This is a genomic window from Luteimonas campi (genome assembly GCF_051162505.1).
GTDB lineage: Bacteria > Pseudomonadota > Gammaproteobacteria > Xanthomonadales > Xanthomonadaceae > Luteimonas.
Genome location: NZ_JBNWEM010000003.1, coordinates 107,771 through 161,950, shown reverse-complemented (window position 1 = coordinate 161,950; position 54,180 = coordinate 107,771). Strand labels below are relative to the sequence as shown.

At 69.1% G+C, this 54,180-nt stretch carries 58 protein-coding genes (2 of these 58 only partly in view); 28 read left to right on the top strand and 30 right to left on the bottom strand.

Going from position 1 to position 54,180, the window contains the following annotated elements:
- The 5 genes from ACQYVW_RS10660 to ACQYVW_RS10640 form a co-directional block, all read right to left on the bottom strand.
- Window positions 1–116 carry the 5' end (the start) of an alpha/beta hydrolase family protein gene (locus ACQYVW_RS10660; RefSeq protein ID WP_434946993.1) on the bottom strand. The gene continues 712 nt to the left of window position 1, outside the view, so the window shows 116 of its 828 coding nt (coding positions 1–116); its start codon is at window positions 114–116; its stop codon lies off the left edge, out of view.
- Entirely contained in the window at window positions 106–1,224 is a 1,119-nt protein-coding gene (locus ACQYVW_RS10655; RefSeq protein WP_434946992.1) for a DUF3182 family protein, read from the bottom strand. Before ACQYVW_RS10655 ends, ACQYVW_RS10660 begins: the two co-directional genes overlap by 11 nt.
- A gap of 154 nt (window positions 1,225–1,378) precedes the next feature.
- The gene (locus ACQYVW_RS10650) at window positions 1,379–1,873 is read right to left on the bottom strand and encodes a hypothetical protein (RefSeq protein WP_434946991.1); all 495 of its coding nucleotides are present in this window, start codon (window positions 1,871–1,873) and stop codon (window positions 1,379–1,381) included.
- Window positions 1,870–2,607 (bottom strand): HAD family hydrolase, encoded by a 738-nt coding sequence (locus tag ACQYVW_RS10645; protein WP_434946990.1) that lies wholly within the window; start codon window positions 2,605–2,607, stop codon window positions 1,870–1,872. Before ACQYVW_RS10645 ends, ACQYVW_RS10650 begins: the two co-directional genes overlap by 4 nt.
- A gap of 93 nt (window positions 2,608–2,700) precedes the next feature.
- Window positions 2,701–3,051, bottom strand: coding sequence for an EF-hand domain-containing protein (locus ACQYVW_RS10640; RefSeq protein WP_434946989.1), 351 nt, complete (start codon window positions 3,049–3,051; stop codon window positions 2,701–2,703).
- Window positions 3,052–3,339: 288 nt separating this feature from the next.
- On the opposite strand from ACQYVW_RS10640, the gene ACQYVW_RS10635 reads away from it, so the two are divergent.
- The gene (locus ACQYVW_RS10635) at window positions 3,340–4,527 is read left to right on the top strand and encodes a PQQ-dependent sugar dehydrogenase (RefSeq protein ID WP_434946988.1); all 1,188 of its coding nucleotides are present in this window, start codon (window positions 3,340–3,342) and stop codon (window positions 4,525–4,527) included.
- Window positions 4,528–5,019: 492 nt separating this feature from the next.
- Here ACQYVW_RS10635 and ACQYVW_RS10630 read toward each other — a convergent pair whose 3' ends face one another.
- From ACQYVW_RS10630 to ACQYVW_RS10620, 3 genes are all read right to left on the bottom strand, one after another.
- Window positions 5,020–5,766 carry a lytic transglycosylase domain-containing protein gene (locus ACQYVW_RS10630; protein ID WP_434932307.1) on the bottom strand — a complete coding sequence of 249 codons (747 nt, stop codon included), beginning with the start codon at window positions 5,764–5,766 and terminating at the stop codon, window positions 5,020–5,022.
- A gap of 100 nt (window positions 5,767–5,866) precedes the next feature.
- The gene (locus ACQYVW_RS10625) at window positions 5,867–6,268 is read right to left on the bottom strand and encodes a gamma-glutamylcyclotransferase family protein (protein WP_434932206.1); all 402 of its coding nucleotides are present in this window, start codon (window positions 6,266–6,268) and stop codon (window positions 5,867–5,869) included.
- Window positions 6,269–6,279: 11 nt separating this feature from the next.
- On the bottom strand, window positions 6,280–6,699 hold the full coding sequence (locus ACQYVW_RS10620) for a DUF4920 domain-containing protein (protein ID WP_434932205.1): 420 nt from the start codon (window positions 6,697–6,699) through the stop codon (window positions 6,280–6,282).
- 103 nt (window positions 6,700–6,802) lie between these two features.
- Between ACQYVW_RS10620 and ACQYVW_RS10615 the strand changes: the two genes are divergently transcribed.
- The 4 genes from ACQYVW_RS10615 to dapA all read left to right on the top strand — a co-directional run bounded on the left by ACQYVW_RS10615 (window position 6,803) and on the right by dapA (window position 10,313).
- Window positions 6,803–7,321, top strand: a complete 519-nt coding sequence (locus ACQYVW_RS10615) for an adenine phosphoribosyltransferase (protein WP_434932204.1) — start codon at window positions 6,803–6,805, stop codon at window positions 7,319–7,321.
- 136 nt (window positions 7,322–7,457) lie between these two features.
- Window positions 7,458–8,381, top strand: a complete 924-nt coding sequence (gene yedA / locus ACQYVW_RS10610; RefSeq protein WP_434932203.1) for a drug/metabolite exporter YedA — start codon at window positions 7,458–7,460, stop codon at window positions 8,379–8,381.
- Window positions 8,378–9,289, top strand: a complete 912-nt coding sequence (rarD, locus tag ACQYVW_RS10605) for an EamA family transporter RarD (protein WP_434932202.1) — start codon at window positions 8,378–8,380, stop codon at window positions 9,287–9,289. The genes yedA and rarD overlap by 4 nt, the downstream gene beginning before the upstream one ends.
- 124 nt (window positions 9,290–9,413) lie before the next feature.
- Window positions 9,414–10,313: a 4-hydroxy-tetrahydrodipicolinate synthase gene (gene dapA, locus ACQYVW_RS10600; protein WP_434932201.1), complete on the top strand. Its 900-nt coding sequence runs from the start codon at window positions 9,414–9,416 to the stop codon at window positions 10,311–10,313.
- 380 nt (window positions 10,314–10,693) lie between these two features.
- Here dapA and ACQYVW_RS10595 read toward each other — a convergent pair whose 3' ends face one another.
- The 4 genes from ACQYVW_RS10595 to ACQYVW_RS10580 all read right to left on the bottom strand — a co-directional run bounded on the left by ACQYVW_RS10595 (window position 10,694) and on the right by ACQYVW_RS10580 (window position 15,366).
- Complete coding sequence (locus ACQYVW_RS10595; protein WP_434946987.1) at window positions 10,694–12,010, bottom strand: ABC transporter permease; 1,317 nt, start codon at window positions 12,008–12,010, stop codon at window positions 10,694–10,696.
- 57 nt (window positions 12,011–12,067) lie between these two features.
- Window positions 12,068–13,234 (bottom strand): ABC transporter permease, encoded by a 1,167-nt coding sequence (locus ACQYVW_RS10590; RefSeq protein WP_434932199.1) that lies wholly within the window; start codon window positions 13,232–13,234, stop codon window positions 12,068–12,070.
- Between the two features lie 72 nt (window positions 13,235–13,306).
- The gene (locus ACQYVW_RS10585; protein ID WP_434932198.1) at window positions 13,307–13,999 is read right to left on the bottom strand and encodes an ABC transporter ATP-binding protein; all 693 of its coding nucleotides are present in this window, start codon (window positions 13,997–13,999) and stop codon (window positions 13,307–13,309) included.
- A gap of 134 nt (window positions 14,000–14,133) precedes the next feature.
- Window positions 14,134–15,366 (bottom strand): efflux RND transporter periplasmic adaptor subunit, encoded by a 1,233-nt coding sequence (locus ACQYVW_RS10580; RefSeq protein ID WP_434946986.1) that lies wholly within the window; start codon window positions 15,364–15,366, stop codon window positions 14,134–14,136.
- A gap of 182 nt (window positions 15,367–15,548) precedes the next feature.
- On the opposite strand from ACQYVW_RS10580, the gene ACQYVW_RS10575 reads away from it, so the two are divergent.
- The 6 genes from ACQYVW_RS10575 (at window position 15,549) to ACQYVW_RS10550 (ending at window position 21,482) form a co-directional block, all read left to right on the top strand.
- Window positions 15,549–16,454 carry an ABC transporter ATP-binding protein gene (locus ACQYVW_RS10575; protein ID WP_434946985.1) on the top strand — a complete coding sequence of 302 codons (906 nt, stop codon included), beginning with the start codon at window positions 15,549–15,551 and terminating at the stop codon, window positions 16,452–16,454.
- Window positions 16,454–17,218 (top strand): ABC transporter permease, encoded by a 765-nt coding sequence (locus ACQYVW_RS10570; RefSeq protein WP_434946984.1) that lies wholly within the window; start codon window positions 16,454–16,456, stop codon window positions 17,216–17,218. The genes ACQYVW_RS10575 and ACQYVW_RS10570 overlap by 1 nt, the downstream gene beginning before the upstream one ends.
- Window positions 17,219–17,244: 26 nt before the next feature.
- Complete coding sequence (locus ACQYVW_RS10565) at window positions 17,245–19,077, top strand: CIA30 family protein (protein ID WP_434946983.1); 1,833 nt, start codon at window positions 17,245–17,247, stop codon at window positions 19,075–19,077.
- 80 nt (window positions 19,078–19,157) lie between these two features.
- Complete coding sequence (locus ACQYVW_RS10560) at window positions 19,158–20,330, top strand: sensor histidine kinase (RefSeq protein WP_434946982.1); 1,173 nt, start codon at window positions 19,158–19,160, stop codon at window positions 20,328–20,330.
- 63 nt (window positions 20,331–20,393) lie between these two features.
- Complete coding sequence (locus ACQYVW_RS10555) at window positions 20,394–20,996, top strand: response regulator transcription factor (protein ID WP_434946981.1); 603 nt, start codon at window positions 20,394–20,396, stop codon at window positions 20,994–20,996.
- 60 nt (window positions 20,997–21,056) lie between these two features.
- Complete coding sequence (locus ACQYVW_RS10550) at window positions 21,057–21,482, top strand: hypothetical protein (RefSeq protein ID WP_434932190.1); 426 nt, start codon at window positions 21,057–21,059, stop codon at window positions 21,480–21,482.
- A gap of 6 nt (window positions 21,483–21,488) precedes the next feature.
- On the opposite strand, the gene ACQYVW_RS10545 is transcribed toward ACQYVW_RS10550, so the two are convergent.
- The 8 genes from ACQYVW_RS10545 to ACQYVW_RS10510 all read right to left on the bottom strand — a co-directional run bounded on the left by ACQYVW_RS10545 (window position 21,489) and on the right by ACQYVW_RS10510 (window position 28,560).
- Entirely contained in the window at window positions 21,489–22,868 is a 1,380-nt protein-coding gene (locus tag ACQYVW_RS10545; RefSeq protein WP_434946980.1) for a leucyl aminopeptidase family protein, read from the bottom strand.
- A gap of 41 nt (window positions 22,869–22,909) precedes the next feature.
- Complete coding sequence (locus ACQYVW_RS10540; protein WP_434946979.1) at window positions 22,910–23,584, bottom strand: DUF1294 domain-containing protein; 675 nt, start codon at window positions 23,582–23,584, stop codon at window positions 22,910–22,912.
- Complete coding sequence (locus ACQYVW_RS10535; RefSeq protein WP_434946978.1) at window positions 23,581–24,297, bottom strand: HAD family hydrolase; 717 nt, start codon at window positions 24,295–24,297, stop codon at window positions 23,581–23,583. Before ACQYVW_RS10535 ends, ACQYVW_RS10540 begins: the two co-directional genes overlap by 4 nt.
- 69 nt (window positions 24,298–24,366) lie before the next feature.
- Window positions 24,367–25,458 (bottom strand): AI-2E family transporter, encoded by a 1,092-nt coding sequence (locus ACQYVW_RS10530; protein WP_434946977.1) that lies wholly within the window; start codon window positions 25,456–25,458, stop codon window positions 24,367–24,369.
- Window positions 25,459–25,666: 208 nt separating this feature from the next.
- Window positions 25,667–26,194 (bottom strand): hypothetical protein, encoded by a 528-nt coding sequence (locus ACQYVW_RS10525; protein WP_434946976.1) that lies wholly within the window; start codon window positions 26,192–26,194, stop codon window positions 25,667–25,669.
- A complete protein-coding gene (locus ACQYVW_RS10520; protein WP_434946975.1) occupies window positions 26,194–26,703 on the bottom strand; it encodes a phage holin family protein in 510 nt (169 codons plus the stop codon). Before ACQYVW_RS10520 ends, ACQYVW_RS10525 begins: the two co-directional genes overlap by 1 nt.
- A 9-nt stretch (window positions 26,704–26,712) precedes the next feature.
- Complete coding sequence (locus ACQYVW_RS10515) at window positions 26,713–27,072, bottom strand: hypothetical protein (protein ID WP_434936857.1); 360 nt, start codon at window positions 27,070–27,072, stop codon at window positions 26,713–26,715.
- Between the two features lie 60 nt (window positions 27,073–27,132).
- Complete coding sequence (locus tag ACQYVW_RS10510) at window positions 27,133–28,560, bottom strand: Do family serine endopeptidase (RefSeq protein ID WP_434946974.1); 1,428 nt, start codon at window positions 28,558–28,560, stop codon at window positions 27,133–27,135.
- A gap of 515 nt (window positions 28,561–29,075) precedes the next feature.
- On the opposite strand from ACQYVW_RS10510, the gene ACQYVW_RS10505 reads away from it, so the two are divergent.
- The 5 genes from ACQYVW_RS10505 (at window position 29,076) to ACQYVW_RS10485 (ending at window position 35,317) form a co-directional block, all read left to right on the top strand.
- Window positions 29,076–31,226: an adenosylcobalamin-dependent ribonucleoside-diphosphate reductase gene (locus tag ACQYVW_RS10505; RefSeq protein WP_434946973.1), complete on the top strand. Its 2,151-nt coding sequence runs from the start codon at window positions 29,076–29,078 to the stop codon at window positions 31,224–31,226.
- 147 nt (window positions 31,227–31,373) lie between these two features.
- Entirely contained in the window at window positions 31,374–31,967 is a 594-nt protein-coding gene (locus tag ACQYVW_RS10500) for a hypothetical protein (RefSeq protein WP_434946972.1), read from the top strand.
- Window positions 31,968–32,066: 99 nt separating this feature from the next.
- Window positions 32,067–32,849, top strand: a complete 783-nt coding sequence (locus ACQYVW_RS10495; protein ID WP_434946971.1) for a TSCPD domain-containing protein — start codon at window positions 32,067–32,069, stop codon at window positions 32,847–32,849.
- 87 nt (window positions 32,850–32,936) lie between these two features.
- Complete coding sequence (locus tag ACQYVW_RS10490; protein ID WP_434946970.1) at window positions 32,937–34,565, top strand: RNA-directed DNA polymerase; 1,629 nt, start codon at window positions 32,937–32,939, stop codon at window positions 34,563–34,565.
- A gap of 68 nt (window positions 34,566–34,633) precedes the next feature.
- Window positions 34,634–35,317, top strand: a complete 684-nt coding sequence (locus tag ACQYVW_RS10485; RefSeq protein ID WP_434946969.1) for a hypothetical protein — start codon at window positions 34,634–34,636, stop codon at window positions 35,315–35,317.
- 708 nt (window positions 35,318–36,025) lie between these two features.
- On the opposite strand, the gene ACQYVW_RS10480 is transcribed toward ACQYVW_RS10485, so the two are convergent.
- Both ACQYVW_RS10480 and ACQYVW_RS10475 read right to left on the bottom strand, forming a co-directional pair.
- Window positions 36,026–36,748, bottom strand: a complete 723-nt coding sequence (locus ACQYVW_RS10480; protein WP_434933635.1) for a TetR/AcrR family transcriptional regulator — start codon at window positions 36,746–36,748, stop codon at window positions 36,026–36,028.
- 9 nt (window positions 36,749–36,757) lie between these two features.
- Complete coding sequence (locus ACQYVW_RS10475) at window positions 36,758–37,543, bottom strand: siderophore-interacting protein (RefSeq protein ID WP_492011939.1); 786 nt, start codon at window positions 37,541–37,543, stop codon at window positions 36,758–36,760.
- An 86-nt stretch (window positions 37,544–37,629) separates the two neighbouring features.
- On the opposite strand from ACQYVW_RS10475, the gene ACQYVW_RS10470 reads away from it, so the two are divergent.
- Window positions 37,630–38,109 carry a GNAT family N-acetyltransferase gene (locus tag ACQYVW_RS10470; protein ID WP_434933637.1) on the top strand — a complete coding sequence of 160 codons (480 nt, stop codon included), beginning with the start codon at window positions 37,630–37,632 and terminating at the stop codon, window positions 38,107–38,109.
- Here the strand turns inward: ACQYVW_RS10470 and ACQYVW_RS10465 are convergent.
- Complete coding sequence (locus ACQYVW_RS10465) at window positions 38,063–38,653, bottom strand: transposase (protein ID WP_434946968.1); 591 nt, start codon at window positions 38,651–38,653, stop codon at window positions 38,063–38,065. The two genes, ACQYVW_RS10470 and ACQYVW_RS10465, sit on opposite strands and share 47 nt — an antisense overlap.
- 174 nt (window positions 38,654–38,827) lie before the next feature.
- Here ACQYVW_RS10465 and ACQYVW_RS10460 point away from each other — a divergent pair, with 174 nt between their 5' ends.
- From ACQYVW_RS10460 to ACQYVW_RS10450, 3 genes are all read left to right on the top strand, one after another.
- Complete coding sequence (locus ACQYVW_RS10460) at window positions 38,828–39,730, top strand: DUF2059 domain-containing protein (RefSeq protein ID WP_434946967.1); 903 nt, start codon at window positions 38,828–38,830, stop codon at window positions 39,728–39,730.
- A 161-nt stretch (window positions 39,731–39,891) separates the two neighbouring features.
- Window positions 39,892–40,257, top strand: coding sequence for a low molecular weight protein tyrosine phosphatase family protein (locus ACQYVW_RS10455; RefSeq protein WP_434947208.1), 366 nt, complete (start codon window positions 39,892–39,894; stop codon window positions 40,255–40,257).
- Between the two features lie 151 nt (window positions 40,258–40,408).
- Complete coding sequence (locus ACQYVW_RS10450; RefSeq protein ID WP_434933642.1) at window positions 40,409–40,714, top strand: antibiotic biosynthesis monooxygenase family protein; 306 nt, start codon at window positions 40,409–40,411, stop codon at window positions 40,712–40,714.
- A 151-nt stretch (window positions 40,715–40,865) separates the two neighbouring features.
- Here the strand turns inward: ACQYVW_RS10450 and ACQYVW_RS10445 are convergent, their stop codons facing one another.
- Window positions 40,866–42,152, bottom strand: a complete 1,287-nt coding sequence (locus ACQYVW_RS10445) for a type II toxin-antitoxin system HipA family toxin (RefSeq protein ID WP_434946966.1) — start codon at window positions 42,150–42,152, stop codon at window positions 40,866–40,868.
- Complete coding sequence (locus ACQYVW_RS10440; protein WP_434946965.1) at window positions 42,149–42,475, bottom strand: helix-turn-helix domain-containing protein; 327 nt, start codon at window positions 42,473–42,475, stop codon at window positions 42,149–42,151. Before ACQYVW_RS10440 ends, ACQYVW_RS10445 begins: the two co-directional genes overlap by 4 nt.
- 587 nt (window positions 42,476–43,062) lie before the next feature.
- Here ACQYVW_RS10440 and ACQYVW_RS10435 point away from each other — a divergent pair.
- Entirely contained in the window at window positions 43,063–43,881 is an 819-nt protein-coding gene (locus ACQYVW_RS10435) for a CPBP family glutamic-type intramembrane protease (protein WP_434946964.1), read from the top strand.
- On the opposite strand, the gene ACQYVW_RS10430 is transcribed toward ACQYVW_RS10435, so the two are convergent.
- From ACQYVW_RS10430 to ACQYVW_RS10420, 3 genes are all read right to left on the bottom strand, one after another.
- Window positions 43,878–44,585 carry a transposase gene (locus tag ACQYVW_RS10430; protein WP_434946963.1) on the bottom strand — a complete coding sequence of 236 codons (708 nt, stop codon included), beginning with the start codon at window positions 44,583–44,585 and terminating at the stop codon, window positions 43,878–43,880. The two genes, ACQYVW_RS10435 and ACQYVW_RS10430, sit on opposite strands and share 4 nt — an antisense overlap.
- 114 nt (window positions 44,586–44,699) lie before the next feature.
- Entirely contained in the window at window positions 44,700–45,122 is a 423-nt protein-coding gene (locus tag ACQYVW_RS10425; protein WP_434946962.1) for a Dabb family protein, read from the bottom strand.
- 392 nt (window positions 45,123–45,514) lie between these two features.
- Window positions 45,515–46,009, bottom strand: a complete 495-nt coding sequence (locus ACQYVW_RS10420; protein ID WP_434946961.1) for a GyrI-like domain-containing protein — start codon at window positions 46,007–46,009, stop codon at window positions 45,515–45,517.
- Between the two features lie 244 nt (window positions 46,010–46,253).
- Here ACQYVW_RS10420 and ACQYVW_RS10415 point away from each other — a divergent pair, with 244 nt between their 5' ends.
- Window positions 46,254–47,174 (top strand): alpha/beta fold hydrolase, encoded by a 921-nt coding sequence (locus ACQYVW_RS10415; RefSeq protein WP_434946960.1) that lies wholly within the window; start codon window positions 46,254–46,256, stop codon window positions 47,172–47,174.
- 74 nt (window positions 47,175–47,248) lie between these two features.
- On the opposite strand, the gene ACQYVW_RS10410 is transcribed toward ACQYVW_RS10415, so the two are convergent.
- A complete protein-coding gene (locus ACQYVW_RS10410; protein WP_434946959.1) occupies window positions 47,249–49,921 on the bottom strand; it encodes a bifunctional diguanylate cyclase/phosphodiesterase in 2,673 nt (890 codons plus the stop codon).
- A gap of 261 nt (window positions 49,922–50,182) precedes the next feature.
- Entirely contained in the window at window positions 50,183–50,605 is a 423-nt protein-coding gene (locus tag ACQYVW_RS10405) for an Lrp/AsnC family transcriptional regulator (RefSeq protein ID WP_434946958.1), read from the bottom strand.
- 105 nt (window positions 50,606–50,710) lie between these two features.
- Here ACQYVW_RS10405 and ACQYVW_RS10400 point away from each other — a divergent pair, with 105 nt between their 5' ends.
- The 6 genes from ACQYVW_RS10400 to ACQYVW_RS10375 form a co-directional block, all read left to right on the top strand.
- Window positions 50,711–51,169 carry a RidA family protein gene (locus tag ACQYVW_RS10400; RefSeq protein ID WP_434933653.1) on the top strand — a complete coding sequence of 153 codons (459 nt, stop codon included), beginning with the start codon at window positions 50,711–50,713 and terminating at the stop codon, window positions 51,167–51,169.
- Window positions 51,170–51,600: 431 nt separating this feature from the next.
- Window positions 51,601–51,921 carry a hypothetical protein gene (locus ACQYVW_RS10395; RefSeq protein ID WP_434933654.1) on the top strand — a complete coding sequence of 107 codons (321 nt, stop codon included), beginning with the start codon at window positions 51,601–51,603 and terminating at the stop codon, window positions 51,919–51,921.
- Between the two features lie 149 nt (window positions 51,922–52,070).
- Entirely contained in the window at window positions 52,071–52,481 is a 411-nt protein-coding gene (locus ACQYVW_RS10390) for a hypothetical protein (protein ID WP_434933655.1), read from the top strand.
- A 146-nt stretch (window positions 52,482–52,627) separates the two neighbouring features.
- Window positions 52,628–52,840, top strand: coding sequence for a tautomerase family protein (locus tag ACQYVW_RS10385; RefSeq protein ID WP_434933656.1), 213 nt, complete (start codon window positions 52,628–52,630; stop codon window positions 52,838–52,840).
- Window positions 52,841–53,136: 296 nt separating this feature from the next.
- Window positions 53,137–53,625: a BON domain-containing protein gene (locus tag ACQYVW_RS10380; RefSeq protein ID WP_434933657.1), complete on the top strand. Its 489-nt coding sequence runs from the start codon at window positions 53,137–53,139 to the stop codon at window positions 53,623–53,625.
- A 322-nt stretch (window positions 53,626–53,947) separates the two neighbouring features.
- Window positions 53,948–54,180, top strand: partial view of a GGDEF domain-containing protein gene (locus tag ACQYVW_RS10375; RefSeq protein ID WP_434946957.1) — the 5' portion only. Its footprint extends 1,051 nt past the window's final position; 233 of the gene's 1,284 nt are visible here — the first part of the coding sequence; the start codon lies at window positions 53,948–53,950; its stop codon lies off the right edge, out of view.

Below are 54,180 nucleotides of genomic sequence, written 5' to 3'. Positions count from 1 at the left end.
CCCCAGCCATGCACGAACAGCACCGCCGGCAGCGCGCGCTGCGGCGCGAGCAGGGTGGCATCGACCGATTCGCCTGGTTCGACCTCGATCCCGAGGCGGCCCAGCTCAATATCCATCGTCCACGATCCGCGCGTACTTGCAGGGCGATTCGGCATCCCCCGGCCAGACCAGCACCACGCCGGGGGGCAGCGCCTGCCCGTCGTAGGATTCCACGGTTTCGGCCACCAGCCATTGCCGGGATGGATCCTGCGCGAACCGCTCCATGGCCAGCAGTTCGGCCATGCTCGCCCCGCCGAAGCGCCAGGACTGTTCCAGCACGCCGCAGTGGCGCTGCCCGTCGCGATCGTGTCCGACGATCACATCGTAGTTGCAGCGCGAGGCCAGCACCTGGTAGGCGCCGCGCACCGCGCGGTCGTAATGCATCGCCACGCCCACCGCCTCGCGCGCCTCGCCGTGGGGCAGGGTCGCGTGCAGCTGGGCGAGATCGCCGCGGAACACGGTGAGCCGCGAGCCGCCGTAGACCAGCTGGCCCTGGTGGTCGCGCACGGTGCGCTGGGTGCCGTAGTAGGCGATGGCATGCGGTCCCACGCGCGCGCTACCGACACCATAGGTGGCGGCCTCGACCAGGTCGCGCTCGACCACCAGTCCGTGCTCGACGCCAATCGCGGCCGGGGATTGCAGCCACTCGCGCGCCTCGCGCAGGTCGGCGAAGACGGCCTGGTCGTTGCCGCCGCGCGCATACGGGCTCTTGACCCGCACCGGGCCTGCTTCGAGCAGCGCGGCGCAGGCGGCAAGCGCATCGGCGCGGGTGAAGACCGACCAGCCTGGAAGCGTGCAGTGCCCGATGCCGGGAACATCGCGCCAGCCCTCCGGTCGGCTGTCGCCGCCCGGCCAGCCGGGGTGGCTGATCAGCTTGGTACCGACGAAGGCATGCGGCACCACGCCGCCCCACAGCTGGGCTTCGTCCTCGACGCCCAGCCGTTCGGCTTCCTCGCGCAGCAGGGTGCGGATCGGCAGCCAGTAGCGGGACGGCCCGTGCAGACCGGCCCCGTTGCCGCCGGGACGGCCCAGCAGGCCGGCCACCCGCAGCGAAGCCGCGTGCAGGCTGGCGACTTCATGGGTCGAATGGCCCCGGCCGGGATCGATGAAAGGCAGGACGAGGGTCGGGGGTCGTATGCCGGCGGCCGGTGGCGGCGAGGCGGTGGTAGCGAAGCGGAGGGACATGCGGGCGTTCCGGCGTGGCGACGACCGCAGCTTCAGGGGCGGCGGGTTCGCGCCGAATGACGGCGGACGCGCGAAGGTTGCACGTGCGGCTAACGAATCGCTCATCGCGCATGAACGCGGCGATCCGCGTAGCGAGATACCGTCGGCGACTGTGCTAGGCGCCGGGCGGAACCTGGACATCGATCGGCCGCGCCCAGCGGCGGTAACTGGCAACGATGTCCTCGCGGATGCGGACATTGGGCCGCGCGTCCGCGGCCAGCTGCAGCTGCGCGAGCACCGCTTCCCAGCCGGGCCCGGCGTTCGCCCGCCAGGCCTCGACCAGCGTCCGGCACGGCTGCCCGGCCGCACGCGCCAGGGCACAGGCGTAGTAGAGGTCGCCCGCACGCATCCGCCCGTCGGCCAGCGCCTCCTCGACCAGGGGCCGCGGCGCGTCGAGATAGCGCACGATCTCGTCGGCGAACGCCTCGCGATGCCGCGCCGCATACCGGTCCATGTCGCGCAGCCGCGCATCGATCCACGCGCTACCGGTGCCGGTGGGTCGCGCCTGTTCATCGACCTGCGCCGGCGCGTCCTGCAGCGCCCCGGCGCCGGCACCGGGGGCCAGCGCCATGCCCAGGACCATCGCCAGCAGGGGCCCGCGCGGACTCAAACCGCCAGCGCCGCGGGCGCCGCCGATGCGACCACCTCGCGCAGGGCCTGCGGCAGTTCGGCGGCGGAGGACACCTGTCGCAGGCGCGGATGGCCGGCCATGTCCTCGGCCTCGTTCTCGTGCGCCCAGGTCAGGTGATACGGCACGTGCACGCCCCAGCCGCCCAGTTTCAGGACCGGGACGATATCCGAGCGCAGCGAGTTGCCGATCATGGCGAAGCGGTCGGCAGGGATGTCGAACTCGTCGAGCAGGCGCGCATACGTGCCCACGTCCTTCTCGCTCACGATCTCGATGCGGCGGAACAGCGCGGACAGGCCGCTGTCGCGCACCTTGGCCTCCTGGTGGAACAGGTCGCCCTTGGTGATCAGCACCACGGCATGTTCGGCGGCGATCGTCTCGACCGCCTCGCGCACGCCCGGCAGCAGTTCCACGGGGTGGCGCAGCATGTCCTTGGCGATATGCACGATGCGGTGCAGGTCGCGCGCAGGGATCCGCCCGCCGGTGATGTCGACCGCGGCTTCGACCATCGACAGGGCCATGCCCTTCACGCCATAGCCGAACACCGCGAGGTTGCCCTTCTCCACGGCGTACAGGCGATCGCGCAGGCCGGTGTCGCCAAGGTCGACGTGGCTGCCGACGATGCGTTCGAACTCTTCCTGCGCGGCGTGGAAATAGTCCTCGCTGCGCCACAGGGTGTCGTCGGCGTCGAAGCCGACCATCTCGATCACGGCCATGGCGGAAGTATAGGCCCCCGCAAACGGCATCGGCGGCCCGGAGGCCGCCGATGCGATGCGCATGCCCGTCAACGGGCGAGACTTGTCACCGGATCAGTCGGTGCCGCCGGAAGCTTCCGGCTGGGCGGCGTTGTTGCGCGCGACGAAGGTCTTGTATTCGTCCGGGGTCAGCTCGCCGTTGCCGTCCGTATCGGCCTCGGTGAAGACCTGCGACAGCGACGGTAGGGTGCCGGCCTCGGTCTGGCTGAGGGTGCCGTTGCCGTCGACGTCGAGGTCGGCCCAGGTCAGCGGCTGCTGCGCGGCGGCGGGCGCCGTCGACTGGGTGGGCGCGGTCGTCGGCGTCTGGGTGGTGGGCGTCGTCGCGTCCTGCGCGAACGCGGCCGGGATGGCGAGTGCGGCGCCGAGCGCGATCAGGGCGGACAGGGGCTTGCGTGCATTCTTCATTCGCTGTCTCCGTGGGGAATCGAAGTGTGGCGCGGGGCTGCACGTCCGTGACGACCGCTTCCGCACGGAACCCACCTTGCCCGCCGCGTATGAAGCTGCGTGCATGGACGGAGTTAAGAGCTCGTTCCGCGCACGGCGCCGTTCAGCGGGCGCGGCCGTCCTTCGCAGCGCGTGAAACGGCGGTTTCCGGGGGCGAATGCGCGCTCGCCGCGGCCGGTCGCGGCCTGATCGGGAGATGCCGTGCGGGCGCTATCATGCGCCGTCACCGATTCCGGCCAGGAGCCCCCGATGCCTCGTTCCGCCTTGACGCTCTCCCTGCTTTCGCTCGCCCTGCTGACCGCCTGCGGGGCCGGCAACGGCAGCGCGCCGGCGGCCCAGTCCGGCGCTCCCGACACGGCCGCGCAGGTCGCCGATGCCGCCGAGCGCGAAGTGCGCGAGATCGGCCCGTTCTCGGCCGAGACCATCGCCAGCTTCAACGAACCCTGGGCGCTGTCGTTCCTCTCCGATGGCCGGCTGCTGGTCAGCGAACGCCCCGGCGCGCTGAAGCTGGTGGACGTGGCCACCGGCCGCAGCGGCGAGATCGCCGGCGTGCCGGAGGTGGTGTACGGCGGCCAGGGTGGTTTCGGCGACGTGGTGCCGCATCCGCAGTTCGCCGACAACGGCCTGGTCTATGTCAGCTATGCCGAGAAGGGCGACGGCGACACCGCCGGCGCAGCCGTCGCGCGCGCGCGCCTGGTGCTCGACGAGGCCGGCGGCGGCACGCTCGAAGGCTTCGAGGTGATCTGGCGCCAGGTGCCCAAGGTCACCGGCCGCGGCCACTATGCGCACCGCATCGTGTTCCACGAGGGCAAGCTGTGGATCGCCTCGGGCGAGCGCCAGAAGTTCGATCCCTCGCAGGACATGCAGTCGAACATGGGCAAGGTGCTGCGCCTGGAAGAGGACGGCAGCGCACCGGCCGACAATCCGTTCGCCGGCCAGGGCGAGGTGGCCGCGCAGGTGTGGTCGCTCGGCCATCGCAATCCGCTGGGCTTGGCGTTCGACGCCAGCGGCCAGCTTTGGGACATCGAGATGGGCCCGAAGGGCGGCGACGAACTCAACCGCGTCGAGCGCGGGGCCAACTACGGGTATCCGGTGGTTTCCAACGGCGACCATTACGATGGCCGCCCGATCCCCGACCACGACACGCGTCCGGAGTTCGAGGCGCCTGCCATCACCTGGACGCCGGTGATCTCGCCCTCCAGCCTGATCTTCTATTCGGGCGAGCTGTTCCCTTCGTTCCAGGGCAACGCCTTCGCCGGCGGGTTGTCGTCGCAGTCGCTGGTGCGCATCGAATTCGACGGCGACACCGCGCGCGAAGCCGAGCGGTTCGCGATGGGCGCACGCATCCGCGGCGTGCGCCAGGGCCCCGATGGCGCGCTGTGGGTGATCGAGGACGGCAAGGACGGACGCCTGCTGCGCCTGACCCCGAAAGGCTGATCCGCGGCGCCCTGCCAGGCGGGGATCGCTCCTCGCCCGGCCAGTGCCGCCGGGAGTGACCGGTCTTTCTGTGGACCGGTCGTTCTCCCAGCTGGCCTACGGTGGGCCGGCCTCGTGTGGGCCGATCCTTCTGAGTCGGCCTTCTGTGGGAGCGACCTTGGTCGCGAACCGTTCGCGCGCAAGCGCGCTCCCACAGGAATCGTTCCTCGTCCGCCGTCGACGTTGCGAGTGGACCGGCCCTCCTGTGAGCCGACCCTCCTGTGGACCGGTTACTGTGGGAGCGACTTTGGTCGCGACCGTTCGCGCGCAAGCGCGCTCCCACAGGAATCGCTCCTCGTCCGGCCGTCGACGTTGCGAGTGGCCCGACTCTCCTGTGAGCCGGCCCTCCTGTGAGCCGACCCTCCTGTGGACCGGTTACTGTGGGAGCGACCTTGGTCGCGAAGCCGTTCGCGCGCAAGCGCGCTCCCACGATGTCCAGGCGCAACGCCGGTCCTACTGTGCCGGTCGCTCGGCGTGGATCCCCATCGCCTCGCGGTAGCGCGCGTGCAGGGCCTGCACCTTGGCGATGTAGGCCTGCGTTTCCGGATACGGCGGCACGCCGCCATGGCGCTGCACCGCACCGATGCCGGCGTTGTACGCGGCCAGCGCCAGGCTGCGGTCGTCGCGGTAGCGGCGCAGCAGCGCGCGCAGGTGGCGCGCCGCCGCCCGGATCGACTGCGCGGGGTCGAAGGGATCGGCGACGCCGTACTCGGCCGCGACCTCGGGCATCAGCTGCATCACCCCCTGCGCGCCCTTGTCCGACACCGCGTCGGCGTCGAATCCGCTCTCGGCGTGGGCGATCGCGCGCAACCAGGCGTCCTCCACGCCGGTCGCCTTCGCGGCGGCACGGAATTCGGCGGCGAATGGTGCCAGCCGCGGCGCACCCACCCGGCCAAGGCCCGCATGCGCGGGCTCGCCCGGCGGCGTCACCGCGGTGAAGCGCAGGTACACGCGCGAGCCAGGCAGGTTGCGCGTGCTGTAGACGAGCCGACCGTCCTGCTCGCGCTCGTAGAGCGTGCCGCTGAACACGCCCATCGCACCCCACAGGTTGGGCGTCTGCACCGCGTTGTCGTCGATCTCGCGCGCCTCGCACTTCGAACCCGGCTCCGGGGCGGTGGCGAGGCTGACGGTGCCGCCCTGCACGCAGCGGTAGACGGTGCGCGCCTGCGCGGCGCCGCCAAGCAGCGACAGCGAGAGCAGCGCCGCGACGCAATGCCGCAGCGCCCGACTACTGCCTGAAGCGGGCGAGACACGCAGGGGCGGGGCGGCATGCATCGCGGCGCGATCGCGAGGTCGGGCCTCAGCCGACCGCCGCGTCCCAGCGTCCGTCGACGCGGGTACCCGCGTCCACTTCAGGCAGGTACTCGTAGATCCAGGCATCCACGCCCGCGCCCGGCACGTGGACCAGGCGGCGGGCGTACGCCGAGCGCCCCATGTCCTGCGGGAAGTACTCCTCGTACTCGTCCAGCGCCGCGAGAACCGCCGCATCGCGGATCCGGAACAGCTCGCCGTGCGCCTCGCCCTCGTGCAACTTGAATCCCGGGTAATCCGCGACCCGGTAGATGCATCCCGGGATGCGCACCTCGAACACGAACTCGAGCGCCTCGTGCAGCCGGAACCTGGCGTGGGCGTCCTGCCCGCGCATCAGGCTGCCGTACATCAGCACGTGCTCCACCATGCGCGCGTCGCAGGATCCGGCCACGATGCCCGCGATCAGGACGCGACTTCGATCCCGTCGGCGGTGATGCGGTATTCCACCGGTTCGGCCGCGACGCCCTTGCCGCTGTCGGCCGAGAGGTGCTCCACCTGCTCGGGCGTCAGCTCCTTGCGGGTCAGCACGCCATGCACCACGGCGCTGCCCGTGGTGTCCTTCGGAATGTGGAAATCGTGCCGGCCGAACATTACCCGCGCGGCCTTGCCGCCGTCCTCGAGCATCATCCAGCAACCCTTGGCCTGGCAGACCTCGGTGATGCGGCCGCTGAAGCGCATCGGACGCCCGGCATGCGCGTCGAAATCGCCGATCGCGGACGAGACCGGCACGGCGTCTCCCGCAGGCAGTGGCTTGCCGTAGGGCGTGGCCGCGTGGCTGGCGCCGGCGGCGAGGATCAGCAGCAGGGTCGGCAGCAGGCGCATGGTGCGCTCCTTCCGGTGGTCGCGTCGGGCGGCCACGATAACGCGAACCCGCCGCCGGCGGCACCGGGGTTAGCATGCCCTCCCCTGCCGCTGGAACCGCCCCGTGTCCGACTGGTCCGCCCTGATCCGCGACGTCCCCGACTTCCCCAGCCCCGGGATCATGTTCCGCGATATCACGCCGGTGCTGGCCGACCCGCGCGCCTTTGCCGCCGCGGTGGCGGCCATGGCCGCTCCCTGGCGCGACACTCCACCCGATGCGGTGGCCGGCATCGAATCGCGCGGCTTCATCCTGGGCGCGGCGCTGGCCCTCGAGCTGGGCTGCGGCTTCGTGCCGGTGCGCAAGCCGGGCAAGCTGCCCGGCCGCACGCTGTCGCAGGGCTATCGGCTGGAGTACGGCAGCGATCGGCTCGAGGTGCACGTGGACGCGGTCGCTCCGGGCGCGCGCGTGCTGGTGGTCGACGACGTGCTGGCCACCGGCGGCACCCTGCGCGCGGCCACCGAACTGCTGCGCCGCCAAGGCGCCCAGGTGATCGGCGCCGACGTGCTGGTGGAACTGATCCCACTGGGCGGCCGCGACCGCTGGGACGATGCCGCGCCCCTGCGCGCGGCGGTGGTGATGTAGGCCTGGCGGCGTCTGGCCGGGCGTCTTGCGCGTCCTGCCGGAACGCCCCCGACGTTCCATCGCCGGAACGGTTCGCGGCCGTAGAATGTCCGCCCGCTACGCGCGCCGCGTGTGGCGCTCCCGATACCGGTTGCCGATGCGCGCTTCCCCTGCACCGGTCGGCCCCGCCTCCGCGTCTCCGCTGGCCGTCGCCCTGGCGCTGTCGGCGGTGTACCTGGTCTGGGGTTCGACCTATCTCGCGATCCGTTTCGCCCTCGAGGGCGGCTGGCCGCCGCTGCTGATGGGCGGCGTGCGTTTCGTCGTCGCGGGCAGCTTCCTGTACGCGCTGCTGCGCCTGCGCGGCACGCCCGCCCCCACGCCGCTGCAGTGGCGCAACGCCGCCTTCGTCGGTCTGTTGCTGCTGGCGGTGGGCAATGGCCTGGTGTGCGTGGCCGAGCAGACCGTGTCCTCGGGCCTGGCCGCGGTGGCGGTGGCCTCGATGCCGCTCTGGATGGCGCTGTTCTCGGCGCTGCGCGGCGAGCGGCCGCGCAGGATCGAATGGCTGGGCCTGGCGGTGGGGTTCGCCGGCGTGGCCTGGCTCAATGCCGGCAGCAGCCTCAGCGCAACGCCGGGCGGGCTGGTGGCGCTGCTGGTGGCCGCGGTGGCCTGGGCCTATGGCTCGGTCTGGAGCCGCGGGCGCGACCTGCCCAGCCCGTTCATGGGCGCGGCGGCGCAGATGCTGTGCGGTGGGGTGGCGATGCTGGTGGTCGGCCCGCTGCTGGGCGAACGCTTCGACGGCTGGCCGGATGCGCGCGGCCTGCTGTCGGTGGGCTACCTGGCCAGCATCGGCTCGCTGGTCGGGTTCAGCGCCTACATCTGGCTGCTGCATCACGTGCGCCCGGCGCTCGCGGGCAGCTATGCCTACGTCAATCCGGTGATCGCGGTGCTGCTGGGGGCGTGGCTGGCCGGCGAGCGCTTCGGCATCCACGACCTGGGCGCGATGGGCGTGGTGCTGATGGGCGTGGTGGCGATCAGCCTGGCCAAGGCCGCCAAGGCGACGCCGGCGGGCGGGAAGGCATGACGCCGGCCGCGCTGGACCGCCGCGGCCTGTGGATCGCGGTCGGCGCCTTCGTGATCTGGGGGCTGATGCCGCTGTACTGGCACCTGCTGCGCGAGGTGCCCTCGCTGCAGATCGTGTTGCACCGGGCGATCTGGTGCGCGGTACTGGTCGCGGCCTGGCTGAGCCTGCGCGAGGGGCGCGGCTGGTTCCGTGCCGTGGCCGCGCAGCCGCGCCTGGCCGGCATGCTGGCGCTGTCGGGCACGCTGATCGCGTTCAACTGGGGCCTGTACGTGTGGGCGGTCAATGCCGGCCACGTGATCGAGGCCAGCCTGGGCTACTTCATCAATCCGCTGCTCAACGTGCTGATCGGCGTGGCCTTCCTGCACGAGCGCCTGTCGCGCGCGCAGTGGGTGGCGGTCGCGCTGGCCGGCTGCGGTGTGCTGTGGCTGACCGCGGGCTACGGCCGCTTTCCCTGGATCGCGCTGTGCCTGGCCGGGTCGTTCGCGCTGTACGGGGTGATCCGCAAGTTCGCCGCGGTCGAGGCGGTGCGTGGGCTCGGCGTCGAGAACATGTTCATGTTCGTGCCGGCGCTGGCGCTGCTGGCCTGGATCGAACTGGGCGGCAGCGGCGGTTTCTTCTCGCTGCGCTGGGGTGGCTGGACCGACCTGCTGCTGGTGCTGGGCGGCGCGCTGACCGCGATCCCGCTGATCTTCTTCGCCTACGCGGTGCGGCGCGTGCCGCTGAGCGTGGTCGGGCTGCTGCAGTACCTCGGGCCCACCCTGCAGCTGCTGCTGGGCGTGTTCTTCTTCGGCGAACCCTTCGGCATCGATCGCGCGACCGGTTTCGCCTTCATCTGGGCCGGGCTCGCGATCTTCGCCGTGGACGGCGTGCTGGCCGCACGCCGCAGGATCGTCGCGCAGCAGGCCTGAAGCGACGGTCCAGTGCCGCGAGCGCGGCGCATCGCAGGCGTCGGGAAAGTTGCAAACGTCAGCGTCGGAGAACGCGGCCCGCATCGGCATTAGAATGCCGGGCCTCCCCACGCGCCCATCGGCCATGACGCCCTCCTCCGCACTTCCCCGCGGCAGCATCGTCGCGCTCGTCACGCCCATGCACGACGACGGCAGCGTCGACTACGCCGCGCTGCGCGCCCTGGTCGACTGGCATGTCGAACAGGGCACCGACTGCATCGGCGTGGTCGGCACCACCGGCGAATCGCCGACGGTCGACGTGGAGGAACACTGCGAGATCATCCGCGTCGCGGTCGAGCAGGCGGCGGGGCGCGTGCCGGTGATGGCCGGCTGCGGCGGCAATTCCACGCGCGAGGCGATCGCGCTGGCGCAGTTCGCGCGCGAGGTGGGCGCCGACAGCCAGCTGCAGGTGGTGCCCTATTACAACAAGCCGGGCCAGGAAGGCCTGTACCGGCATTTCCGCGCGATCGCCGAGGCCACCGGCGAACTGCCGATCGTGCTCTACAACGTGCCCGGACGCTCGGCGGCCGACATGCAGCACGACACGGTGCTGCGGCTGGCGCAGGTGCCCGGCGTCGCCGGCATCAAGGAAGCCACCGGCAACATCGAGCGCGCGCAGTGGCTGCTGCGCGATCGCCCCGCCGGTTTCCGCGTGTATTCCGGCGACGACGGCACCGCGGTGGCGCTGATGCTGTGCGGCGGCGACGGCAATGTCAGCGTCACCGCCAACGTCGCACCCGGGCCGATGCGCGCCTTGTGTGCGGCGGCGCTGGCGGGCGACGCGGCGCGTGCGATGGAGATCCAGCTGCGCCTGCTGCCGCTGCACAAGCAGCTGTTCGCCGAGGCCAACCCGATCCCGGTGAAGTGGGCGCTGTCGCGCCTGGGCCGCTGCGGCGGCACGCTGCGCCTGCCGCTCACCGAACTGGCCGGAGCCAACCGCCCTGTCGTCGAGGCAGCCCTGCGCGAGGCGCGCCTGCTGGCGTAGCTGTTACGGGAGCGTCCGCGGTCGCGATGCCGTTCGCGCGCGAGCGCGCTCCCACGGGCGAAGTGGTGCGTGCATCCTGTGGGAGCGACCTTGGTCGAGAGCCTCTCGCGCGCAAGCGCACTCCCACAGGCAAAGTTGTGCGCGCACCCTGTGGGAGCGACCTTGGTCGCGATGCCCTTCGCGCGCAAGCGCGCTCCCACGGCGATGTGATCCCTGCACTCTGTGGGAGCGACCTTGGTCGCGATGGCGTTCGCGCGCAAGCGCGCTCCCACGGGCGAAGGGGTGCGTGCATTCTGTGGGAGCGACCTTGGTCGCGAGCCTTTCGCGCGCAAGCGTGCATCCCGGCGGCGCTGGCCTGCACGGCCAGCGCCTGGCCCTGCCTACATCGCCCGCAGCGCGTCGGTGACCGGCAGCGTCGCCGCGCGCAGGGCCGGGAACAGGCCGCCGACGAAGCCGATCGCCAGCGCCCACTTCAGCCCTTCCCACAGCAGCTGCGGCGAGACGCGGAATTCGAAGCTCAGGCTCGCCACGCCGCCGGCCAGGGTCGAGGCGGTGTAGCCGTTGAACACCAGCCAAGCCAGCAGGCCGCCGACGATGCCGCCGAGCAGGGCCAACAGCATGGTCTCCAGCATCACCGCCACCACCACCGGCAGGCCGCGGAAACCGATCGCGCGCAGCGTGGCGATCTCCCGCGCGCGCGCCGCGACGGTGGCGAACATGGTGTTGAGCGCACCGAACACCGCGCCGATCGCCATGATCGATCCCACCACGATACCGATCCAGCGCAGCACCGTGGTCAGCTGTTCGGACTGCTTGCTGAAATAGCCGAGCGTGGTATCGGCCTCCACCTGCAGGCGCGGGTCCGCCGCCAGCGTGGCCTTGAAGGCGTTGAACGCCTCCGGCGAAGTCAGCCGGGCGAACACCGAGGCGCGGCTGCTGCCGCGGCGATAGGCGGCGGCCACCACTTCGGCATCGGCCCACATCTCCGAGGCCATCGCGTCGCCGGAATCGAAAATGCCGACCACCGTCCAGACCTGGTTGCCCAGGCGCAGTTCGCTGCCCACGTCCAGGCCCGCGAACTGCCGGTGCGCGCCGCTGCCGACCACCAGTTCGCGGCGCCCGGTCTCGAAGCGGCGCCCTTCCACCAGCTGCAGGTCGGGCCGCACCGCCCAGGCCATGTCGCCCACGCCACGCAGGGTCACGCTGCCGTCCTCGCCATCCTTGCGCACCACGTTGGCCGAGACCACGATCTCGGCCGAGGCCAGCGGTCGCCCCTCGGCATCGCGTGCGATCTGGGGGGCGCGTTCGATGGCGGTGATCGCATCGCGCGACATCACCGACATCAGCTCCGCCGACGAACCGCCGCGCAGCACGATGGCCGTGTCCTCGCTGCCGCTGTTGCTGACCGTGTGGCGGTAACCCTCGGCCATCGCCAGCAGCGCCACCAGCACGCCGACCACGCCGGCGATGCCGATCACCACCACCGACGAGGCCCCCAGGCGCTGGCGCAGCGTGCCCACGCCGACCCAGGTCACCGACGCGGCCTGGCGCCCGCTGCGGGTCAATCCCATCCACAGCGCCAGGCCCAGCGCGACCGCCAGCAGTCCCTGCCAGGGCAGGACGATCCACAGCGCGAGGAAGGCCACCAGCACCAGGAACAGGCCGAGCCCGCGCAGCAGTTTCTTCACAGCGTTCATCCGCATGTCCTCATCAGTTCGTCCGCGGCTCCGGGGCGCCGCCGGTTGCAACCGTCGCTAGCGGCCGGCGAGCGCATCGACGATGTTCAGCCGCATCGCCCGCAGCGCGGGCAGCGCGCCGACCAGCAGGCCGATCGCCGCCATCAGGCCCAGGCCGAGGGTCCAGCTACGCCAGCCGATCGGCGGCAGGCTGATCGCGCCGCCGCTCAGCGTGCCCACCACCGGCCCCAGCACTGCCGCCAGGCCCAGCCCCAGCACGCCGCCGAGCACCACCAGCAGCACCGACTCGGCCAGCACCATCGCCAGCACGCTGCGGCTGCTGAAGCCGATGGTCTTGAGCACCGCCAGCTCCGAGGTGCGCTCGCGCACGGCCTGGGCCATGGTGTTGCCGGTCAGCAGCAGCAGGGTGAAGAACACCGCGCCCATGATCGAACCCACGATCAGGCCGATGTCGGCCATCTGCTTGAGCTGCGCGGCCATCGCCGCCTGCTCGTTCATGGTGCGGGTCTCGTGCGGCGAGTTCATCGACAGCGCGTCGATGGCCTTGGCCGCGGCGTCGCTGCGGCTCACGTCCGACACGCGGCTGATGTACCAGCCCACGTTGTCGTCGACATAGGGCGTGGCCTCCTCGAAGTAGTCGTAGTGCATCAGGATCAGCGCCTCGGTGAAGCCGGCGCTCTTGCTGTCACGCGCGCGCAGCACGCCGGCGATCTCGAACGCCCAGTTGAGCGTGCCGTCGCTGTTGGGGAAGATCGTCGACTGCAGCGGGATCGTCTGCCCCACCTCCCAGCCGAAGCGCGTCATCATCTGCTGCCCCACCAGGATGCCGCTGCGCGTCGCCTTCCACTTCTCCAGCTGTGCAGGCTCCACCTCGATCTCGGGATAGAGGTCCAGGTAGTTGGGCGCCACGGCGAAGGTGAACAGCTGGTTGCGCGGGTTCTGGTAGGCGCCGCCGAACCAGTTGGCCCAGGTCACCGCCTCGATGTTGTCGAGCTGGCGGATGCGCGGCTCCAGCGACAGCGGCAGCGTCTCGACCATCGACAGTCGCGAGGTGGTCTGCAGGCGCTGCGCGCCGTCGGCGTTCTGGCCGAGCTGGGCGAAGGTGGAGCGGATGCCGTCGAGCATGCCGAACAGCAGGAAGGCCGCCAGGATCGAGGCCAGTGTGAGGAAGGTGCGGGTCTTGCGCCGGAACAGCGCCGCCCAGATCAGGTGGAAGTATTTCATCGCGCGATGTCCTCTACACGGTGCGTGCCGGTGCCGCATGCCGCCGGGGCGGGCGCGGCATCCATCGCCGGATCAGGCGGCGTGCGCCTGGCGACCGACCAGGCTGCCCTTGTCCAGGTGCAGGGTGTGGCTGGCGTACTCGGCCGCCTTGGGATCGTGGGTGACCATCACGATGGTCTTGCCGTGCTCGCGGTTGAGCGTCTGCAGCAGGCCCAGGATGTCCTCGGCCGACTGGCGGTCGAGATCGCCGGTGGGTTCGTCGCAGATCAGCAGCTTGGGGTCGGAGACGATCGCGCGCGCGATCGCCACGCGCTGCTGCTGCCCGCCGGACAGTTCGGTGGGCTTGTGCGAAACGCGGTCGGCCAGGCCGACCAGCTGCAGCGCGATCTGCGCGTTGCGCTTGCGCTGCGCGGCGCCGAGTTTCGTGAGCAGCAGCGGCAGCTCGACGTTCTTCTGCGCGCTCAGCGCCGGCATCAGGTTGTAGAACTGGAACACGTAGCCCACGTTCTGGCTGCGCCAGTGCGAGAGCTGGCCGCCGCCGAGCTGGTCGATGCGCTGGCCGTCGACCTCGATGCTGCCGGAACTCGGCGAATCCAGCCCGCCGATCAGGTTGAGCAGGGTGGTCTTGCCCGAGCCCGAAGGCCCCATCAGCGCGACGAAGTCGCCCTGCTCGATGTCCAGGTCGAGGCCGTGCAGCACTTCCACCTTCTCCGGGCCACGCTGGTAGGTCTTGGTCAGGCTGCGGATCGATACCAGGGATGCCATGGTTTGCCTCGCTGTGGTGTCGTGGCCGGGATGCCCCGGCGGAAGTCATGCGATGGGAACGTGTCGCCGCATCGCGTGGATGTGTCGCATGCTGCAGATGCCGGCTCCGATCCTGTGGCCGCGGCGAAGCGGTTTCACTCGGCCCCGATCGAAACCGCCGCGCCGTCGGCCAGTTCCGCGGGAGGTTCGATCACCACCGTTTCGCCCGGCGCCAGGCCCGAGACGACTTCGCGGTTGTCGCCCGTCTTGCCGCCGGCCTCGACCTTGCGCAACTCGGCGATGTTCTCCGACCCGACCACGAACACCGCATCCGCGCCATCGCGCTGGACCACGGCGCCGGCCGGCACGCGCACGCCGCGCCGGGGTTCGCTGCCGGGCTCCGGCGCCTTCTCCAGGAAGCTCACGGTCACGCCCATGTCGGGCACGATGCGGACGTCCTTTTCCTTCAGCGCCACCCGCACCTTGACCGTGGCCTTGCCGCGATCGGCGGTGGGAATGATCGCGATCACCTCGGCCGGGATCTTCCAGTCGGGATAGGAGTTGAGCGTGGCCTCCACCGGCATCTTGGGCTGCACGCGGCCGATGTAGGCCTCGCCCACGTCCACCTCGACCTCCAGCGAATCCATGTCGACGATGGTGCCGATGCCGGTACGGGTGAAGCCGCCACCGGCCGACAGCGGCGAGACGATCTCGCCCGGCTGCGCGGCCTTGGCGATCACCACCCCGGCGAAGGGCGCGCGCACGACCGTGTTGTCCACGCCCAGGTCGGCGATGTGCAGGCCATCGGCCGCCACCTGCGCGTTGCGGCGCGCGCTTTCCAGCTGCGCGCGCAGCGCGTCGCGCGTGGCCACCGCCTGCTCGTGCTGGGCCTTCGAGACCAGCTGCTGCCCGACCAGCGACTCCAGGCGGCGGGCATTGGCCTCGGCTTCGACCAGCTGCGCCTGCACCCGCGCGATGTCGCTGCGCGCCGCCTGCAGCTGCGAGGCAGACAGCGCGCGCTGCGCATCGGCATCAATGGGATCGAGCGTGGCCATCACCTGGCCTTCCTCGACCCGCATGCCCTCCTCGATGCGCACCTCGCGCACGCGCCCGGTGATCTTCGACGATACCGTGGCCATGCGTCGCGCCACCACATAGCCGGAGGCGTCGAGCACCGAGGCCGCGGCACTGCCCGCGGCCAGCGGCACGGCGGTGGCGGTGCGCACCGGCAGCGCGCGCTCGCGGGCGAACAGCCACCAGCCCGCCAGCACCAGCACGGCGACGGCGAGGATCGACGCCAGCGCGATCCACAGCCCCTTGCGCGAAGGCGGCGGGCCGGGCGAGCGGTCGATGCGGAGTTCCCTGAGCAGGTCTGCGTTCGTATTCATCGATGTACAGGACGGAGGCCAGTGGCGATTGTGACGCAGGACCCTGGATGACGCCGGACAGGCTACCGGCCGGCGGCCGCGCCCGCCGCTGACAGCTGTCATGCGCTTGGGCTGACGGCGGTCGATGTCGCAGCGCCCGCCTGCGGACCAGACTGGCTCCAGCCCCGTCACCGAGTCTACAGATGAACTCCTCGCCTCCCCTCGCCCGGTTGCGCGGCGCCAGCAAGCGCTATGGCGACCGCCTCGCGCTCGATGGCCTGGACCTGTCCCTGCATGCCGGCCAGGTCACCTCGCTGCTCGGCGCCAACGGCGCCGGCAAGAGCACCGCGGTGGCGCTGCTGCTGGGCCTGCTGGCGCCGGATGGCGGCGAGGCGAGCGTGCTGGGCGGCGCGCCGGGCACGCTGGACGTGCGCCGCCAGTGCGGCACGATGCTGCAGTCCGCCGGCATTCCCGAGCGCCTGCGCGTGGGCGAGGTGCTCGCCCTGGTGCGCAGCGGTTATGCGCGGCCGCTGGACATCGCCGAATGCGTGGCGCTGGCCGGCCTCGACGGCCTGCTGGGACGCCGTTACGGCACGCTGTCGGGTGGACAGCAGCGGCGCGTGCAGTTCGCGCTGGCGATCTGCGGACGCCCGCGCCTGTTGTTCCTCGACGAACCGACCACCGGCCTGGACATCGGCGCCCGGCAGACGTTGTGGGCGGCGGTGCGCCGCCTGGTCGCGGACGGCTGCGCGGTGCTGCTGACCACGCACTACCTGGAGGAAGCCGAGGCCCTGTCGGACCGGGTCGCCGTGATCGACGCCGGACGACTGCTGGCCGAAGGCAGCGTCGGCGAGATCCGCGCGCGCGTCTCGCTGCGGCGCATCCGCTGCACCACCCGGCTGCCCGCCGCCGCGGTGGCGCACTGGCCCGACGTGCGCGAAGCGCGGCGCGAGGGCGACACGCTGCACGTCGTGGCCGAACCCGCCGAGCCAGTCGTCCGTCGCCTGCTGGAGGCCGACCCGGGCCTCGCCGACCTGGAGATCCACCGCGCAGGGCTGGCCGATGCCTTCCTCGCCCTCACCGCCCCGGCCGCCCAGGAGGCCGCCTGATGGACATCGCATCTCCCCCCGCCCATGCGCCCGCCTGGCGCGCCTACGCGCTCGAGGCGCGCTGCGAACTGCTGCGCATGCTGCGCGAGCCGGCCTACTGCATTCCCGTCATCGCGTTCCCGGCCCTGTTCTACGTGCTGTTCGGCGTGCTGCTCAACCGCGGCAACGCCGGCGCGGCGCAGTACCTGCTCGCCAGCTACGGCGTGTTCGGGGTGATCGGCGCGGCGATGTTCGGCTTCGGCGTCGGCATCGCCATGGACCGCGAACGGGGCTACCTGCGCCTGCGCCAGGCGATGCCCACCCCGCCCGGCGCATTGCTCCTGGCGCGCATGGCCATGGCCGTGCTGTTCGCGCTGCTGGTTTCGGTGCTGCTGGCGGCGCTGGCCGCCAGCCTCGCGGGCGTGCGGCTGGGCGCGGGCCAGTGGCTGGGCCTGCTGGCGGTCAACATGCTGGGGGTGCTGCCGTTCGCGGCGATCGGGCTGTGGGTGGGCACGATCGCCAGCGGCAACGCCGCGCCGGTGCTGCTCAATGCGCTGTACCTGCCGATGGCGTTCCTGTCCGGGCTGTGGCTGCCGCTGTCGATGCTGCCCGAGTGGATCGGCCGCATCGCGCCGGCTTGGCCTGCCTACCACCTCGCCCAGCTCGCCCTGAAGATCGTGGGCCTGGACGACGGTGGCGCCGCGTGGCTGCACCTGCTGGTGCTGGCGGTGGTGGCCATCGTGTTCTTCGTGCTCGCGCAGCGCCGGCTCGCCACGGCCCGCTGACCGCATCCCGATACCGGAGCGATCCCATGAACAAGTGGACTGGACCTGCCTGCCTCGCGGCCCTGATCGGAGTGATCGGCCTGGCCGTGGCGATGCAGCCGCGGCCCGCCGCTCCCTCGCCCGCCGATGGCGGCGATCCCGGCGCCAGCGGGTTCGTCGTCGAAGGCGCGCGCGTGTTCGACGGCGAGCGCGACCTGGGCATCGTCCGCGTCGTCGTGCGCGACGGCGCAATCTCCGCCGTCGGCGCCGATGCCGACGCACCGGCCGGGCTGACGCGCATCGACGGCCGTGGCCGCACCTTGCTGCCGGGTCTGATCGACGCGCACGTGCATGCCTTCGGCGATGCGCAACAGGACATGGCGCGTTTCGGGGTCACCGGCGGGGTGGACATGCACGGCGACGCCAGCCGGCTGCCGTCGCTGCGCGCGGCGCGCGAACGCAGCGACGACAGCGGCCGGGCCGACCTGTGGGCGGCGGGGTTCGCAGTCACCGCGCCCGGCGGCCACGGCACCCAGTACGGCTTCGCGGTACCGACGCTGGCGCCGGCCGACGACGCCACGGCCTTCGTCGATGCGCGCCTGGACGAGGGCGCGGATTTCATCAAGCTGATCGTCGAGGACCTCGGCGCCTATGGCATGGCGCAGCGGCTGCCGACGCTCTCCGCGCCGCAGGTCGCGGCGGTGACCGAAGCCGCCCGGGCGCGCGGGCGCCCGGTGGTGGCGCACGTGGCCACCGCGGCCGATGCCCGGATGGTCGTGGACGCTGGCGTCGACGGCCTGGTGCACGTGTTCGCCGACGCGGTGGCCGACGACAGCCTGCTGGAAACCTTTCAGGCGCGCGATGCATTCGTGGTGCCGACGCTGTCGGTGGTGGCCTCGATGGCCGGCAGCGGCGAGGGCCAGGCGCTGGCGCAGGATCCACGCCTGCAGCCCCTGCTCGGCGCCGACCAGAAGGAGGCGCTGGCGCACGACTTCGGGCTGCCGACCCCCGTGCGCCTGGATCATGCGATCGAAAGCGTGCGCCGCATGCATGCCGCCGGCATCGACATCCTGGCCGGCAGCGATGCGCCCAACCCGGGCACCACGCACGGGGCCAGCCTGCACCACGAGCTGGAGCTGCTGGTCCGCGCCGGGCTGACGCCCGCGCAGGCGCTGGCCGCTGCGACCTCGCGTACGGCCAGGCGCTTCGGCCTGGCCGGACGCGGCCGCATCGCGCCCGGCATGCGTGCCGACCTGCTGCTGGTGGCGGGCCATCCGCTCGACGACATCCGCGCCACCCGCGCGATCGAGGCGGTGTGGAAGAACGGGCGCAGCGTGGCGCTCGCGATCGACGCGGCCCTCCCTGCGGCCGCCCCGCCGCCCGAGGCCACCCTGGTCAGCGCTTTCGACGGCGGCAGCATCGACGCGAGCTTCGGCAGCTGGCAGGCGACCACCGACCGCCTCGCCGGAGGCGCCTCGGATGCCGCGCACGCCATCGTCGCCGACGGTGCCGGCGGCTCGCCCGGCGCGCTGCGCGTGACCGGCGAGGTGCGTCCGGGCTTCGCCTTTCCCTGGGCGGGGGTGATGTTCTTCCCGGCCGCGCAGCCGATGCAGCCGGTGGATCTGTCGGGGCGCACCGAGCTGGTGTTCAGCGTGCGCGGCGACGGACGCCGCTACAGCGCGATGCTGTTCTCCGGGACATCGGCGCAGGGAATGCCGAGCGTGCAGAACTTCGTCGCCGGCAACGGCTGGCAGGAGGTGCGCCTGCCGCTGTCGGGTTTCGCCGGCGCCGACCTCGCCCGCGTGCGCGGCATCGCCTTCACCGCGGGCCAGCCGTTCGGCGGATTCGAGTTCGTCCTCGACCAGGTCGAGCTGCGATGACATGCGTGCGCCACGCGCCCATCGCCCCGTGCCATGATCGGCGCCGGGCGGATCACGGATACCGGCAGGGAGATCGCAGGGTGGCACTGAAGCAGGCACTGCAACGGGTCCGTCCGGCACCCGGTTCGATCGCCGCGCACGAGCAGCGCGCGGGGCGGTCGCCCTGGCTGCCGATGGTGCACGTGGTGTGGTCGGTGTGGGTGTTCCTCACCCCGGCCTTCGCCGGCGGCGACTACGCCTACGACGCGCGCTTCGCCTGGATCACCCTGCTGACCTATCCGCTGTTCCTGGCGCTGTACGTCGCCAGCGTATTCAGCGCGCCGCGCCGGGCCTATGCCTGCGCCCTGGCCATGATCGTGCTGTGCCTGGTGCTGCTGCGCTGGTACCCCTCCGGGCTGAGCTATTTCGTGTTCGGCTGCGTGATGCTGCAACCGCGCCGCGGCCGCGGGCTGCTGGGCTATCTCTGCGTGCTGCTGGCGCTCAACGCGCTGCTGTTCGCTTACGCGATGTACATCGGCTATCCGTGGCAGGCGCTGGTGTGGATGCCGACGGTCACCGCGATCGTCGGCGTGCTGGTGACCGTGGAGCGCATCACCCAGGAGCGCGACGCCGCGCTGCGGCTCTCGCACGACGAAGTGAGGCGCTTGGCTTCGCTGGCCGAGCGCGAGCGCATCGGCCGCGACCTGCACGACCTGCTCGGGCACACCCTGTCGATGGTCGCGCTCAAGTCCGATCTCGCCGCCCGCCTGATCGAGCGCGATCCCGCGGCCGCGCGCGGCGAGATCGACGAGGTCAGCCGGGTGGCGCGCGAGGCGCTGTCGCAGGTGCGGCGCGCGGTCAGCGGCATCCGCGCCGCCGGCATCGCCGCCGAGCTGGCCTCGGCGCGGCTGCTGCTGGAGACCGACGGCATCGCCTTCGACTACCGCCTCGACGACGGATTCACCGGCGGCGCCCTGCCCGCCGGCGTCGAGAGCGCGCTGGCGATGACCGTACGCGAGGCCGCCACCAACATCCAGCGCCACGCGCATGCGCGCCGCGCCGAGGCCAGCTTCGGCATCGAGGACGGCGACGTGGTGCTGCGCATCGCCGACGATGGCCGCGGCGGCGCGATCGTCCCCGGCAACGGACTGGCCGGCATGCGCGAACGCATCGAGGAACTGCGCGGCCGCCTGCGCGTCGCCACGGGCCTGCAGGGCGGCACCACCATCGAGGCGCGCGTACCGCTGGCGGCGAACGACGACGTTCCGGCCTGAGGGGGCCGGGGCAGGTCCACGACCTGCTAACGTTCCCCCCATGCCGATGCCGCACGCCACGCCATGATCCGCATCCTGCTCGCCGAGGACCAGGCGATGCTGCGCGGCGCGCTCGCCGCGCTGCTGGGCATGGAGTCCGACATCGAGGTGATCGGCACCGCGGGCGATGGCGAAGCTGCCTGGCGCGAGCTGCAGCGGCTCTCGCCCGACATCCTGGTCACCGACATCGAGATGCCCGGCCTGACCGGACTGGAGCTGGCCCAGCGCATCCAGCGCCAGGAACTGCCGGTCAAGGTGGTGATCGTCACCACCTTCGCCCGCGGCGGCTTCCTGCGCCGCGCGCTCGACGCCGGCGTGTCGGGCTACCTGCTCAAGGACGCCCCTGCCGAGCAGCTGGCCGACGCCCTGCGCCAGGTGCACCGCGGCGGCCGCGCCATCGATCCGCAGCTGGCGCTGGAAGCCTGGAGCGAGGCCGATCCGCTCAGCGAACGCGAACGCAAGGTGCTGCGCCTGGCGGGCGAAGGCATGAACGCCAGCGAGATCGCCGCCCAGCTCAACCTGTCCCACGGCACCGTGCGCAACTACCTATCCGAGGCGATCGGCAAGCTCGGCGTCGGCAACCGCATCGAGGCCTACCGGCTGGCGCGCGAGAAAGGCTGGCTGTAGCGCACGCCGGCCGGTGCGGGCGTAAGCTGCGCCCACATCCATCCCCACGGGGAGCGCGACATGGCAGGCACCGTACCCACCAGCTTCCGGATCGTCTCCCTCCTCGGCCTGGTCTGGAACCTCATCGGCGTGACGATGTTCTTCCTGCAGACCGGGCTCGACGCGGAGCAGATCGCGGCGCTGCCCGACGAGCAGCGCATGGTCTACGAAGTGATGCCGTCGTGGCTGGCGGTGCTGTACGCCATCGCCGTGTTCGGCGGCCTGCTCGGCTCTGCCGCACTGGTGCTGCGCCGGCGCTGGTCGATCCCGCTGCTGGGCGTGTCGCTGGCCGCCGTGGTCGTGCAGATGTGCGCGCTGTACCTGCTCACCCCGGCCTGGCAGGCCTCGGGCGCGTCGGGGCTGGCGATGACGCTGCTCATCGCCGGCATCGCCGCCTTCCTGCTGGTCTACGCGCAGCGCGCAGCCAGCCGCGGCTGGCTGCGCTGACGTTCTTCAGCCGTCGTAGCGCGCGCGCAGCATCTCGAACGCCGCGCGCAGCCCCAGGGCCTCGCCGCCGGCCGGACGCCCCGGGCGGGCGCTGTCGTTCCAGGCGTAGACGTCCAGGTGGGCCCAGGGCGTGCCCTCGGGCACGAAGCGCTCCAGGTACAGGGCGGCGGTGACCGCGCCGGCCATGCGCGAGCCGGCGTTGGCCATGTCGGCGATGTTGCTGGTGAGATAGCGCAGGTAGGGCCGCCACAGCGGCATGCGCCACACCGGATCGCGCGTGCGCTCGCCCGCCGCGATCCAGTCGCCGGCCAGCGCGTCGTCGTTGGCGAACAGCGCGGGCAGGTCCGGCCCCAGCGCGATGCGCGCCGCGCCGGTGAGCGTGGCGAAATCCAGGATCAGCGCCGGCGACAGCTCGCCCGCCAGGGTCAGCGCATCGCACAGCACGATGCGGCCTTCGGCATCGGTGTTGTCGACCTCGACGCTCACGCCCTTGCGCGTGGCGATCACTTCGCCGGGACGGTAGGCATCGGGGCCGATGGCGTTCTCCACCGCAGGCACCAGCAAGGTCAGGCGCAGCTTCAGGCCGCTGGCCATCAGCAGGCCGGCCAGCGCGATCGCGTGCGCGGCGCCGCCCATGTCCTTCTTCATGTTGCGCATGCCGTCGGCAGGCTTGATGTCCAGGCCGCCGGTGTCGAAGCACACGCCCTTGCCGACCACCACCACGTGCGGATGCGCCGCATCGCCGAAGTCCAGGCGCAGCAGGCGCGGGGCACGGTGCGAGGCGCGACCCACGGCGTGGATGGCGGGGAAGTTCTGCGCCAGCAGCGCGTCGCCGACGATGCTCTCGAACCGCGCGCCATGCGCCTGCGCCAGCGCGCGCACCTCGTCCTCGAGCTGCTCGGGGCCCATGTCCTCGGTCGGGGTGTTGACCAGGTCGCGGACCCGCGCGCAGGCCTCCAGCACATGGCCCGCCAGTGCATCCGGCGCCGGCAGCGCCAGCCGTGCGGGCGCGCGGCCGCCGGACTTGTAGCGGCTGTAGCGGTAGGCGCCCAGGCCCCAGCCCAGCTGCAGCGCCGCGGCATGCGCGTCGGGCAGCGCGCCGGCCGGCGCCCAGTCGCCCTCGGGCAGCGTCATCGGCCCATGCGCATAGGAGTAGGCATCCAGCGGATCGCCGATGCCCAGCACCGCGCCCGCGATGCCGTCCTCGCCCGGCAGCAGCGCCTGGGTGCCGGCGCCGGCCTTGAACTGCTGGCCCTGCAGCCAGGCGCGCACGGCAGGCGGCTGCGCATCGAGCCAGGCCGGATAGGCGGCGACGTCCAGCACGTGCAGCGGTCGCGCGGAGGCCGCGTCGGACGCAAAGCCGGGAGGAAGCGGGGAAACGGTCATGGACAACTCCAAGCGGAATACGGGAAACGGGCGGGCTTAAGTCAGCCCGGCAGCGCCTGCAGCAGCGCGGCCAGGCGGCCACTGCGCAGCAGCCAGGCGAAGGCCGCGATATTGAGCGCCACCGTGATCCAGAACGCCACCCGGAACGCCGGCTTGCTCGACTTGTGCCGCAGCACCTGCTGCGCCAGCAGGCCACCCGGCCAGCCGCCGGCCAGGTCGAGCAGGTGCAGGCTGCGCTCGGGCGTACGCCAGCGGCCGCGCTCGGCGGCGACCTTGTCGTGGCGGTAGCACAGGAACGAGACCAGGCTCATCCCCGCGTACCACAGCGGCACCGCGCCCGGCCATTCGCCCAGCAGCCAGCCGCCGGCCAGCGCCGCGACCACCAGCGCCAGCACGCCGCGGCGCGCGCCAGCCTCCAGCCCTGCGCCCGTGCGGCGCCGGCGCGAGGCCGCGCGTGCCTCGCCGCGCGCCTGCGCCTGCCGGCGCATGGCCTCGGCATTGACGAAGGACACCTCCACCGCGTTGAGCCGGCCCTGCGCATCGCGCTCGGTGCGGTAGCGGACCAGGTCGCCGTCGGCCGGACGGCGTCCGGCGCGCGCGATTGCCCGCACGTGCACGAAGGCACGCGCCGCATCGCCGGCCTGCGACTCCAGCGGGCGTACGAAGCCATAGCCGCGCGCGTCGTTCCACTGCTCGATGCGGCCGATCAGGCTCATGCGCGGACCTGCGCATCCAGCCAGTCGGCCAGCCCGGTCAGGCTGTCGAACTCCAGATCCGGCACCGGCTCGGCATGCGGCCAGCGCAGGTGGCCGCCGGGATTGTCCGGGCGCCGGATCCAGCAGCTGCGCAGGCCTGCGCGCGCCGCGCCGGCCACGTCGGTCTCGACATGGTCGCCGACATGCAGCACCAGCGACGGCGCCAGGCCCAGCCGCGCGCAGGCGGCCAGGAAGATGCCGGGCTCGGGCTTGGCCGCGCCGTGCTCGCGCGCGTGCAGCTGGAAGGCGAAGTGCCCGGCGATGCCGACCCGCTGCAGGTCGGCATTGCCGTTGCTCAGCGACACCAGCGGCACGTGCCGGGCGATGCGCTGCAGCGCATCCAGCGCATCGGGGTAGAACTCCACCCGGTTGCGCTCTGCGTAGAAGGCTTGGTAGGCCGCATCCAGCAGCGACAGGTCCGCGCCGCTGTCGCGCAGCGCGATCTCCAAGCTCAGGCGCCGCAGCGCACCCAGGTCGTGGGCCAAGTGCGGGTTCTCGCGCCAGACGCGCTCGCGCAGGCTGCGCATGGCCGCGACCGGGAACATCGTCGCCGTCTGCGGGCAGTGTTCGCGCATCCAGTCCTCGAGCACGCGCTCGATCCGGGCACCGATCGGCGCGAACGGCCACAGCGTGTCGTCGAGATCGAGGGTGATGGCGCGGACGGGGAAACTCACGCCCGCCATTGTAGGTGCAGCGGCCACCCGGACGCCGGGCCGCGGCGCGGCGGTGGCGCCAGGCGGGCGCTATTCCAGCAGCTTCGCCCAGCCCTCCATGCCCTCCACCCGCGCCAGCACCAGCTTCACGCACACCAGCAGCGGCACCGCCAGCAGCAGGCCGACGATGCCCCACAACCAGCCGAACAGCATCAGCGCCAAGATCAGCACCAGCGGCGACAGCGCCATGCTCCGCCCCAGCACGATCGGCGTCACCAGCTGGCCCTCGATGGTGTGCAGCACCAGGTACACCGCCGCCGGCAGCAGCGCCATCCACGCGTCGTCGAAGCTGACGAAACCCACCAGCAGCATCGCCAGCATCCCGATCAGCGGCCCGACATAGGGCGCGAAGTTGAGCAGCGCCACCATCGTGCCCCACAGCAGCGCCTCGGACAGGCGGATGTCCATCAGCACCAGGGCCACCGCGAACAGCAGGCCCACCACCGTGTTGATCAGGCTGATGGTGAGCACATAGCGCGAGACCTCGCGTTCGATCGACTGCAGGATCTCGACGGTGAACTTCTTCTGCTGCCGCCCCGGCAGCAGCGCGATCGCGTTGCGCTGCAGGTTGACCCCATAGACCATGAAGAAGAACGTCAGCAGCACCACCGCCAGCAGCGAGGCGAGCAGGCGCGGCGTCTCGGTGAGCATGCGGTAGGGGTCGGGCGCGGTCTGTACCACCTGCGGCCGGCGGCCGTTGTCGCCACCCGCGGCGCGGGCGAAGGTCTCGGCGGCCTTGTTGGCCTCCAGCACCGGCTTGGTGAATTCGCGCAGCTTGGGCGCCAGCTGGCGCAGTGCCCGTGGCGCCTCGCTCGCCCAGGCGACCGCCGAGGGCGCCATCTGGTAGGCCAGGGTGCCGGCGCCGGCCAGGCCGCCGAGCAGCACCAACAGCGCGGCCAGGAAGCGCGGCACCCACAGCCGGCGCAGCAGGCGGATGACCGGGTTGCCCACCATGGCGAAGAACATCGCCAGCAGGACCGGCAGAATCACGTCCTGCGCCGCCCACAGCGTGTAGCCCACCGCCAGCGTGGCCAGCACCACCAGCGCGGTCGAACCTCGCGGCCGCGCAGGCGGCGCGGGCTGCTCGGCGGCGGGCAGGGTCGGCGTGGCGTCGTGGGGCATGGCGTCGCGGCGCTAGGAGGCCCGCGATCATCGTCCGCGGCGATGGAGGGCCGCGTGATGGAGGCCCGCGCCCGCATCGACGGCGGCAAGCCCGATGCGGCAGCGGGCGCGTGCACGGCGCACTCGCGCATCTCGCGCCTTCAACGCCGCGCGGACACATCCCTTCAAATACGGCTGGACTCTCGCCCTTGCGCCGTGCGGGCGCGGCTCAGCGCTCCGACAGCTCCGTCGCCGCTTCGGCCGGGCGCGGTGCGCTCTCCCACTGGGGGTCGGCACGGCGACGCGCCTCGGACACGCCCGGCCGGTGCGCGGCGATCGTCGCCGCAGCCGCCTGCGCATGCGCCGCCGCGGCAGCGGCCTCGGGCGCGCCACCCGCAGTTGCCGATGCCGCCACGCCCGCCGTATCGGCCGCGACCTCGGCCGCCACGCCCGCGTCGCCGGCAGCGACCTCGGCGGTGCGCGCCGCATCCTTGGCCTTGAACGAAGCCGCCAGGCTCCACAGGCTGGTGCCGATCTGTACCAAGCGCGAAGCCGGCAGTCCCGCTACCCGCCGCACCGGCCGCACGCGCCCCGTCGCGAACCCGGTCAGCAGGCCGGCCAGCACGATGCGCGTCGGCGTCCAGCCTTCGCGCCAACTGCTGCGCAGGCCCTGCCACGAGGCGCGGGCATGCGCATGGCGCTGCTCGAGCGAAGCCTCACGCTCGCGCACCCGCTGCACCAGATCGTCGAAGCGCATCACTCCACTCCCTGCGCCGCCGCGGCCGCGGGCGCGGGCGGCGCCGTTCCCGCATCGGCGGCGGCCTCACCTTTGTGGCGCAGCCGCGACAGCTGGCGCCGGGTCGCGCGCATGTCCATGTGTTCCAGATAGCCGCGCATGCGCCAGACGCAGAAGCCGGCCGCGGCCAGGTAGGCCACCGCCACCAGCAGCAGCGCCCAGACCCAGTCCAGCCCCAGCGCATTGAGCGCGGCCACCAGCACCACGGTCAGCAGCAGCCAGGCCGAACTGCCCAGCAGGGCGGCGACTCCGGCCCAGGCAAGGCTGCGTCCGAGCGCGCCGCGCGCCAGCGCGAAATCGGCCGCCGCCAGTTCGCGCAGGGCCGATGCGGTGCTGCGGGCACCGGCCACGGTCTCGCGGCGGGCGGCGTTGAGGTCGCGCAGCGCCTCGTCGATGCCGGGCGCCTTAGCCCGGTCGTGCCCGCCCTCGCCGGCCGGCCGGCCGGCGCTGTTGGCTGCATCCGCGTCCACGTCGGACGCTTAGTCGTTGCTGCGGGCGAGCTTGGCGATGATCCAGCCGGCCGCGAACGCCACGCCGAACGAGGCGATCGGGCGCTCGCGGATCAGGTCGGCGGCGCTGTCGATCAGGTCCTTGCCCTTGTCCATCAGCGCATCGACCTGCTCGCGCGCCACGGTGCCGCCCTGCTCCAGCGCGGCCATGCCGGCCAGTGCGGAGTCGGCGAGGTCGGCCTTGACGGTCGAGCCGCCCGCGCGCAGTTCGTCGCCCAGGGCGCCGGCGGCGCTGCGCACCGCGCTGCCCGCGTCGGTGGCGGCGGTCTTGAGGTGGGCACCGGCCTGGCCGAGGTTGTCCTTCATCGCTTCGGTCGAGGTGGGAGTCATCGCAGTCTCCTGGAATGGGGTGGCGTTGTGGCCAGTAGAGGGGGCCGGCGCTGGGGCCGGTCATTCCATGATCAGGTTCCCGACGCGTCCACCGCGTGAAATCCTGAGCACCAGCTGTTGCGGGCGCTCGGCCAATGTATCGCGGAAGCCCGCCAGGTCGCGGAACTCGCCGCTGTTGGCGGCGAAGATGTAGTCGCCCTCGCGCAGCCCGTTGCGGTAGGCGCGGCTGTCGCGCTCGATCTTGTCCACCAGCACGCCGCGCGCGTTCGGGTTCTGCCGGCGCAGCGCTTCGGGCAGGTCGGACAGGGTGGCGCCGGTGAGGCGGTCGTCGAAGCTGGCGCCGTCGCGCGGCAGCGCGCGCAGGCGCGCTGTGACGGTGCGCGGCTCGCCGTCGCGCAGCACCTCCAGCGTCATCGGCGCGTCCAGCGGCTGCAGGCCCTGCAGGTTGCGCAGCGCCACCGGATCGTCGATGCGCTGGCCGTTGGCCGACACGATGACGTCGCCGGTGCGCAGCCCCGCCGCCGCGGCCGACGAACCGCCGTGCAGGCGCGTGACCACCACGCCGCGCGCGTCCTCCAGCCTCAGGCCCGCCGCCAGGCGCGCATCCACCGCCTGGGTGTCGATGCCCAGGGTGCCGCGCTGCACGGTGCCGGTACTGGCCAGCTGCTGCATGATGTTGCGCGCCAGGTCCACCGGGATGGCGAAGCCCAGGCCGATGTTGCCGGCGGCGCTGCCGCGCGGATTGAAGCTGGCGGTATTGATGCCCACCAGCTCGCCGCGCAGGTTGACCAGGGCGCCGCCGGAGTTGCCCGGATTGATCGAGGCGTCGGTCTGGATGAAGTTCTGGTAGCCCGCGCCCGGCACGTTGCTGCGGCCCACCGCCGAGACAATGCCCGAGGTGACCGTCTGCCCCACGCCGAAGGGGTTGCCCACCGCCACCACGAAATCGCCCACCGCCAGCTGGCCGCCGGCCGCCAGCGGGATCGCGGTCAGGCCGGCGGTGGGGATGCGCATCAGGGCCACGTCGGTATCCGGGTCGGAGCCGATGAACTCGGCCTCCAGGGTGCGCCCGTCCGACAGCGTCACCGACACCTCGTCGGCGTTCTCGATCACGTGGTGGTTGGTGAGCACGTAGCCGTTGCGCGCGTCCACCACCACGCCCGAGCCCAGCGAGCGCGCGATCTGCTCCTGGCTCAGCTCCGGGAACATGCGGCGGAAGAAGGGATCGTTGCCGAACGGGCTCACCTGGCGGCGCTGCGCCGCATGCACGCTCACCACCGAGGGCGTGACCCGCTGCAGCATCGGCGCCAGCGAGGGCATGGGCTGGCCGTCCACGGCCACCGGCAGCGCCGAGACCACCGGCGCCGGGGCGGCCGCCTGCGGCGCGGCATGGGCCGGGGCCTGCACGGCCTCGCGGATGGCGGTGGCGGCGAAGCCGCCGAACGCGGCGGCGGCGGCAAGCACGAGCAGGGTGGGGGCTGGGCGCATGGTGAGGTCAGGCTGGTCGGTGGACGGGACCAAGATGGGCGCGGGGTGCCGCCCGGGCAAGCCCGGCCAGCGCAACCGGCGCGCCGCAGTGCACAAGGAACGGGTGCCGAGTGTGGTCGGAAGCGGCTCCATCGAAGCTGAACACGCCCGTTTCCAGCGGCCTGCGGGCGGTGTCGCGCGCGGCCGTCCCGATTGCATCGACGCATTGTTGACTTCACCAGGGGGCGCGCGTAGCGTGGCCCGGCCCTCCACAACATATTGGGGTCCATCCCGCAAGGCTGGCCCAAGGCGTGGGGTTTTCGGCAGAATGGCGACTCGCCATCCGCTTACACCAGAGGGGACTCGCGGATGCCTGCCACAGGGCCGCAAGGGCGCGAAAAACGAAGCATCCAGGGGGTGGGCGCGGCCACAGGCGCGCGTTCCGCTCCCATCCGTGTCGGCGCCGTTCACGGCCGGCAGCAACGATAACAACGGCCCGGGCACGTACCCGGGCAGCACCAGGAGACAACACACGCATGAGCACGGTTCGTCTGGAAGCAGTCAAGACGCACGGTGAACGGGAGATCCCGATGCAGCCCGCCTCGCAGGACATCTGGGACAAGAAGTACCGGCTCAAGACCAAGCATGGCGTCCCGGTGGATGCCGACATCGACGCCACCTGCCAGCGCGTGGCGCGTGCGCTCTCGGACGCCGAGACCACGCCCGAGAAGCAGAAGTACTGGTACGACCGTTTCCTCTGGGCGCTGCGCCGCGGGGCGATCCCCGCCGGCCGCATCACCTCCAACGCCGGCGCGCAGGAACACAAGCCCGCCACCAGCACGATCAACTGCACCGTCTCGGGCACCATTACCGATTCGATGGACGGCATCCTGGACAAGGTCCATGAGGCCGGGCTGACGTTGAAGGCCGGCTGCGGCATCGGCTACGAGTTCTCGACGCTGCGCCCGCGCGGCGCGTTCGTCGCCGGCGCCGGCGCGCACACCTCCGGCCCGATGTCCTTCATGGATATCTACGACAAGATGTGCTTCACCGTCTCGTCGGCCGGCGGCCGCCGCGGCGCGCAGATGGGCACCTTCGACGTCTCGCACCCGGACGTGCGCGACTTCATCCGCGCCAAGCGCGAGGACGGGCGCCTGCGCCAGTTCAACCTGTCGCTGCTGATCACCGACGGCTTCATGCAGGCGGTGGAAAGCGATGCCGACTGGCCGCTTGTGTTCCCGGTGAGCGACAAGGAAGCCGAGGACTTCGACCTGACCGACGCCGACAAGGTGGTCTGGCGCGACTGGCCGCATACCGACGGCTACATCGCCCGCGACGACGGCATGGTGGCCTGCAAGGTGTACGGCCACATCAAGGCCCGGCACCTGTGGGACATGATCATGGTCTCGACGTACGACTACGCCGAGCCGGGGTTCATCCTGATCGACAAGGTCAACGAGATGAACAACAACTGGTGGTGCGAGACCATCCGCGCCACCAACCCCTGCGGCGAGCAGCCGCTGCCGCCCTACGGCGCCTGCCTGCTGGGCTCGGTCAACCTCACCAAGTTCGTGCGCGACCCGTTCACCGACAAGGCCGCCTTCGACTGGGAGGAATACAAGGAAGTGGTGCGCGTGTTCACCCGCATGCTCGACAACGTGGTCGAGGTGAACGGCCTGCCGCTGCCGCAGCAGCAGGCCGAGATCCTGCGCAAGCGCCGCCACGGCATGGGCTTCCTGGGCCTGGGCAGCACCATGACCATGCTGCGCATGAAGTACGGCTCGGAAGAGTCGTGCGAGTTCACCGGCCGCATCGCCCGCGAGATGGCGGTGGCCGGCTGGGAAACCGGCCTGTCGCTCGCCCAGGAGAAGGGCCCGGCGCCGATCATGGACGAGCAGTTCGAAGTCACCGCCGAGATGCTGCGCAAGCGCCCGGAGATGGCGAAGGACGGCTGGAAGGCCGGCCAGACGATCGAAGGCCGCGTGCTGCACGCGCGCTACAGCCGCTACATGCAGAAGATCGCCGAAGTGGCGCCCGAGCTGGTCGACCAGCTGGCGCAGACCGGCGCGCGCTTCACCCACCACAGCTCGATCGCGCCCACCGGCACCATCTCGCTGTCGCTGGCCAACAACGCCTCCAACGGCATCGAGCCGAGCTTCGCGCACCACTACAGCCGCAACGTGATCCGCGAAGGCAAGAAGTCCAAGGAGAAGGTGGACGTCTGGTCGTACGAGCTGCTGGCCTACCGCGAACTCGTCAACCCCAAGGCGATGCCGTTCGCCGAAGAGGCCGACGCCAAGCTGCCCGACTACTTCATCGCCGCCGACGACATCAGCCCCAAGGAACACGTGGACGTGCAGGCCGCCGCCCAGGTGTGGGTGGACTCGTCCATCTCCAAGACCGCGAACGTGCCGACGGACTACCCGTACGAGGACTTCAAGGACATCTACCGCTACGCCTACCAGAAGGGGCTGAAGGGCTGCACCACCTTCCGCTTCAACCCCGCCGCCTTCCAGGGCGTGCTGGTGAAGGAAGCGGACCTGGCCAACACCACCTACCGATTCGAGCTGGAAGACGGCAGCGTGGTGGAGGTGAAGGGCAACGAGCAGATCGAATACGACGGCGAAACCCACACCGCCGCCAACCTGTTCGACGCCCTGAAGGAAGGGTATTACGGCAAGTTCTGACGTACCCCGCGCTCCTCCCTCTGCCGCCCGCGGGGGAGGGCCACGGCGGGGGCCGAAGATCGCTCCAACCCGCACCACCTTCGCACCACTTTCCCCGGGCCCTGCCCACCCCCGATCACCGACGCAGCACCTGACGAGGACCAACCCATGAGCAAGCGCCAACGGGTCAACGGGACCCTGAGCAGTGCCGCCGGCGCCCTGGCCGATACGGCCAAGGACATCGGCAAGACCGTGGTTCAGCGCACCGGCAAGGCAGTGGATACCGCGAAGAAGGCGGTCAAGACCGCCAGGCAGGCCGTGGTGCAGGCCGAGCGCGCGGTGGTGGACAAGGCGGGCAAGGCCAAGGTGGCGGTGAGCAAGCGCATCGCCGCCACCAAGCAGTCGCTGGCCGACACCAGCGTCGAAGCCCGCCGCGACGCCGCCGCACTGAAGAAGCGCGCCGCCGCCCGCAAGCGCGCCAACGCCGCCAAGGTGGCCAAGGCCACCGCGAAGCAGGCGCCTGCGACCAAGGCGCTGGCCGCCCCGAAGAAGGCACCGGCCAAGCAGGTCGCCCGCGGCACCGCCACGCCTGCGGCCAAGGCGCCGGCCAAGGCACCCGCAAAGGCAGCGGCGAAGAAATCCGCCAACGCCAGGCCGGCGGCCAAGGCCGCAAGCGCCAGGAAGTCCGCGGCCAAGGCGGCCGGCAAGCCGGTCACCGCTACCAAGAAAGCCGCCCCACGCAAGGCCGCCAGTACCAGCTGAGCGGCCGCCGCCGCGCCCCCGGGCACGGCGGCATCCCGGGTCGCCGCAGGGCGCCCGCCTCCCATTCCCCCGGCAACACGCAATACCAGGACCCACGCAATGGCCGTCAAGATCCAGAAGAAAATCACCGGTTACGCCGTCGTCACCCCCGAGGACAAGGAGAAGGCCGTCGCCGGCGCCTCCGTCTCGCGCGCGCAGGCCGAGGCCGAGCTGCCCAAGATGGCCGACGTGATCCAGATGCACGAGCGCATCGAGCGCCCCGAAGTGCTGATCGGCAGCACCTACAAGATCAAGTCGCCGTTGGTGGAGCACGCCATGTACGTGACCATCAACGACATCGTGCTCAACGCCGACACCGAGCACGAGCACCGCCGCCCGTTCGAGATCTTCATCAACTCCAAGTCGATGGAGCACTTCCAGTGGATCGTCGCGCTCACCCGCATCATGAGCGCCGTGTTCCGCAAGGGCGGCGACGTGACCTTCCTGGTGGAAGAGATGAAGGCCGTGTTCGACCCCAAGGGCGGCTACTTCAAGGCCGGCGGCGTGTACATGCCCTCGCTGGTGGCCGAGCTGGGCAGCATCGTCGAAGACCACCTCAAGTCGATCGGCATGCTGCACGACCCTGAGATGAGCGCGGCGCAGAAGGCGCTGATCGCGGAGAAGCGGAAGCAGTACGAAGAGCGGTCAAAAAAAAACTCTGACGTAGATGCCACGCCGGAGGACCCGGGCTATCCGGAGCCGGTGGGGGATATCGAGGTGACCGGGGACGGGACCAGCTTCCCGCCCAGCGCGACGATGTGCCACAAGTGCAGCACGAAGGCGCTGGTGATCATGGATGGGTGTGCGACTTGTTTGAACTGTGGGTATAGCAAGTGCGGGTGAGGTGCTTGCGACACATTGCTGAGTGGTAAGACCGAAAGGGCCAGTTTTCAGAAGTGAAGCTGGCCCTTCTTTACGAGAGGATGTGGCATGACAGGGGTCACTCTGGCGCACTTTCAGCGGGCAGCGGCTGATATCGGGGCAAATGGCGATAACGATACGCTGCCCTTTGACGTCGACGTGCGCTTCGTCAATGAGAGGCAAGGTGAGCTCGCGCAGGTCGCTTGGGAGTTCTATCAGCGGCTTGATCTTCCAGAGCAACAGCTAAGAGGGGCGACACGGGGACTCCCCGTCTTCTTTGAGCGCCTGTTGGTTCCAGCGGGCTCAGCAGGATTCAGAGTGTCAACCAAGATTCACCCGTTCTGGAACATATATTTGAACGGTCTAGGTGTCGCCATCGCCGAATCAAATGAACCGCATCGTCATCAAAGAGTTCACTCATACCGCTACGTAAGGGAGGGGCCAAGATTCTTCAATGTAGAAAGCTCGTGGCGAGCCTTCCGGGAAGCATGCGTCGCCGAGGTTGAACAAGCTGCTGATACGGCAATCGTCGTCCAAACGGACATCACCAGCTTCTACGAACATGTCTACCACCATCGGGTGAAAAGCCTGATTGATGACTTGTTCCCTAACGATCCCGGCGTAGCCCTCCAAGTGGACATTCTGCTAGGAAAGTTCTCTTCTGGCCGCTCATTCGGCCTCCCCGTCGGAGGTCAATGCGCCAGGATCCTAGCGGAAGTTCTGCTCTCCGAAGTCGATAAAGCTCTTGCAGATGAAGGACTGGCTTGGCACAGGTATGTCGACGACTTTGTCCTGATCACAGAGAGCCAAGAAGCTGCCTATCGAGCACTGGCTAAGCTATCCCACGCTCTCGCAGATTACGGCCTAACGCTGAATCGCAGCAAGACAACATTCCTTTCAGCTAAGCACTTTGTTTCCTACGTGAATACACAGCTGGGCGGCGGAAATGACCAAGGTGCACGCCTGCGCGAAATAGACCTTCACTTTGACCCTTATTCGGACAACCCTCGCGACGACTACGAGGAACTGCGGGACACGGTTGGAGCACTTGAGATCCAGACCTTGCTAGATCTGGAACTTCAAAAGTCGCAACCAGACACCTTCTTGGTCGCGCAGATCGGTCGCACACTGAGGCTACATTCGCCTGGGGTTGCACTAGATCTGTGCCGAACGCTACTCGCCCCACGTAACCTGCATGCGTTCAGGGCGTCATGGTCAACGATCATGCGCGGAATTGCTGCTGTCCGAGCTGACGAAGAGACGTTCAGGGAGATCTTCGATGGCTTAGATGCCATTCTCGATAGTATTCCTGCAAACTCAGGTCACCTCCTCGCTTCAGAGGCCAACTGCCTGCACTACCTGAGAACGTTGCGGTTTAGTAGAACCGAGAGGCGCGGCAGGTTCCTGCGCCAGCTGTTTCATGGGAGCAATAGCGTGACGGTTCGACGCGCTTGCATTGATTGCTGGCGACAGTGGAAGGACAGAAATAGCTTCATCTTTGCCAGAAACCTTTGGGGCGGCATGGACCCGGAGCAACAGCGAATGCTATGGCTTGGAGCTGGAAACTTTGGCGAAGATGGAAGAAGCTTCCGGCTGCAGGAGAAGAGGAACGCTATAACGTCTTGGGCGCTTGGGTTGGAGCGAGAAGATGAGGCCTTGACCTTCGCTAAGGTTTACATGAACTGGTGCGAGGCCTGACTGTGGCCCACACAATGCATCGAGACCCTCGCACGGTCGCACGCGACATCCCAAGCATCGCTGAAGCCTTGTTTCCCCAACTGGCGCCTGGCTTGGTCTTGCATCTGAATAACTCAGCTTCCCACCCGACCCTCTGCGAGGCGGTGTCCGAGGAACTGGTTGAAAATAGTTCACTTCAGCACGCGATGCTGTTTGAGTTGGCTTTCGCCGCAGGTGAGCAGTTCATCGACGGCGCAGAGGAAGTCGATTGGAATGCCGCGCTGGCTGCCGCAACTCGAAGGCAACGAAATCATTTCGATGCAAAGATTCCCGAGCTCCTTTCAGATGTCGATAAAAACATTGCCAGTTACGTGGGGACAAGCCTCTCGATAATGGTAGAAGATCTCTCGGCTGGGCGCCCTATTATCCAAGGACCGTTGATTCCTGGGTATCAGTGGATTGCGTCAGGGCGGGGCGACTTCTCTTGCGGATCCATGTTGATCGAAGTCAAGTGTGCGGCGAGGAGATTTGGCGCCGCCGACTATCGGCAGCTACTGACCTACTGGCTATTGAGTTATTCCGCGGCGATTGAGGGACGAGGCGAAGAATGGCAAGTGGGGGTGTTGATTAACCCGCGGCGAAATGAAGTCGTAGAGCTTGGGTTTGACGACCTAATCGCCACCGTTGGTGGCGGACGCAGCAAGGTTGACTTGTTGGAGCATTTCGCATGGCTGATTGGGGACCACAGCGCGAGGCGCATCGACCTAATTTGAGGGCGAAAGACCGCGGTCAGGGTGGGGCAACAAAGGGGAACGGAGTGGAGTGAACACGGCTCTTCGGACAGTGGACCTAGGGCACATACCCCAAGCTAACAAAGGGGACGGAGGTAATTAACCCACCCTTCCCTCCACTTCCTTCACCCGCACCGGCCTGCCCCTCGGCCTCACCGCGGCGGGGCGGCTGAGCGCCTTCTCGACCATCGCCTGGAAGCGCGGCTCGCTGACCTGCCCCCACTGAGCCGTACCACGTGAAGCTGTAAAGTCCGTCAACCCGAGAGGACTAACAAAGGGGACGGAGGTAATTAACCCACCCTTCCCTCCACTTCCTTCACCCGCACCGGCCTGCCCCTCGGCCTCACCGCGGCGGGGCGGCTGAGCGCCTTCTCGACCATCGCCTGGAAGCGCGGCTCGCCAAGGCCCGTTCCTGCGCCATGTAGGTACGGAGGCGGCTGGTCGCCGGCATCGAGCGGCGCATGCAGCGCCACGCCGCGGCACGCGCGTCGCGCGATTCCCAGCGCCATGTCGGCTCACACAAAGGGGACGGAGGTAATCAATCCAAGGGGACGGGGTAATTAACCTGACCAGATTACCTCCGTCCCGTTCTTCTGCCCGGACCAGCTCTGACGTGCGCGAGCGGTACGAGCGGCAGCTCGGGGCGGCTGCAGCAAGCCTACGGGCAGGCGACGCTGGAGCGGGAAACCCTTAGCTCCGTACGCCGCTGTTTTCGTTCTCGAGCACCCGGTACTGAAGCGAAAGCATGGCACACAGCTCTCTCAAATTTTGTTCGTAAAAGGGTTCGACATCGGTCAGCGCGAAATCGAGTTGTCCCAGCACCTCCATTGTAAGCACGCCGCACAATTTTACCCAGCCGTTGAGGAACACATGTATCGCTGCCGCCGGCAGGCGGCCGCGGGTGCGCTCAGAATAGGCGCGTAGCTGGCTCCGCAGCGCGGGAGACAACGTGCGTGCGTCGGGTACCGGGAATGGCTTGCGTTGCCAGATGCGGGCAACCTCCTCCAGGAACAGATCTCCGAAAGCGCCGCCAGCGTCGCTGGCTTCGGCCAAGAACGGACTTGCGAAGAGGAACCGGAACTCCGCCGGATGCTCGGATGCCCAAGCTCGCAATGCCCGGCACATCGCGAGCAGGGGCGCAGCAGACGCAGGCGAGCCGGCCGCTTCGCGCACCAATGCCAATCGGCTAGCGAGGTCGCCATACAGCTGTGAAGCCAGTGCGGCGAGCAAGTCGCGGTGGCTCGGGTAGTAGCGGTAGAGCGCCGGGGCACTCATCCCCATTGTGCGCGCGATGGCGCTGATGGTGACCGCATCAGCGCCACCCTCCACCAGCAGCCGCCGCGCAATCACGCGGATCTCTGCGAGGGCGGCTTCGCGCAATCGCTCCCTGCGGTGGGGAATGGATGTAGCCATGCGGCGCGCCTAATGCAAGCCGCGCTTACCGGGCGCCCAGAAGGGCTTGACCTGAACGCTCGCTGGTTCCCACCCCTCAGCTATGAGGTGCCTGCGGACCATCTGGCATGTCTTCGCTTCGCCGGCGATGTAGGCGATGGTACCAAGCGCAGGAATCCTGGCTTCGGCGACTGCGTCCAACAGGATGCTCGAGGCTACCGGCGATGCGCCATGCCGGTACACCCGCCGAACTTCGCCATTCGGCACGTCGAGCGGCAGCGCCTCGTCAGGCCCATCGGCCTCGAGAATGGCCACCGCTGCCTCGGCCCCACCAATCGCCCTCAGCATTGGTCGGAACGCCGCCGATGCGGTTTCCTCGCCGATGAACAGATGGCGAGGTGCGCTTCCGACCAGAAAGTTGCCCTGCGGTCCCCAGAACCGGACACTATCGCCACTGCGGACATCACGCATCCAGTTCAGGCCGATGCCATCGCCATCGCTGCGGTACAAGTGCGCGCGCAGTTCGAACTCCAGCGCCTGTCTGTCCCAGTCCCAGATCGTGTAGGTACGCATGGTTTCGACTGGCCGCACTATGCCGTAGAGGGAGAAAGGGTCATGGATCTCTATGCGAACATGTTGCCCCGGCGCGTAGGCGAGCCGGGTCATGTCTGGGCAATGAATGCGGACCAGGCGCCAGCATGACCCCAGGTTCTCCGTCCGGACGACGACACCATCGGCGAAGTGCCTGGCGAAAAGGCGGGGCAGCGGGTTAAGCGCGGAGTTTCTAGCGGGTCGGCGTCGAACTGCGGCGTCCATTCCTGATCCTTGTTGGCGAGTCTGGCTTCAGTTACATGGTATAACTTAAGTTCTCCATTGTAGCAACAGGAGCGGGACGGGCTGCCATGCACATCCGCAACGCCACACCTACCGACCGCGACGCCATCCTTGCACTGGTGCCACGTCTGGCCGATCACGGCACTCCGTTTGGCCGCAACCACGATGCGATCGTCGCCGTGGACATCCAGACCGTCGCCAATGCCATCGAACAGCGCGACACGGAGGTCGAGGTCCTGGTGGCGGAGGACGAGAGCGGAATCGTGGGTTTCGTGCACGTCCGGACGGTGATCGACTACTACACGCAGGCGCCGATCGGCCATGTGTCCGACATCGTCGTGGCCGAGGGAACGGAAGGGCGCGGTGTGGGGCGCGCGCTTATCGCCGCCGCACAGGACTGGGCATGCGGCAAGGGATATCGGATGATGCAGCTGTATGTATTGCCCGAGAACGTGAGCGCGCGCGCACTGTACGAACGCATGGGCTATCGCGTCGAGTGGATCAAGCTCGTGTCGCCGCTGGGACCAAAAGGGGACGGAGCGGATTGATCTCCTCCTCGGGAACAAAGCCCAACAAAGGGGACGGAGGTAATTGATCCGTCCTCCCCTCTGCTTCCTTTGCCCGCACCGGCCTTCCCCTCGGCCTCACCGCTGCGGGGCGGTTGAGTGCCTTCTCGACCATCGCCTGGAAGCGCGGCTCGCCCAACGCCCGCTCCTGCGCCATGTAAGCGCGGATGCGCCTGGTTTCATCGGCATCCAGCGGCGCGTGCAGCCAGTCGCACCATGCCGCGGCGCGCGCGTCTCGCGATTCCCCCAGCCCCATGTAGACCGGATGCGGCGCGACCAGGGGATCCTGTGCGGTTCCCAGATGGGTGCGGACACTCGACCACGGGTATTCCTCTGGCTGCGCGACCATCGCCGCACGCACCGGGTTGAGTTCGATGTAGCGGATCACCCGCAGCACGTAGGCGTCGGTATCGACCAGGCATGACTTGAAGCGCCCCTGCCAGAGCGTCCCCACCCGGCCGTGGCGCTGGTTGAACGACTGGACGTAGGATTGCCCGGCGCGTCGCAATGCCTGCGAGATGAGCACGAAAAAGAAAAAGGGGACGGAGGTAATTAGCCGATTTAATCACCTCCGCCCCTTCATTCGCCAAGAAGCTGCATCCGGGCTGTGCACAGCGCTGCCTTTGTCAGGTAGATTCACCGCTCGCGCACACACACCTGACAGAGGGACTCAATGAGGAACGTCGCGGCCTGTTGTCTCTTGATCGCAACCGCCCTGCTTCAGGCCCGGGCTGCCGAACCCGCGGTCCCGGTGGATCGGGCCGAGGCCCTGGCCAAGGCAATGGAGTTCAGCGAGGCCTTCGAAGACAGCTTGGCCGTGTGCCGGGAAAAGGCGAGGGCTGAGGACATTTCAACGCTTGCCGCGAACTCGCCCGAGGCATTCGGAGGCATCGCTCCCGGCCATGAGCTTTGGAGCGAGGTGAGCAATCTGTACCTGGACATGTTGGCGAAGGGCTGCGCACACGCGACGGAGCCCGCCCTTGCCGCCTTCGCCGGCTCGTTGTCCGTCAGTCTGAGCGATGAGGACATCGACGCGCTCATCACGTTCTATGGCACGCCGCTCGGCCGGCGCTACGTCCGCGCCTCGCTTGCAGCCAACCGCGCGGCCGGCCTTGCGACCCATCTGTTACCGGGAAGCAAGAACGCCTACGACGAATACGTTTCGGCGCTCACCGAGCTCTTGGCTGCAAACGCCGCGCCCGTTGGTATACAGCCCGACGCCACCAGGCCGCCGGATGCCCGGCCCATCCCGTCCATCGACGATGTCGTGGCACTCAGCGACCGGGTGATGCAGTCCGTTGGCTCAGATTCGCAGGCAGCCTTCGACCTGCTGCGGCCCAACTCCATCATCGCGGCCGGACAAATGGATAATCTGGCCACCAAGCTCGGCGATGCCATGGCCAATGCCGAGGCACGGTACGGCAGCATTCTCGACTACGAGTTGCTGCGCAACGACACCGTCGGCGACAGCGTCGTGCGACTCATGTTCATTCAGCGGCGCGAGTTCTATGGGGTGAACTGGCAGTTCGTGTGGTACCGGGGCGCGGGCGGGTGGCTGTTGTCCGGGTTTCGGTTCGGCGATGATCTTGGGGCATTGTTCTAGCGGCAAAGGGACAAAGGGGACGCGAAATGGGGGAGGGAGGTGATTAATCTACTTAAGTTGCCTCCGTCCCTTTGGTCGCCTTTGGTCGGAGGAACGTTAGGTTCACTTCCACGCCGCAATAGGCGAGTGTCGATGCAGGTGACGCTTTTACGCACAACGTCCTGTTTGTCTGCGGCAAGAACCGGCTGCGCAGCCCGACCGCGGAACAGGTGTTCGCGGATTGGCCAGGGGTGGAGACCGCATCGGCCGGCACGAGTCATGACGCGGACTGCCCGGTGTCGGCCGAGCTCATCGGCTGGGCCGACTCGGTGCTCGTCATGGAGACGTCCCACCGGGCGAAGATCGCAGTCAGATTCCAGCCGCAGCTGCGCGGCAAGCGCGTCGCGGTCCTGGGCATCCCGGACCAGTACGAGTACATGGCGCCGGAGCTTGTCCAGCTGCTGCAGGAGAAGGTGCCACGCTACCTGCCGCCCCGCGCGGGCGAACAAAGCGAAACAAAGGGGACGGAGGTGATTAGTCCACTTTAATTGCCTCCGCCCCTCTTCGGTTTCGATAGCCTGCGGCCCACGAGTATAGGGCGACATCATCGATGCCCCAGCGCTTCTGCGTGATATCCCAGGTTGACTCCTGCGGCGTATAAGCGCCAGTTTGGCCACATGCCCAAGCAACGGAGATCCCATGATTGCTAGAACCTGGCATGGCCGCGTTCCGGCCGGGCAAGCCGACGCATACCACGCGTACCTGCTCCGCACGGGCCTGAGGGACTATGCGTCCACTCCGGGCAATCAAGGTGTGCAGCTCCTTCGACGCACTGAAGGCAGCGTGGCACATTTCCTCATCATCACCTTCTGGGATTCGTACGAAGCGATTCGAGCCTTTGCTGGGGACAACTACGACGAGGCGCGCTATTACCCGGAAGACGATGAGTACCTCCTGGAGCGCGAGCCACGCGTAGTTCACTACGACGTCTTGTCAACGGCATGAAGAATGGCGTCAGAAGCAGGGTCAACGTCGAATTAGTCGAACAAAAGGGGACCGAACAAAGGGGACGGAGTAGACCGATACCCCGGGGGCGGCGTGCCGCCCCGGGAGCGACCGGATGGCACGGAGGATATTCGCCGAGCCAGACCAAGGCTCAGCGGGCGCTGTCGATCACCGGCTCCATCAGGTCGATCTCCGCACCAGGTGCCCGGGCAGCCTTTGCCACCGTGCGCCAGCCGGCCACCGCTTCCCGCACCTGGTCGGCAATCTCTCCTGCCCTGGTTTTCGTGAGCCGGTAGTGCCGGTGGTCCGCGAGCGCGCCGCCCGCGTCAGGAGCGGGATCGTCACCCGCGACACCCAGGACGTGCACATCCTTGTGCGGGTTCGGGTTCACATCGAAGGCCGGGGACAGACGCCATCCCCCATCCATGCGCAGGAACCCGTGGTTGCGCAGGTGGTCATCCCGGTTGCCAACCAGGATGTTGAAGATCACCCGGCGAAAAAGCTGTTCCAGATCGTCCGCGATCGCGCCAGGCGCGCCCGACAGCCCGATCCCGTCAGCGATGTCCCGGTAGCTCACCCCCTCACTGTCGGGTGCGTTGAGCAGGGTCATGGCCGATGCGTAATGGATGCGCCGCCCCTGGTCGTCGCGATCGAAGCGCCGCACCGCAAAGGTATGGCCATTGGCCGACAAGGGCAGCAGCCTGGCATCCGGCATGGAGATGCCCGACTGCCGGGCCAGCTGCCAGGTGATGAACTCCCAGCGGCCCACATCGTATTCGTCGTTGCCCCCCGGGAACTTGGCCAGCCACAACTGCCCATCGACGCTGGTAAATCCCGACTTCGGCCGGGCGCCACCCAGGGAAGCGCCAGGGGCAATCAGCTGACGGAGCCACACCTGCTCCTCGGCGGCCAGGTCCCGGCCGGAATCCACTGCCCGCGCCACTGCCTCCAGCTCACCCAGGTGTGTCACGGGCGGGGCCGCGAGTGCCGAGTCATCCAGCCATCGGCCAGACGCCGGATCGCGCATCCGCAGCGCACCCATGCGTCCAGAGTCCGGCGAGCCCAGAAGGTAGTCCCAGGATCGCAGGCCGCGAATCCTTCGATCCTCGGCCTTTGCCCGTATCGCCTCGCGCCGCTTCATCAGGATCTTGCCCCAGCGGTCAGGGGAGCAGTCGTCGAACGCCGGGGCGATGGCATCCACCCCTCCCTCGCTGCCCATGAAGTGATGCCCCGCGTAGAGCGGCAGGGTGGCATCCAGCTGAAAGCAGCCGTTGGCACCGAACCACCCTTCGTCGTACACGAAGCTCAGCCGGTCACCACTCCGGGTGACATCGCGCAGGATCTGGCCCACCAGCACGGGCTCATCCCGCTCATGGTTGTCGTACAGCACCTCCACCGCGGTCAGGCCGGCGATGTCCAGCGGCGCCACATGGTTCATCGCGACACCGCGTGGGCAGTGGGCTTGCGGCCCTTGCGGGAAAGCTGAGCCATGGCCAGCTCGTGACCCACCTTGTCGTTGCCGGCCAGCAGGTCGATGTCACCCTCCAGCCCCAGCACTCCCAGGTAGCGAAACAGCGTCTCCATGCCCACGGAGGGATCGCCGTTCTCCAGCTTGGAGATGGTGACCCGGCCAACGCCGCATCGCTCCGCCATCAGGGACTGGCTGATCCTGCGGGCGACGCGCGCGTCGGCGAGCCGCCTTCCCAAAGCGGACACCGGCTTGCGTAGGCGGATGGGGAGGGTCTTGGTCTGGCTTCTCATGTTTGGAATAGTAAACAAAAGTCGGGCAATTGAACACTATTCTGTACAAGAATGAACAAAAGGGACGGAGGTAATTAATCCACGCCTACCCTCCACTTTGCACGTACCGGCCTGCCCTTGCCTCCTCACCGCTGCGGGCGATTGAGCGCCTTCTCGACCATCGCCTGGAGGTGCAGCTCGCCCACGCCGTCCCTGCGCCATGTAGGCCCGGATGCGGCTGGTTTGATCGGCGTCGAGCGGCACGCGCAGTCAGCGGCGCCAGGCCGCGGCACCCACATCCCGCGAGTCCCCCAGCCCCATGTAGACTGGATGGGGCACGACCAGCGGATCCCTGCGTGGCCCCAGATGGGTGCGGACACTCGGACATCGCCGCACGCACTGGGGAACGTCGCCCCCTTCGAGAATGTCGTTGGTGCAGGCGGGGGAGTCACACCCAGAAGAGCGACTTCAACGCTGCCCAGTCCATTGCTTACAAGATCTGGTCCGTTCGACGGACAGAGGAGACGGACTGGAGTGGCCGCATCTTCACCAAGCCACTTCGCGGTCCGGCTCGAGTCGAGAGTGAGGCATCAGACCCCGGACGCGTGATGAACGACAGAAAGCAGGCGTGGATCTTCATCATCTTGGTCCTTGCAGTGAGCTGGGGCTTCGAATCCTTCATCATTCTCAATGGTGGCGTCAGGCACTTTGGCCCCCTCTGGATCGTCGCCCTGATGTGCATTCCGGGCCTGCTTTCCCTTGCGTTGAGGCTCGTCAGCAAGTCGGGTTTCAGGGACGTTGGATTTCGCGTCGGGAGGAAGCGTTACTACTTCTATGCCATCGCAATCCCGCTGCTGCTGGCCTCGCTTGCGGGTGTTCTATCGACCGCCTTTGGCATCCGGAGCTTCTCGCCGATCGCCCCAGGAGCGCTCACCCAGATCGCCCCGGTCCTTCTCACCGTGCTCGGGCTTGGCGTGCTGGGCGCCTTCGGGGAAGAACTCGGATGGCGTGGATTTCTGCTGCCAAAGATGATGTCTGGGGGCTTCAGGCGTCCCTACCTCAGCTGCGGGGCCGTGTGGGCTTCCTGGCACCTTCCGCTCATCGCCTTCGGGGATTTCTACCAGACGGACCAGCCCCTGCTCATGGCGTTGGTCTATGGGTTCGGCATCATCGCCATGAGCTTCGTTTTCAGCGAACTCAGGGCATGCTCCGGCTCTGTGTGGATCGCCACGATCGTTCATGCCGCCCACAACTTCTTCTTCCAGTTCGCGTTCCCCGTATTGCTGCTGACTGTAGCCGGGCCGCATTCCGGCCTGTGGGATATCCTGGTCGGCGACACGGGCTTGTGCATCGCAGTGCTGTATCTGGCGACGTACCTTGTCCTTCGCCTTAGCGCAAAGGAGCGCAAAGGGGACGGAGGTAATTAATCCACCCCCTCCACTTCCTTCGCCCGCACCGGCCTGCCCCTTGGCCTCACCGCAGCGGGGCGGTTGAGGGCCTTCTCGACCATCGCCTGGAACCGCGGCTCGCCCAACGCCCGCTCCTGCGCCATGTAGGCACGGATGCGGCTGGTTTCATCGGCATCGAGCGGCGCGTGCAGCCACTCGCGCCACGCCGCGGTACGCACCTCCCGCGAGTCTCCCAGTCCCATGTAGACCGGATGCGGCACGACCAGGGGATCCTGCGCGGTTCCCAGATGGGTGCGGACACTCGACCACAGGTAGTCTTCCGGCTGCGCGACCATTGCCGCTCGCACGGGGTTGAGTTCGATGTAGCGGATCACCCGCAGCACGTAGGCGTCGGTATCGACCAGGCAGGACTTGAAGCGCCCCTGCCAGAGCGCCCCCGCCCGGCCGTGGCGCTGGTTGAACGACTGCACATAGGTTTGTCCGGCGCGGCGCAACGCCTGCGAGATGGCGCCGGCGCAGCCTGCGGACAGCAGCAGGTGCACGTGATTGTCCATCAGTACGAACGCGTGGATGGCGACGGCGAGCCGGCGGGTGGCTTCGCGTAGCACCCGCCGGTAGTGATGGCGATCGTCGTCGTCCAGGAAGATGGCGCAGCGGTTGACGCCACGCTGCGTCACGTGAAGCGGAATGCCGGGCAGTTCCAGGCGGGGCGGGCGGGGCATGGGGGCAGGGCAGAGGGGTGATGGTCGCCACCCTGCCCTCCCCATCGCTGGTGTGCAGTCGGATCGTTCCGCGTCCGGCTGTCGGGAATCCCTTAATTCCCTCCGTCCCTATTTCTAACTTGCGATGACGTCGTATACGACCACGCGCTTCCACAGATGCTCGCAGTCGGCGACGAACTGCTGGTGGATGGGGTGCACCTGATACGCGTTCTGCCCGGCCACATCGTCGAAGAACAGGATTTCCGAGGCGCTGTAGCTGCCGTCGACGACGCCGCGCTGCTCGGTGTCCGCCGGCACGCCGATGTGGATGCCGCGCACGGTGTCGATGCCCGCCAAGGTTCGCAATCCGGCGAGCAGCCTGGCGAGATCCTCCTTGGAATCCGGATTCTTCAGCCAGAAGAACACGTGGTGCACGACCGGCGGGAACGATGCCTTGCTGGCGGGCGTGGAAGCGACCGCGCGGGACCCGGTGGCGGTCGCGCCGACAGCCAGGGCGGTGGCGGCGAAGAGAATTTCTCGGCGGCTGCGATCGGTCATGTTCCGGGTCCTTCGGTGGGATAGCCTGCGGCCCACGAGTATAGGGCGGCAGCGTCGATGTCCCAGCGCTTCCAGACCAAGGAGCAAAGGCCACTGGTGCGCCTCCCTTCCCCTTCCTTCGTCCGCACCGAGCAGGCGTGGCCGGGAAATGGTGTCAGGGGGCATTGGTCCAGCGACCCGACGGGAACGAGGCCATGGGCAATCTCGCCAGCGCACCGCGCGAGCCCCGCCATCCTCGCCACCGGGTGTTGCCGCTGCACCATCCCTCTGACAAGACTTCGCCGCAACCTGCACAGTAGCCGCATCGACCGTCCGGCAGCCGAAGCGCGCGCGCCCCCAGCCCGTTCCCGCCGGGACGTGGCGGAACCCGGCACGTCTCCGCGACCCGCGCCTCACGGATCCTTGAGCTTGATCGTCACCGTGGTGCGCAGCTCACGTTGGTCCAGCCACTCGGCCGGGCCGATGTGACAGATCTCGGAGCGGTGCGCGAACCACTCGCCATCGCGCTGGTGGCGGCTGTCGAACACCAGGCCAGCGTGGCGCGCCCAGCCGATCAGCACCGCGTTGACGGTGACCAGGTCGTCGTATGGGCCGGTGTAGCTGATCTCTGCGTGGCGGCCGGCGGGCAACACGTCGCTTGTGAACTCGCCCTCTGCCTCCGCCGGGTGCGCCATGGGCACGGCGAACTCCATCTGCAGGCGCGGCATGTCGACCACGTTGTGCTTGAGGATCAGCGGACCCGTCGCCGGCAGCCCGCGCTGCGCGAGGTAGGCCGACAGACGGGCGAGGATGTCCGGCATCTCGTCGTCGAACGGCAGGACGACGTATCTGCTGAGCGCGACGTAAGGCGTGGCGTTGCGTTCGACAATGCATGGCAGGCTGAGCATGGCGGTCTCCAGTCGGTGTGCAGGGCGCACGGCGCGCCCCCGCTGGCTCGACGAACGGGGCGAGCGCGAATCGACTTGTCGTCTGCGCGTGCCTGTATCGGCCGTCTGAGGGAACTGGTTCCAGAGACACTGGACGGCACGATCTGATGTTTCGCCGGCTCGACAATGCCGGTCCCGGTTTCTTCACGGATCGATGCCGGGCACAGCCGGACACTCGCTGACGGCCATTGCACGGAGCCGCCACATGACCGCGACCATCCCCCACACCGCGCCAGCCGGTCCCGCGGACCTGGAACTGCGGCTGGGCGTGCGCCACAGGCGCGTGGACGTATTGGGGGTGGACACCTTCTACCGCGAGGCCGGCCCGGAGAATGCGCCTGTCCTGCTGCTGCCGCACGGTTACCCGTGCTCCTCGTTCGAGTTCCGCAACCTGATGCCACGGCTGGCCGATCGCTGGCGGCTGCTTGCACCGGATTATCCGGGCATGGGCTACAGCGCGACTCCCGAGGATTTCGACTACAGCTTCGACGGCTATGCGGCGTTTCTCGACGGTTTCGTGCGCACGCTCGGGATCGAGCGGTTCGCGCTCTATCTCCACGACTTCGGATCGCCGGTCGGGGCGCGGCTCGCGATCATGGATCCCCGGCGCGTGGTCGCGCAGGTGATCCAGAACGGCGATATCCCCTACGAGGACGCACTGGGTCCGAAGTACGTCGACATCGAGGCCACCTGGGCGCTGGCGCCGGATGCCATGCGCAACGCACTCCGCGAGGCGGTGACGGAAGCGGGATTTCGCGAAGAGTTCCTCAACGACCTAGCGCCGGAGCTGCGCCAGCACGTCCCGCCCGACCTGTGGCGTTTGCACTGGTCGCTGACCACGCCGCGCCGCGTGGAGGCGATGGTGGACCTGCTGGCCGACCTCAAGCCCAACCGCCAATGGTTCCCGGCTCACCGCGAGTACCTGCACCGCCATCGCCCGCCCACGCTGATCGTGTGGGGTCCCCACGACCACTACATGCCGGAACCCTCCGCGCGCGCCTACCTGCGCGACCTGCCCGACGCCGAGCTGCACCTGCTCGACGGCGGCCACTGGCTGCTGGAAACCCACCTCGACCAGGTCGTGCGCCTGATGCTGGAGTTCCTGGGGCGCATGCACGCGGGTTAGGCCGCTTGCTGTTGGCAGGGCACGCGCCGGGAGCAATCCCACACACCGCGCAGCAGGGAAAGAGCGACCCACGATCACGAGACGTCGCGCTGGAACACCACCCGCTCGGGCCGATGCAGCAGGAAGCCCTGCGCATAGTCCACACCAAGCTCGCGCAGCACCGACAGCACGCGCTCCTCCTCCACCCATTCGGCGAGCACCCGCAGCTGGCGTTCGTGGCCGATCCGGGTCACCGCATCGATGATGATTCGGCTGACCGGATCGCGGCCCAGGTCGCGCACGAAGCTGCCGTCGATCTTGATGCTGTCCACCGGCAGGTTCTTGAGGTAACCGAATGAGGACATGCCCGCGCCGAAGTCGTCCAGCGCGATGCGGCATCCGGCCGCGCGCAGGCGCTCGATCACCTGCGCGACGCGTTGCAGATCGCGCACCGCCACGGTTTCCGTGATCTCGAAGCACAGCCGCTGCGGCTGCACTCCGAACGTGGCCACCGCATCGAGGATGAAGTCCGCCAGGCCGTCGTCCTCGACGCTGGCACCGGACAGGTTGATCGAACAGCTGCGCAGCTGCGCGCCGCACGGATGCAGCCGCGAGAAGTTGGCCAGCGCGCTGCGGATCACCCAGCGGTCCACGGCGGGCATCAGCCCGTAACGCTCGGCTGCACCGATGAAGGCGCCGGGCAGGATCATGCCGCCAGCAGGGTCGCGCATGCGCAGCAGCAGCTCCACGTGCACGCCATCGTCCGCCGCCGGGTCCAGCGCTACGAGCTCCTGATAGTCGAGCAGCAGTTGCCCCTGCTCCAGCGCCCCGCGCAGCCGGTTGGCCCACTCCATCTCCCCGATGCGATGGGTGCTGGCGGCATCATCGCGATACGTGCAGACCCGGTTGCGCCCGCTTTCCTTGGCCTGGTAGCACGCGCTGTCGGCCCAGGCCAGCAGGTCCTTGAGCGTGCTGCCCTTGCGCTCGACCATGACCAGACCGATGCTGGCGCTGACCGTATAGGTGCGCTCGCGCCAGCGGAAGATATGCCCCTCGATGCAGCGGCGGATGCGCTCGGACAGCGCTTCGGCCTGCGCCAGGTCGACGCCGGGTGCCAGCACGCCGAACTCGTCTCCGCCCAGCCGGGCCAGGATGCTGCCTGGGCCGAGTTCGGCGCGCATCGCCCGCACCAGCTGCACCAGCAGCTGGTCGCCGGCCGCGTGCCCGGACAGATCGTTGATCAGCTTGAACTGGTCGAGGTCGAAGTACAGCAGCGCGAACGGCACGGCCGCCGCAGCGCCCTCGTGTCCGGCCAGCGCTTCGCGCAGCAGCCGCTCGAACTCGCGACGGTTGAGCAGCCCGGTCAGCTCGTCGTGCGTGGCCTGGTAGTGCAGACGCTCGGTCATCGCGCGCTGGGCGCTGGTGTCCGTGGCCACCATCAGCAGGTGCGGAACGCCCTCCACCTCCACCTGCGCCAGCGACGCATTGATCCAGAACGGGGCACTGTCTTCCGGCGCCAGCATCGCCTCCTGGCTGCGCCAGCCGCTGCCGCTCATCGCCATGGCGATGGCGTCCTCGCAGGCGCGGATACTGGCGAACAGCGAGCGCAGCGGTAGCCCGACCACATCGCCCAGCAACTCGCGCGAGGCCTGGTTGGCGTAGGTGATCCGGCTGCCATCGCCATTGGCCAGCAGCACCAGCGCCGGCAGCAGTTCGTTGAGGGTGCGGAAGCGTGCTTCGCTCTCGCCGAAGCGCACGCTCATGCGCCGCCCCAGCTCCACCGCGCGGTGGCGGGTGGTCATCTGCGACCACAGCAGCAATGCCATCAGGACGCTGATCGCGGTGCCGGCGACAAGGATCGAGCGCAGCTGTCCCCATTCGGTGATGCCCCTGCGGGGCCACAGCCGCATCTCCCAGCGGCGGCCGCCAAAATCCACCATGCGCGCCTGCGTCGGGACGTCCGCGGCCGGCTGCGCCGAGGCGAATACCAGATCCTGGCCGGGCGGCGCGTCCAGATCGCGGATGTGCACGTGCATGTATTCCAGCACCCGGCCCTGCAGCGCCTGGGTGATCATCGGCTCCAGCCGCAGGCTGACCGCCAGCGCGCCGATCTCGCGCGCGCGGCGTTCGGCCACCGTCGCCGGCACCGTGCCGTGGGAATAGACCGGCAGGCGCAAGGTGATTCCCAGCGGGCTGTCCGCCTCGCCCTGGAACTGCAGCAGCGGGAACGGTGCCGAGGCGGTCGGCAGGTCGCGGTCGCGGGCCAGCCGCAACGCCCGCAGATTCTCCGGCTGCCGGCTGATATCGAAGCCAACCAGCACCTGGTTGCCTTCCAGCGGCGCCACGAACTGGTAGCGATACGCTTCCGTCGCGGGATGCTCGGGGCTGGCGTGGCGTTGCGCGAATGCGGTGAGCACGTAGCCCTGGGCCAGTTCATGCGGGCGCAGGTTGCGCTGGTACTGGGCGAACTCCTGCTGGTTCATGCCCTTGCTGGACAGGAACACGGTCTGCATCGAGCGCAGCACCATCGCCCCGCCATTCAGCGGCTGGCGCATGCGCGACTGCGCCGCGGTGGCCAGGGCCTGCTGCAGCAGCTCGGATCCCCGCTGCTGCTGCTTCCACTCATGATGCGCGATGGCCGCGGTGCCCAGCAGCCCCAGCAGCAGCAGCGCCAGGGCCCACAGCGCGGAGCTGGACAGCCATCCGCGTGCGCTGACCTCGTCTGCACCCATCTCGCCCCGCGCCCCTCCCGCTTCCTCTGCTGGCATGAATCCGGCTCCCTGACGACAACGGCAAGATGCCGCCTTACCCATCGCACAGCGAAAGCGGCCGGACGGGGACGGCCGTCATCCCGGCCCGCCGCGGCCGGCCGACCATGGCCATCAAACCATCTATCGGGCGGTGAAGGGAATTCTTGAACCCGATTGCTGTGATGTTCGCGCCGCTTCGCGGCTGACAGGGCCTGCGCGCGACGCCTCGCCGGCCTTCATCGCGAACCGCCGCGCTGCCCTGCGCGGACCGCACCGCCTCTAGGCGCCGGACTTGTACCTGCACAGCACGACGCGCGTCGTCACCTCCTCCACCCCGGCGATCGCGGCGATGCGATCGCGTGCGGCGTTGAGCGCATCGGAATCCGGACACTCCAGTTCCAACAGCAGGTCGATATCGCCCGCCAGCGCATAGCAGCGCAGCACCTCCGGCATCGACATCGCGGCCGCCACCACGACCGGATCGGGGGTACGGGCCAGGCGCAGGGCGCAGACCGCGCCCACGCCGCGAGGGTCGCGCGCCAGCTCGATGGTGTAGCGGCTGATCACGCCGCTGGCCTCCATGCGCGCGATGCGGTCGCGCACGGTGCTACGCGACGGGCCGACTTCAGCCGCCAGGGTCTTCAGCGGCACGCTGGCATCCTCGCGCAGCAGCGCCAGCAGGCGCCGGTCGATCGCATCCATCAGGCGTGCTCCCCGCACATTTGTCGGTCCTGTCCGGCGATTTGACGGCTCCGCGCGGGCCGCCAGGCAAGCAGCATGGATGCCATGCACAGCCGCCATCCCCACATGAGCCGCCGACGATTCTGCCAGCTCGCCGGCATGCCCGCAGGCCTGGCGATCGCCACGCTTGCAGCCCCCACCAGGAGCGCCAGCCCCTTGCAGATCCAGCCCATCCAGCCCACCGGCCTTGCGTATGCGCAGGCCAGCCTCGTGACCGGCGCCCAGCGCCTGCTCTTCATCAGCGGACAGGTGCCGGCCCATGCCGACGGCACGGTGCCGGTCGCCTATCCCGACCAGTACCGCCTGGCCTGGCGCAACGTGGAGGCGCAGCTGCACGCTGCAGGCATGAGCTTCGACAACCTGGTCAAGGTCACCATCTTCCTGTCGGATCGGGCGCTGATCGCGCAGAGCGGCGGACTGCGCCAGGAGATCCTCGGCGAGCGGTCTCCTGCGCTGACGATCATCATCGCCGGCATCTACGACAGCGCTTGGCTGCTTGAAATCGAGGCCGTAGCCGCGGCATGAGGCGCGGTGGGGCGAGCGCGACGGCCATCGGGTGCAGCGGCACGCGACCGGTCGTTAGCGATTGGCGGCCGGTCGATCAGGCCTAACGTCTCCTCCACGAGAACGACCGTTGTCAGATAGCACCAACGTCGCGCCAGGTCTGCCTGCGTCGCCGTTGCAGGCGGGGCCCAGGGCCATTCCTCTGAATCGCCTGATAGCATCCGGGCCGTTCAACCAACGGAAACGAGATCGTGCGAACCATGCTGGTCCCTCTGATCGCCGCAGGCGTGCTCACGCTCGCTGGCTGCGCCGGCGAGCGCTCCGCTGCCACCACGGCTGCGGCAACGGCCACCGACGCGGCAACCTCCGCCACTGCAGCCCCCGCGGATGCAGCGCCGGCCACGGGTTCCGCACCGTCGACCCGGAAGGCGGATGCAGGCGGACAGGCCTGCATGATCGCCGGCGAGTTCGAGATCCTCGGCCGCAAGATCCGCTCCCGCGATTGCCTCCAGGCCGGGGCCGACATGCCCGCCGACGAGCACCGCCAGCTCTGCGAAGGCCTGGCCGCAACCTCGGCCCGGATCGGCGAAGGCCAGGCCGGCAGCCTGGCGTACATGGCACGTTGCCCCACGCCGGCACAGGGCAGCTGCCGCGGAATTTTCGGACAGCCCGCCCTGGTGGCGTTCTACTACGAACGCACCGATGATGACCTCGCGGCGCTTCCCGCCAGCTGCGGCATGGGTGGCGGCAGCTGGGAAGAAGCGGCAGGCTGAGCGGGACCCGGGGAATACGGATGGAATCGATTGACCCGGAGTGCCGTTCGCCTGGCGCGCGCGCCGGCGGCTGAGGCGCCGCCCGGCGCTGGCGCACCGCAGCCGGCCAAGCCACCGCTCGACCTGGGGAGGTGTTCGTGCGAATCGCGATGATGCTGATGCTGCTCTGCGCGCTGTACGGCGCCTACCAGCTGTGGCCGAAGGCCGACCCTCTGGCCGAAGTCGCCACGAGCGCGAACGGTTTCGTGCCGGTCGAGAGGCCCGGCGGCGTGTCGCGCGGCTCGGTCCTGGTGCTCGCGCCACGCAACTGCCCCTCCGAGCAGGCGCAGCGCACCGAGATGCTTGTCCAGGAACTGGCCCGGCAGGGCATTCCAGTGGTCAGGAGCGACGCGTTCTCGTTCGATCTCGCGGACCCAACGGCCGAACAGATGGCCGGCGTGGACCGCGCGATCGAAGTGTTCAAGCGCGGCGCTCCCGCGGTGTTCATCAACGGCATGGCGATGTCGAACCCGACCGCCGCGCAGACGGTCGCCGAATACAGGGCGCGCCGGCCCGATTGAGCCATGTCATCGGCGATCACGCCCAAAGGTTCGCGCCGGAATCGGGGCAACCGCCTTGAGGCGGCTCGCGCCTGCCGCGGGCCCGCTCCGCCATCCGCCCCGGCTTCTGCCGAAACGTGTCGCACCCGCCCATCAGGAGCCACCGAATGCCGTACGTGAACCTGCAGATCACCAGGGGCGCCACCCGCGCGCAGAAAGCCGAACTGGTGCGGGAAATGACCGCCACCCTGGTCCGGGTGCTGCACAAGCAGCCGGAACACATCCACATCGTGATCCAGGAAATCGCGGAAGAGGACTGGGGCTATTCGGGCATGCTCACCGACGACTGGAAACGCGAGCAGGGGCGCGGCGCCGGGTGACGCGGAAAGTCTGAAGTGACCACCGAACCATGTCGGCCTGCGTTGCGCGATCCCTGCTGCAGGACCGGTCGAACTGGCCATGGATATCAGTGAGGTACGGCAGCGGGAACCTCGGCTGCAGTGGCCTCTATGGCGTCGGAGCGAGAGGCTGCTCATCCGGCGTGGATGGCCGTCCAGGCGTTCAGCTCGCGCGCCCCAGGCCGCTTAAGCCGGATTAATGCTGGCGGTCGCGCAGTCACGCGTCGTGGACAGGGGCCTGCGCACACTCCGTGCGTTCCCGCCCAAGGAGTCACCTCATGAAGATGTCCCGCATTCCCCTCGCCATTGCCCTGTCGTCCGCGCTCGCGCTCGCCGTGGGCTGCGCTGCCGATACCGATAACCAGGCTGCGGCCGATGCCGACATGGCCCCGGCCACCACGCCGGCCGACCAGGCCACCCCGCCGGCCACCGACCCGATGAACACCGATCCGATGACCGCCGATACGGCCACCACGAATCCGGCCATGGACGCGACCGCCGATGCCAGTCTGGGCGATGGCCAGGCGTCCGACCAGCCCGTCGACGATACCTGGATCACCACCAAGGTGAAGTCGTCGCTGCTGGCCGACACCGAGGTCTCCGGCCTCGACATCAACGTCGATACGCTCAACGGCGTGGTCACGCTGCGTGGCCAGGTCGAGAGCCAGGCCCAGGTCGATGCCGCGACGCGCATCGCGCGCGACATCAAGGGCGTGACCAATGTCGACACCAGCGGCCTGACGGTGGGTGGCGCCGCCACCGAGTAAGCCCCGAGGCAATGCCGGAAGAACGGAAAGGCGGGCTTCGGTCCGCCTTTCTTCGTCTAGGCCCTGTCCGCGGGCGCGGTGCCCGCGCTGCGGCAGGCGGCGCCGCGGGATGGACCCGCTCCGGGAACAGGCGGCCGGCGCTCAAGTTTGCGGCGGCGCGGCCGTTGCCTTCTCAGGCCCTCGGGGCCGGACGGGCGTTCGACACGATGCGGCCGTGCGGCCGGCCGCTCGCCGCAAGGATGCTTCCCCCATCGCTGCGCCAGGCCACCGCCGGTGCGCAGCTGCCCCTCCCGCATCCGCTGCTGCCTGGCTTCGAACGCTGATGATCGCCACCCTCCTCGTCGGCATGCTCTGCGTCTACCTGCTGAGCTTCACCGTGATGTTCCTGCTCATCAGCCGGCGCCTGGGCGGCGAGAAGATGGGGACGGATGCATTCGCGGTGGGCAACCTCGCGCTGGGTTCGGCCTACGTGCTGCAGCTGCTGGAAGGCCCGCCGGGATGGAGCGCGATGAGCGTGGTCAACCACTCGCTCACGCTGTGCGCGCTGCTGGCCTA

What these genes read in the sequence shown, in the direction of transcription:
- ACQYVW_RS10640 (WP_434946989.1), bottom strand. Translation starts at nt 3,051, where the DNA reads ATGAAGAATGCACGCAAGCCCCTGTCCGCCCTGATCGCGCTCGGCGCC.
- ACQYVW_RS10435 (WP_434946964.1), top strand. Translation starts at nt 43,063, where the DNA reads ATGAACGACAGAAAGCAGGCGTGGATCTTCATCATCTTGGTCCTTGCA.
- ACQYVW_RS10475 (WP_492011939.1), bottom strand. Translation starts at nt 37,543, where the DNA reads ATGGACGCCGCAGTTCGACGCCGACCCGCTAGAAACTCCGCGCTTAAC.
- ACQYVW_RS10645 (WP_434946990.1), bottom strand. Translation starts at nt 2,607, where the DNA reads ATGGCCGTGATCGAGATGGTCGGCTTCGACGCCGACGACACCCTGTGG.
- ACQYVW_RS10515 (WP_434936857.1), bottom strand. Translation starts at nt 27,072, where the DNA reads ATGACTCCCACCTCGACCGAAGCGATGAAGGACAACCTCGGCCAGGCC.
- ACQYVW_RS10595 (WP_434946987.1), bottom strand. Translation starts at nt 12,010, where the DNA reads ATGAACGCTGTGAAGAAACTGCTGCGCGGGCTCGGCCTGTTCCTGGTG.
- ACQYVW_RS10550 (WP_434932190.1), top strand. Translation starts at nt 21,057, where the DNA reads ATGGCAGGCACCGTACCCACCAGCTTCCGGATCGTCTCCCTCCTCGGC.
- ACQYVW_RS10490 (WP_434946970.1), top strand. Translation starts at nt 32,937, where the DNA reads ATGACAGGGGTCACTCTGGCGCACTTTCAGCGGGCAGCGGCTGATATC.
- ACQYVW_RS10470 (WP_434933637.1), top strand. Translation starts at nt 37,630, where the DNA reads ATGCACATCCGCAACGCCACACCTACCGACCGCGACGCCATCCTTGCA.
- ACQYVW_RS10415 (WP_434946960.1), top strand. Translation starts at nt 46,254, where the DNA reads ATGACCGCGACCATCCCCCACACCGCGCCAGCCGGTCCCGCGGACCTG.
- yedA (WP_434932203.1), top strand. Translation starts at nt 7,458, where the DNA reads ATGCGCGCTTCCCCTGCACCGGTCGGCCCCGCCTCCGCGTCTCCGCTG.
- ACQYVW_RS10505 (WP_434946973.1), top strand. Translation starts at nt 29,076, where the DNA reads ATGAGCACGGTTCGTCTGGAAGCAGTCAAGACGCACGGTGAACGGGAG.
- ACQYVW_RS10585 (WP_434932198.1), bottom strand. Translation starts at nt 13,999, where the DNA reads ATGGCATCCCTGGTATCGATCCGCAGCCTGACCAAGACCTACCAGCGT.
- ACQYVW_RS10590 (WP_434932199.1), bottom strand. Translation starts at nt 13,234, where the DNA reads ATGAAATACTTCCACCTGATCTGGGCGGCGCTGTTCCGGCGCAAGACC.
- ACQYVW_RS10570 (WP_434946984.1), top strand. Translation starts at nt 16,454, where the DNA reads ATGGACATCGCATCTCCCCCCGCCCATGCGCCCGCCTGGCGCGCCTAC.
- ACQYVW_RS10440 (WP_434946965.1), bottom strand. Translation starts at nt 42,475, where the DNA reads ATGAGAAGCCAGACCAAGACCCTCCCCATCCGCCTACGCAAGCCGGTG.
- ACQYVW_RS10380 (WP_434933657.1), top strand. Translation starts at nt 53,137, where the DNA reads ATGAAGATGTCCCGCATTCCCCTCGCCATTGCCCTGTCGTCCGCGCTC.
- ACQYVW_RS10410 (WP_434946959.1), bottom strand. Translation starts at nt 49,921, where the DNA reads ATGCCAGCAGAGGAAGCGGGAGGGGCGCGGGGCGAGATGGGTGCAGAC.
- ACQYVW_RS10655 (WP_434946992.1), bottom strand. Translation starts at nt 1,224, where the DNA reads ATGTCCCTCCGCTTCGCTACCACCGCCTCGCCGCCACCGGCCGCCGGC.
- ACQYVW_RS10500 (WP_434946972.1), top strand. Translation starts at nt 31,374, where the DNA reads ATGAGCAAGCGCCAACGGGTCAACGGGACCCTGAGCAGTGCCGCCGGC.
- ACQYVW_RS10480 (WP_434933635.1), bottom strand. Translation starts at nt 36,748, where the DNA reads ATGGCTACATCCATTCCCCACCGCAGGGAGCGATTGCGCGAAGCCGCC.
- dapA (WP_434932201.1), top strand. Translation starts at nt 9,414, where the DNA reads ATGACGCCCTCCTCCGCACTTCCCCGCGGCAGCATCGTCGCGCTCGTC.
- ACQYVW_RS10425 (WP_434946962.1), bottom strand. Translation starts at nt 45,122, where the DNA reads ATGACCGATCGCAGCCGCCGAGAAATTCTCTTCGCCGCCACCGCCCTG.
- ACQYVW_RS10575 (WP_434946985.1), top strand. Translation starts at nt 15,549, where the DNA reads ATGAACTCCTCGCCTCCCCTCGCCCGGTTGCGCGGCGCCAGCAAGCGC.
- ACQYVW_RS10565 (WP_434946983.1), top strand. Translation starts at nt 17,245, where the DNA reads ATGAACAAGTGGACTGGACCTGCCTGCCTCGCGGCCCTGATCGGAGTG.
- ACQYVW_RS10530 (WP_434946977.1), bottom strand. Translation starts at nt 25,458, where the DNA reads ATGCCCCACGACGCCACGCCGACCCTGCCCGCCGCCGAGCAGCCCGCG.
- rarD (WP_434932202.1), top strand. Translation starts at nt 8,378, where the DNA reads ATGACGCCGGCCGCGCTGGACCGCCGCGGCCTGTGGATCGCGGTCGGC.
- ACQYVW_RS10390 (WP_434933655.1), top strand. Translation starts at nt 52,071, where the DNA reads ATGATGCTGATGCTGCTCTGCGCGCTGTACGGCGCCTACCAGCTGTGG.
- ACQYVW_RS10400 (WP_434933653.1), top strand. Translation starts at nt 50,711, where the DNA reads ATGAGCCGCCGACGATTCTGCCAGCTCGCCGGCATGCCCGCAGGCCTG.
- ACQYVW_RS10580 (WP_434946986.1), bottom strand. Translation starts at nt 15,366, where the DNA reads ATGAATACGAACGCAGACCTGCTCAGGGAACTCCGCATCGACCGCTCG.
- ACQYVW_RS10635 (WP_434946988.1), top strand. Translation starts at nt 3,340, where the DNA reads ATGCCTCGTTCCGCCTTGACGCTCTCCCTGCTTTCGCTCGCCCTGCTG.
- ACQYVW_RS10525 (WP_434946976.1), bottom strand. Translation starts at nt 26,194, where the DNA reads ATGCGCTTCGACGATCTGGTGCAGCGGGTGCGCGAGCGTGAGGCTTCG.
- ACQYVW_RS10385 (WP_434933656.1), top strand. Translation starts at nt 52,628, where the DNA reads ATGCCGTACGTGAACCTGCAGATCACCAGGGGCGCCACCCGCGCGCAG.
- ACQYVW_RS10540 (WP_434946979.1), bottom strand. Translation starts at nt 23,584, where the DNA reads ATGAGCCTGATCGGCCGCATCGAGCAGTGGAACGACGCGCGCGGCTAT.
- ACQYVW_RS10555 (WP_434946981.1), top strand. Translation starts at nt 20,394, where the DNA reads ATGATCCGCATCCTGCTCGCCGAGGACCAGGCGATGCTGCGCGGCGCG.
- ACQYVW_RS10510 (WP_434946974.1), bottom strand. Translation starts at nt 28,560, where the DNA reads ATGCGCCCAGCCCCCACCCTGCTCGTGCTTGCCGCCGCCGCCGCGTTC.
- ACQYVW_RS10495 (WP_434946971.1), top strand. Translation starts at nt 32,067, where the DNA reads ATGGCCGTCAAGATCCAGAAGAAAATCACCGGTTACGCCGTCGTCACC.
- ACQYVW_RS10395 (WP_434933654.1), top strand. Translation starts at nt 51,601, where the DNA reads ATGATCGCCGGCGAGTTCGAGATCCTCGGCCGCAAGATCCGCTCCCGC.
- ACQYVW_RS10430 (WP_434946963.1), bottom strand. Translation starts at nt 44,585, where the DNA reads ATGCCCCGCCCGCCCCGCCTGGAACTGCCCGGCATTCCGCTTCACGTG.
- ACQYVW_RS10445 (WP_434946966.1), bottom strand. Translation starts at nt 42,152, where the DNA reads ATGAACCATGTGGCGCCGCTGGACATCGCCGGCCTGACCGCGGTGGAG.
- ACQYVW_RS10450 (WP_434933642.1), top strand. Translation starts at nt 40,409, where the DNA reads ATGATTGCTAGAACCTGGCATGGCCGCGTTCCGGCCGGGCAAGCCGAC.
- ACQYVW_RS10405 (WP_434946958.1), bottom strand. Translation starts at nt 50,605, where the DNA reads ATGGATGCGATCGACCGGCGCCTGCTGGCGCTGCTGCGCGAGGATGCC.
- ACQYVW_RS10420 (WP_434946961.1), bottom strand. Translation starts at nt 46,009, where the DNA reads ATGCTCAGCCTGCCATGCATTGTCGAACGCAACGCCACGCCTTACGTC.
- ACQYVW_RS10545 (WP_434946980.1), bottom strand. Translation starts at nt 22,868, where the DNA reads ATGACCGTTTCCCCGCTTCCTCCCGGCTTTGCGTCCGACGCGGCCTCC.
- ACQYVW_RS10620 (WP_434932205.1), bottom strand. Translation starts at nt 6,699, where the DNA reads ATGCGCCTGCTGCCGACCCTGCTGCTGATCCTCGCCGCCGGCGCCAGC.